The organism is Pseudoalteromonas sp. OFAV1 (genome assembly GCF_021532595.1).
In the GTDB taxonomy this organism is placed as follows: Bacteria; Pseudomonadota; Gammaproteobacteria; order Enterobacterales; family Alteromonadaceae; genus Pseudoalteromonas; species Pseudoalteromonas lipolytica_C.
This window is the reverse complement of the sequence record NZ_JAKGBG010000040.1, coordinates 1-45,915: the sequence shown is the minus strand read 5'-3', so window position 1 is coordinate 45,915 and position 45,915 is coordinate 1. Positions and strand designations below refer to the sequence as shown.

The window sequence follows — 45,915 nt, the reverse complement described above, 5'->3', positions numbered from 1 at the left end:
GTAAAAACGGTGAAAGTAATATTGAATTAGGAAAAATCTACGGCATGACGGAGTACGACTTGTTGTATTTAAGGCCGATTTTAGAATCAAACGATATTCAATTAGCCTTAATTGATGTTAGAAAGCTTAATATTCAAGGATTACCGGAGTTTAGAAACGAGTTAATTCCTTTATCAAAGAAGGATATTTCACCGACACCGGAGAGACCTTTATCTCGAGTACTTGTTGTTGAAGGCTTAGGTATCAATGTTCTTGATATGATGTATCGAGGTGCTGCTTGGCGCGGATTATATAAAGAAATTATGGAACAAGATTGTGTATGTAAGCTTAATTTCAGTGCGAGCGCACCATTTGCAAAATACCGTAACATTCTTTTAAATAATGGCGTTTCTGACCGTTTACATTTCTCTGTAATACCACTACCGACTCTTTTGGAGTATGACTTTGTAATTGATGATGGTTCATTAGGTTCTCTTTCATTTAGTCATACTGTGCCATTTAAAGAGCAGGTATCATCGTTTGTTGAAGGTTTTGAAAATATGACGGTTGCTCCATTAAGTCTTGGACCAATATCTACTTTTTTAAATGCTGAACTGGATGAAAATAAGGCCAAAAAAGAGTATTCAAAAAAAGCGAAAGAGCTAGATAAAAAGATCCATGAATTGACAGGTTCAAAAGGGAAGAACAGAGTTGTTCTTTTAAATGGGCAAGGTGAATTTAAACATCAGATTATGCCAATTGAGGTTCAGGAACTGATAGTTAAGACATTAACTGATCGAGAATATACAGTCCTTTCAATGGGAGAGGTTAAAGGCGCCGAAGACGTTTCAGTTATGATTGATGGGTATCTTGATGTATCAGCTGTGGTAGATGCAGTAGACTATGTTATCACAGCAAACAACCCGGTTCTGCCACTTGCGGTTGGTAATGGTACAAGAACGATTCTACTATCAGTAGGTTCAAAAATGGGGATCTATAAAACTCAACCAGCTCTATTGTTTGAGATACCTATTCTAGACGATAGTATTCTGAAAAATATGAACAAGATTTCAACATCGCAGTATGAAGAAATTCATGATGCTTGGATGTCATTTGATGTAGATAAAATTGTTACAGGGATGAGATCGTTGTAATGGATGCGTTAGACCGTTTTCTAGTATTCACGATAAATAGTGTTAAGTACGCAATACCGTTGTTGTTATCTAAAGAGATTATTAGAACAGAATACAACAATGTATTTTACGATACTGGCGAACTTAAAATGCTGATAAAGAATTCTATGGGAGACTTTATTGAGCTCAAAGATATTAATAAGGACTTAGGGTTAGGTAAATCTCCTCATGGTGAGGGTGAAAATGTAACAATTATATCATTAAATAAAGGTGAGATTAGCTTTGCGTTTCCTGTATGTTCAGTAAATAATATTACAGATTCAGAGAACTATCGAATTGCTGATGCTCCTAAGTTGATAAAAGGCTCAGGCCTAGTTAATAAAATACTTATTAATAACACCAAAGAAAGTGAATTGATAAGTATTATAGATTTTCCCTCCATGATTTAATATCTTAAGTGGACTCTTTAGGGTCCACTTCCTAAAACTAAAGTCGTATTTTTCGGTTTTGCACCTATACATTTAAATTAGGTATTGACTCGCTATCTTTTTTGTGTTGTAATTAACTTAATCTAAAAAAAGATATTTGAAGGAATAAACATGAATAAGCGACTCTTATTGGCACTAGTGGTATCGACTACTCTTACTGCATGCGGCGGTGGTGGTGGCGGCGATAAAGGAAAGACAGAAGTAATCGCAGACACACTGGAACAAACACGAACTTCTGTAAAGAACGAAATTATAGAAGCTAGTTCTCAATATGACTACAACACTTCCTTTGAAAATGTTTATACCTTTTATGAAAAACTAGGTTATGAAACAGGCGTTGTTGAAAAATCAGGTTTAGAGTCAACATCAGAACTGTCAGTCGTATTTTCTTATAAAGAAACCTTTAAAGATTCGATTGATTCACTTCTTACTAAAGTCGGCTCAGCAACTAGCGAATCTGTATTGAAGGGCTATTTAAATGATCTTGCATCAATTGAATCTCAGTACGAACAAAATGTCATTCAAAACTTAAAAGGTTTTGAAGTTGTAAATAAAGGTTATATGCCGGATGTGAGTGTTACCGCATTTACAGAGTATGACGGAAAATCTACCTTATTTGAAGGTAACTCAAAATTTGGTGAAGAAAAAGATGGTAAATGGGTATTCAACACCGAATACAAATTTTTAGAAACAATGAGTGTTGTAGCTGGCACTTGTGAAATGGAAATTTAAGGCAGCAATCATGAAAAAAGCAAATTTATTAGCAGCAGCTCTAGCATTCGTTTCAATTAATGCTTTAGCGCAACCAGAACTTGTTGATGTAGTTATTACGGACAAGAGTGGCAAGACTCAGCTAGTTAGCGTTGAGCGTGATAATTTATCGCATTTCAAAAACACAAAAGCCCAAGAAGGCCTTTTGGTCGAAACTAATCCTTCACTATTCATTGCGCCACCAAAAAAGGATTTGGCCGAGGAAACAATTGACTTGTTTACAATGAAAAGCACTTCAGTTGGCACCGGTAATGATCCTGATTTAGATAAGCAGCTGTACTTGCATGCTCGTACAGAATCAAATCTAACGGGAAGTAATGTACAAAGCGCGTGGGAACTTGGCGAGCAAGTAAAAACGCCAAAAATTGCCATCTTGGATAATGGTTTCTTACAAGAAGGTCGCTTTCAAGATGTTGTTGCTAAAAAGTCTGTCTCATTTCTGCCTGCAAAGTATGGCCAATCGGGTTGGGATAGTTCTGAAGAAGAGCTCGCTTGTGCAACTGGCCATGGCTTAGGTGTTGCGGGATTGATTGGCGCGAAACGTGGTGATAATTTTGGTATCGCGGGAATTGTTGATGCTGATCTTTACTTAGTACAAGTTCTTTCGTGCTCACAAGGATCTGGTACGCTATATAACTCTGCATTAGCAATTCGTTGGGCGGCGGGTGATACAATTGAAGGTTTTGAGACATTAGAAGAACCTGTTGATATTATCAATATGTCTTTTGGTGCAGAAGTGGCATATTGTCCTTCTTACATGCAAGATGCTATTAATTATGCGAATAGTAAAGGTGTTCTTGTAGTGGCCGGTGCTGGTAATGATAGTCAAGATGTATCTCAATTTACAGCGGCGAATTGCCAAGGTGTAGTTAGAGCATCTTCGATTTCTCCAGACACTAATGATTTAAGTGACTTTGCTAACTATGGGGATGTAACTGTTGTTGCGCAAGGCGATAGAGTGTTTTCGTATGGTAATACAAAGACAACCGATACTGACCGTGTACGTTGGAGTGGAACTTCGTTCTCAGCGCCAATTGTTTCAGGTTCACTGGCTCTAGCTAAGGCTCACGCGCCAACATTGACTAATAGTGACCTAATTACAATCATGAATAACACGGCCATTGAGAATACAAATTCTGAGTGTTTAACAAAAGGGTGCGGTAACGGTTTGATCGACACGTATGCACTAGTTCAGAAAGCTAAAAGCATTGAGGAAGATGGTTATGGCTATATCAGCTCAGTACTTGGCAATAAACAACCGTGTGAATTGAAACTGTATGAGACAGCGACTGGTGTATTCTCTCGTCTATGTGCTTCATTTAATGTTAACTTGAATCCAATCACGGATATGTCAAAAGATGGTTCGATTGCTAAGCTGTATAAAACCTTGAAGACAGGTACTCAATCAGAGTTAGTTCTAGAGACTGAAAAAACAGAGTTTATTGTTGCTGATTTAGACTTAGAAAATTACACATACCATTATGAGCTGTGTAACGGTGAATCGTGTGGCGATAAATACGCATTAACTTATAAAGGTAATGAGCCACCAGCTTCATGTAAAGAATAATAGTTATGTTAAGTTGCAAAGCGTACAAAATTGTACGCTTTTTTCGTTCTAACTTAATATTCGAGACCAGAGGAAGCAACCTTCTCTCTACAAAGTAAGTCACTATATGTTTTCTCTGGAATGTCATATAAGCTTCCAACTTGCTTCAATGTAACATTATAGTCCTGCATTCGCTTAGAAGCTGAGTGATTAAGAATAAACTTAGAGTGCCCAGATTCTCTTAGACTTACTTCTTCAGCTACATCACTAGGCTTCTTTTGAAACCCTGTTATGGTTCTACCAATATCCGTTAGTACTAAGCCTTCGTATTCATCTAACATCATACTATCTGAGATACCAAGTCGAGACATTGTTTCTAATGTCTGGATTCTGTCAATACCCATGATGCCGGAATGAAATTTGTTATGGCCCTTAGGAAGCTTTGAGTCGTAAGTTGGAATTACATCATAGCTAATTGTGGAATCTGGGTTTTCTGCGTTATAGCGATTAACGCCATCGGCGAATGGATTGCGCTCAATGGGTAGTTTAGTTAAGATGCGAGGAGCTAGGCCCTTTTTAGCAAGCTCATAAGCTGTTTTTTCGAGATGTTCATATTCTCCATCGATTAACTTTTGCGGAAGCAATGTGCTATAAATATTGCTTGGCAAACTATTTAACTCGACCTGTTTCATCAGATTTTCAAGCGCTTGTTTAGCTTGGATGTCGATTTCATTATGAATGCGCTCTATTGGTGTCGGGTTGTCATATACATGAGCTTTAATTTTTTGAAACTGAATATCGACATTGAGTGTTTTCATTGTTTTTGAAATGTCGTTTAACAACTGTTTTGTTTTTGGATGATAAAAACGGTCTTTTTTGAATCCTTTATCCAATAAATCAATAACAGTCTGGCAGTCAGTACCAATATACACCTTTTCAATAGATAAAATATTATCATCGCGAACTTCACGCAATTTTTTAAGGCTATGCAGTATAGCAATCATTTCACCATGATTAGGGCACTGTACGGTTGTTACAGAGCCTTTAAAGCTTAGGTTGTGATTGCCGACAGCAATTCTACCTGCGACACCGGCTGCGTTTGTTCTCTCGAGATAACTCGCGTCAGTTATAATAAAAGCGTCCATATATTGCCTATATAAAATAGTTATTTATCTTAATTATAACATAAATCACTTTTTCTATTTACACGTGGCAGAATCTTGCTTTTGTATCTTTTTTTAGGTAAAATAGATGGATATTTGATAGAAGAATGAGTTTATGGACGCTTTAGAAGAGCAGAAATTGCTATTAAAAATTATTGAAGATGGCCTTGTGGGCATGCTTACAAATATTGAGATCAATCAATTGAAAGGTATGCGAGCCAGTACATTAAAAAAATGCGCGGCTAAAATATGGGAGCTTGCAGCTGTAGTTGAAACTAATGTTGCGACTGATGTTGTCAGCGAACTGTCAGGCCTAAAAGCAGTTAAAATTGACTATGATGCTGCTTTTAAAAATGAATTTTTTAAATGGCTTTCAACAATTGAAGTACTGCCTCACCTCCCGGTAGAGCGAAAGACAAAGTCTAGAGCTAATAGAAATGAGAATACAATCTATACTGCGGTAAAAAAGGGTGCTGTTGTTACAGTTGTTACAGCTATAAATAAGCTTAGGCCCGAAGATTATCATATTAAATATGCAGTGAGACTTGCTTTGTCACACTTTGATATTAGCGAGGTAGAATTCCTGAAATTAATGGAAACCTTTAGGCTGAATGGATTTGATGATGTTTTTAATGATAAAACAATCAAGGTTCAGTTAAAAAATAAAATTGCAGGTGATGATGACGCTTTGGGTCTTATTGTTGGAGAGGAAGCTAAAGTCAATGAAGGTAGCTTTGATTTTATAAAGTTTCTGTCGAAGGTTAAAGGGTTTGAGTTTGATAATGAGGTATTAATGCTGAACTACCTATCTGCCATGTCGTTGGCGCCAATGGAAAAGTTTCCAGATTCTACAGCATCTGAAAAGGCTTCAATTTTGAAGATACTTTCAAGGTAATTAAATGGAAACCTTATCTAATGAACAAATGTCGCTACTTAACCATATTGCTCTGTTAAGTGATGACTTTGGGCCGTTATCAAAAAAAATTATGGTCGATGGTTACATATGTACCACAAATGGAATTATTGCTTTTTTCGTTCCAGCTAAATGCAAAGATGAAAATATTAATAAAAATATTGAGGCAGTATTGTCAAAGCGTCTAGCTCAAATTTTAAGTTCTGGTCCATACTTACCATGGCCAAAACACTTTTCAATTCCAGATGAAAGCGAAGGCGAAAGTGATTGCGATGAATGTAATGGAAATGGCCATTTAAACTTATCAAACAACTATCATACGTATAATGTAGATTGCAAGAGTTGTCATGGTTCAGGCACCTTAAGAAAAGAGGTTCTTCTTAGTATGCCAGATAGTGAATTAAAATTTGATGCAAGTATCATAAAGCTTATTTGCGGTATGACAGAACTGGAGTACTGCGTAGAAGAAAATTTATTGCTATTCAAGTCTAAACAAGGAATTGGATTATTAGTGTCAGGGGAGTGGAAGTAGTGAGTTCAATTAAGTATTTTGAAGATAAAGCCATTAGCTTTGAAGCAGAATCGGTAATGAATGAGTGTGCGAATTGGTTTCAAGAACAACCCTTATCAGTACAGACTGAGTTTTTGGAAAGGGCTACTGGTAGTGACTTATTTTTAACTGCTTATTTACCAGCACTGAAGCCTTTAATTAAAGATAAAAAACTTTATCAGAGATGTTGTTTTAATGTCATAAAAGCATCCTCGAATAAGGGTGAAAAAGCACTAAATGCATTAGAACTAATCGAAAGCGAAATGATGCTACAAGAGGCTTTAGAAGGCCCATTTTATACATATAAAAATCGCAATTTCATTTTAAAAGTGTTGAAGGGGCATGTCGAAAAGAGTAAGGATTTTCTCTGTAAGTACCTTGGAAGAACTTATGAAAAAATTGATTTGTCGGACATAAATCGACCGGTTGGTCAATCATCTAGTTATGAAAATTTAGTATTGTTATCATTGTTAATAAATAAGTTTGGCTTTAAACCTGTTGCTTCTGAATTGAATAGAGAAGTTATGTATGGTTGTTTTATTGATTTAGGTTTTAGGCCGTTTGATATTTTGCCACATGTCAATTCACTTGAGATTAAGTCTTTGATATTAAATCAATATACTTAGAGCATATTTAGTCTGACAGGTATCTTAAAATACCCTTGAGGGGTATTTTAAGATAAATTAGTTATTTATTGTTTAAGCCAGCAGTCTAATTGATCGGAAATTTCATTTAACCTGAAAACTTCATAGTGTCCTATCATGGCAGCCTCTTGGATTGCGTCATTAAGTAATTCATTTGCGCGAATATTTTCTTCAGTGTTTGCAAGTGTACTTTCAGCTATCTCTCTATTTAACTCAATAGCTTCTCTTAAGTCACTTGGAAAGTCATTGGAAAAATCTGAGAATGAACATCCAAAGGGAATGTCACTCTCTAGCATCGTACCTAATGTCCAATTAACAATTTTATGAAGAACCTTACCCCATCCGTCGCTAACCAAATGTTTATCGTGTTCATCGATATCATCAAAGTAATGTTCTAGTTGTTCTGAAACGGGTTCATCAATAGTTAGAATTATCTGAAATGATTTTGTAATTGCATATATTTCAGCAGGTTCTATTAAAGTTTCATAATTAGTGTTTTTTTGTTTAGTAACAAACGTAATAGTAAAGAAGGATAAGGTTTCATTGCAGGTGATGTAAGCTCCATCTACAATTGTGACGCCATCATCTAATGTCACGTTTGAGTTTTCGAAATGTATATATGGCGCGTAAAAGTCATAAATATGATTGTTTAGTTTGAGTTTTGTGAAGTCATATCCATCAAATTTATCTAGAACATTCTTACTAACATGGTGAATTCCAGATTCATTTTCTGCGGCATTTGAAATTGTAGTGAGCAGTGAAGTCATTTCCGAAATACGGTGCTCACTATCGGGGATAAACTCTAGCATATTAGCTCCTTTAATTTCATGCTCAATGAAAGCTGAAATAGTGCTAGCTACAGCTAATCCTTTGTACTTATCAAACTCATCGGCAGGAATGGTTTGTAGTATATAATTAAGTTTGGTAAATGATTGAATCAGTTTATTGTGAAATCTTGATGGGAAATATGTAAGGTTCATAATGTGTTAACCTGAATAGCTGTTTGTTGTGTTTCTAGAATTAACTTAAATGTGAATCTAAAATGTTACTTTAATCTGTTAACCTATTTTTAGATTTTTCGTAACTAAATTCTATATTAAGTATCTTAATCTACTTTATTAAATTAGACAATGAATTAAGCTCTTATGATAGTAGTGCTTTATAAAAGCAAAACGGAGTATTAAAAAATACTCCGTTTGAACAACAACATAAGGCGTAAACAAGAAGAGGAGGAGACATGGAAGTCAAATCTTGTTTACGTGTTCTATATTATTTAATTGACGATGTGCTGTAAACAGAAATTTGTAATATTTATCAAAAGTACCGGAAAGTTAGCTTTAGGCAAGGCTATTGTTTTTAGTGACTTTTTTTAAATCTTTTTTTAGTTAAAAATATGAGATCTTTTTGGCAAATAATCATAATTATAGTTGTAAATTCTATTCAATATGGTTCCATGTAAAGAAAAAAATAAGTGCTAATCATGAATATGCAGAAAAAGATCGTTTTTATCGATATAGAGAATTGTCCAAAATTTCAATTGCCGGGAACACCTGAAGACTACGTTGCAATCTTTATTGTTTGCAAAGAGGGTGTCGAATATCCTATCTTAGATCAAGTTAATGGACTAGATAATGCATTCGTAAAAAAATACAAGGTTTCTGTGCCAGATAAAGCAGATGGCCTCTTGCTTGATTTAATGAATCAATCTCTAGACCTAATAGAGAAGATGGGGTTATTGAGCTTTTGCTTTGAGCTTATTACAAACGATAAAAAGTTTCGAGGTAAGGCCCGTAGCTTGTGTCATAAAAGATGTGTCCAAATAAAATGTTCAAATTTTTTTTCGTATGAGAATTATATCGGCCCGTTAATACACGAGATTACAAAGGTTAAAAAGAGATTTCGACCTCAAGGTCGTTTAGAATTAATTAGTCTGCTGACAGACTTTTTAGAAGACCATGAAATTTATCATCTTGAACCTCATGTAATGCTAAAGAAGATGGATTCTAAAGATATTGTTCATGTTCGCGGTAACTTCGTAACATATAACGTCTAGTGAAGTTAATTACAATTCTAGCTCGTTCGTATTTTTAATTGATGAGGTTTGCTTTTCACTATTTTAATAAGTTCATTTACTGGTATTTCGCAATACTTTAAGTAAGAAGCAATCTCATCGTTTTTAATTAGCTTATGCTCATGCAGTAAAGCTAGTTTAGCGCAGTGTATGGCGTTAACTAATATTTTATGTTCAGCGCTATCAGTATCATTTACTCCGTTCTTCACATCCATAATGTGGTCATACTCAATTCTATCCGCATAGAATTGACCGGCTTTAGCTGACGAATGTTTTAATGCGCTTACAATAAGGCTAGCATTGTGCTTGGTTTCGTGTATCGCAAAGTAGATTTTTCTGTGGCTAGGGTTATTAGATGCTCTTAGTTTTTGAAGTATTAGTTTAGTGCCATTGTTCCAGCTTTTATCGAATTGGTTAACTACAGCTATATTGCCTATTAAATAAATCAAAGCAGCAAGAGACATTTTTTCAGGTGAAGATACATTGTTAACACTCGATAAGTGTCCAGCAATGTTTGCTACAGTGAGAATGTATGCCCATAGTTTAATAGGGATTTGTGGTAGTTCAGAGTTATAGAACTTCATTTTAGACTTAAAAATAAGCAAAGGAATGATTGTTCTAATGCCATTTATGCCTATAAAGGCTAATGCACTACGAGTATCTTTAATGTTCCTTTTGGGTAATGAGGCGGCTTTCAAAAAACTACTTGAGTTAACAGTTAAAATCAATCTCTTAGCTAATGATGGTAAATTGCTATCAATTATATTTGCTAAACTGGAAAATGTAGCCGCAGGAGTAAATATTAAATTTAGTAGGTCTGATTCATAAATGGAGAAATTCAATAAATCAGAAACAACGTTTTTTTCATTATGGGTTTGTTTAATAAGATCACTATATGATGCTTTAGAAATTAAACTTTGGGCCCTAACAATGTCATCTGCCCGTTGAGCTTTTTTGCTTTGTCTGTCGAGGAAGCCTTTCTTTTCAACATCTAAAAGTATGCGTTGATGCGCTGACTTTCTATCTTTTTCAGAGAAAATTAAGTCATTAAGGTTATTAATATCCTGCATGCCAAGGCCATCGTTTTGTATGGTATCCCCTACATACTTTCTACTTACTAGCCAGAGCATAAATCTTTTTTCGACAATACTGTATGTATTCACTGTGCAGTTTTGATCTGGAGTGAGGTTGGTATTTTTAGTTACTTCAGTGTTATGCATTTCAAATAGGTAGTTAGTAGTGTTCCACAATTTTATAGTGTTTATAGCGAAATGCAATAATGTACCTAAATTGGAAAAGAGTGCGGTGTGATATAATTATTGTTAGAAAAATAATAAGAGGTTTATGTCATGAAGCCAAGTAAGAATGAAAAGATGAAAATGGCCATGTCACGTGGAATTATCACTAAAGAAAACTATGCGCCATTCATTGAGCGAGCTGCTGCATATAAAGAAAGATTTGGTGAGGCCCCAAGAATTGATATTTCAGTGGGTTCTGCCCCGGCTCATGATCAGGTAAGTGCGCTATTTTTTGAGAAAGAGCATAAGTTGAAAATTACACTAGCGGAAAATGACGTTTCAGTGAGAAATCAGAAAACAGGTCGTATTGTAAATCTTGAGTTCGACAGAAATAAAAGTGCTTTAGAAGTAGTGAATTCACAAGGTGCTCTAACGATGGTTAAGGTTGAACAACTTACAGTGAAGGGTGATGAAATCACTTCTCTGGGGGATGTCCTATCTAGAGTGAGATTGGTAGAGGTAGATAGTCTGAATGAGATTATTCACCATCTAAAAGAGTCTGATCCCGAAGCTCTGTGGGTAGAGTGTAAGAATTTCAATGAAGGGTTTATAGCGAATCGTGTTTTTGGTACTGGCGAAGTTAAGAGCGATATGCTTAACGAAGTTAATTTAATAACAAGGAAAGATATAAACAATATGTTTGAGTTCGATAACTTCAATATTTGATTAAATTATTAAGGCTTAGAGAATGATTGATCTTAAAAATAATAATAAAATAGATGAAATAAAACTTGCTTGTAATTCCGAAATTAAAGATGGTAGCCAACTTGTTGACACGTTACTAAACAAGTTGGCAGGGAGGGTATCAAAAGTCCCAGACTTTACAGGGACCGCTAGTGAATATCTTGAAAAGCTCGAAGCCTATGATAAAGCAACTGAAACCGGCGTTTTTTTTAATGCTGAATTAGGAAGACACGGTGGTTTACTCCATATTCGTGACCAAAAATCTTTAAAGAGCAATAAATCTATCGTGCTACGATTTGATATTGACTGGCAGAATAAAGATGGTGCAGATGTTGGGGGTATTAAGTTTGCTGATTTAGAGAGAAAAATTTATCCTGATTTGGTAAGCAGTATTGAGCAAATAAAGCTGGTATCGGGAAGGGATAATCTATTAGATAATGAAGTAAGATTTACTGGGCCGGTAAGCGAGAAGTTTTTGAATGTATCACTATCGAAAGGACATGATGTTTTATCTGAGTTGAGACATGCAAATGTCCGTGTTATGAAAGTTCATGAAAATGAAGTTGGCTTAAGTAAGTGAGTGACTAAATCACTCACTTACTTTATCGAGATGCAACAGTTCAATGGTAGTATGGTTACTGACAATGTGATGGGTTTAATCACTCAGCTTACAAAATACAAAGCTGAGTTAAAGGGCAAGTTGTATCACGAAATTGGTCGGTTCGAAAAATCCACAGGAATTTGTTCAGAATGTGGACAACGCCATGTTCTAACATTGAACGAAAGACACTTCACTTGTGTAACTTGCGGAGCGCACCAAAACCGCGACTTTTCAGCGGCTAAAAGTATCGCTAAAACAGGTGAATTAGATTTAATTGCGGCGGGGATCGTCGTAAGGGTAGTACCCACATCTCAGCAGAAACAATCCGTTAAAACGAAAGTCTTCGAATTATCGAAGTTGGATTGTGGATCTGAGAAAAAAGAAGTAGCCTAGCTTAAGCTAGGCTATAGAAGCCCAGTGATCAGAGTGAAACGATGTCGCTGGGTAGTTCACGTTAGTTAAAATCAAAAGCAATTTGATCTTCTTTTTTTAAAAACTTAAAGGGAGTCATTTTGTCTTCTAGTTGCTGGGTAGGTAGATCATTTAAGTAACCTTTATCAGCAATATAATTTAAAAGTTCTAATTTATGTTCTTGCGCATTCATAGCCAAGTCTTCCTGCCCAAGTTCAATTAACTGTCTTAGATAGTCCTGTCCTTTGTTATCTACTTCATAGTTATTGTGAACTCTTACACCTTCAACGAGAAATCTACGCATTGTAACTTCTTCGACTGGTAGCAATGATGCTACTTCCTTAACACCCTTAATGAAATCTTGATTACTGCTTGGGTCAAAATTGACGAAGCGAACCTCATTGCCATGAGTTGTAAATTCCAAGCTGGGGTTAATGTCATTTGCAATGTTGAAAATTTCTTCTGCGAGCTCATTAGTAACAGGTTCGCCTAAGTCTATAGAAAGACCACGAAATCTATTTTTTTTGTCTTCTTTGGCGTCAATAACTTTTGAAATGGTAAGCGTGTCTTGCTGGGTAATTAAGGCAATTGATAATGCTGCGATTTTAAGGTCTTCAACATCTGTTAAATTAACCCCTTGTGACTTGGTAAGTTCATCTTCAATTTTCTGAAATCCGCTAGCTGTAGTTAGCTCGGGCTTGATATTAAGAAGATTGCCAATAAGTTCAGCTGCCTTTTTGTTTACAGCTTGAGTCTCATCTGCATTCAGCTCCTTTAGTTTTGTGAATAAAGGGGTATGTACCGAAGGCGTGGCATTAAAGTTGGTTGAGTAATTTGCTTCAGTTTCTAAAGAGTTTATAGCCATAATATTTAACCTTAAAATTCTATTTAGATTAAATTATATCATAGAGCTAAATTTTTCTTTCCGGCCGTACAGGCCGGAAAGAAGGGGAAATAGTTTACTTGTTTAAGAATTTTAGGAATAACTTAAGTTTCGTAGTGATTGAATCAACAAAACTAGCTTGCGTGAATTCAGGGTTACCTTGTGAAATGGAATCATCATGCGAATGGTTATGATTCTGCTGTTTTACTTGATTCTGAGAGTCAGAATTAGCTTGAGTTGCCGGAGCTACATGATGTGGTTTTGATTGTTTGTTGTTTTCTTGAACTAACTCAATATCATAAGCAACATCTTTTTTGCCACGTTTATTTGCTTTTTTAACTTTAAAAGTGACTTCATTCTTTTTCTTTAAGGTAACGCCGTCAGCTAAGTGTTCTTTTCTAAAGAAATATTCTTTACCATTATTATCTTTAATAAATCCAAAACCAGCCTTAGGGTTAAAGAATTTCACTGTTCCGTGAGTGGTCATATATAAACACCTTATGTTTAGTTGATTGTTCTGATATTTTATATATTTTTATTTAAAAGTCTATTGCTTGAGAGGAATTTATTGAATAAGTCTATAGATAAGATAAAAAAACTTTACATAACTTATCTTATTTCAATTAAGATAAGTTAGAGGTGTATGGCTATTTCAAATTTTATGTGCAACTGGCTTGTTTATCTATGATTAAGACTTAACAAGCCTAGAGATTTTAAGTTATCAAAATGCAATTATTGACAATATAGTGACTATACTAATTGATGTAATAATGCCTATCGCCGTTATATAAATTCCGCCATGTATAGGCTCATTTCGCGGTCTTTTTTCAAACAATGTCGTAATGTCAGTCTTTAGGGTTATTAAAATAACTAAAGGAAATAGAATAAATATAGATGCCCCCATATAAGCTTTCCCCCAAAGGAATGGATCAGAGTTACTTGTCAAAGTTTCCCAAGCATCACGCCCTACGGCTATTTCGGCACCTACCATAGCTAAAAATATAGTTATTGTGATTAATGATATAGAGAATAAAAATTGAGAAACATACCCCTTCGTCTTTGATGATAAGAAAAGCCCAAAAATAGCAAATAGGAGAATTAATGTTTTTATTAATGGTGGGTAATAAAGCATGACAGCCAAGAATGTTAGTACGTCGAAAATATTATTGTATCAATTAAATAAAGAAGAGGCTATATGAAAATTAAATTTGATCCCAACTTTGGTGTTGTGTTGAATTTGTAGCAAAAGAAAATGAAAAGAGTAGCTGGCAAATAGATTGCCAGCTACTAGTTAGATATCACATTAGTTTAATGTGAATCTAGCCAGTTATCTGAAATGCCGTAGTTAACAACTAACGGAACACTCAATTTTACTGTTGATTCCATAATCTTTTTGATTTCTGGGCAGACGATATCTAAGGCTTCTTCTTTAATTTCGAATACGAGCTCATCATGTACCTGCATAAGCATTCTGACATCGTCATTACCTAAATAGCGCTGAAATACATCGACTGTAGCCATTTTTATGATGTCAGCGGCAGTCCCTTGAATTCCGCCATTCTTTGCCGCCAGTTCAGCATGATTACGAGCAAATGCATTTTTAGTGTTAACGTCTAGAGTTGGCACTTTTCGGCCGTATAGGGTTCGCACATGAAGGTTTTTCTTCGCATATTCAAGTTGTTCTGACATATAACCATCAAAATTGTATTTACCTAGAAATGCAGAAATATGCAGTTTTGCTTCACCCAAAGAAATTTGTAAATCATTTGCGAGTGATTTAGCACTTAAGCCATAGATTAAACCAAAGTTAACGGCTTTTGCTTTTCGTCGTTGTTCATCTGTAACCTGTGATAATTCAACGTTAAAAATATCAATAGCAGTATTTGCATGAACATCTGAATTAGGATCATTGAATACTTCAATAAATCTATCTACTTCGGCCAAGTGAGCTAAAATTCGTAGTTCGATTTGAGAAAAGTCGAATGCAACAATTTTATAGCCTGAATTTGCAACAAATGCCTTTCGTAACTGCTTACCATTTTCGCTTCTAATAGGAATATTTTGTAAGTTAGGATCAGATGATGATAACCGTCCAGTAGAAGTGATTGTTTGGTTGTAGGTTGTATGCAAGGTGTCGTTTTCAGTAAGGTGACCTAGCAATCCTTCAATAAAGGTAGAGTAAATGATTTGTAGGCCACGATACTCCAAAATTTTATTGATAATAGGGTGCTTGTCAGCAAGGCCAATCAACACTTTTTCAGCTGTTGATTTTTTCTTAGATTCAATACCCAAGTGCTCAAACAGAACGTTAGCCACTTGTTTTGGCGATTGAATATTAAACTCCATCTCGGCTAGTTCATGGATTTCACCTTTGAGTGTATCAAGCGATCCCTTGATAGATTCGCGCATTTTTAACAGGTGCTCTTTATCTGCTTTTACGCCCTGCAATTCCATGCTAGCTAATGCATTTAGGGTTCGCATTTCAAGATTGTAAATTCGGTGAAATGATTCATCTAGCTCAAAGTTATTTCCTACATTTGTCACAAGACAATATGCTAAGTAAGCTTCTTCAGCTATAACGGTAATAATTTCATCGATTGACATTTTTTCCCATTTAGGCGATTTGTCATCGAGCTTGTACGTGTCACGTAATTCTGATAACTCAAGCTTACAGTAAAGTTCGTTAAGCATTGCGATAGTCGCTTGCTTAGAGCGACCACCATTAAGAACGTAATCAATAAGTCTTGTATCTGAAAAGGAATTAACTTGAACCGATTCATTGTTTGATAAGCTGATCAGCGTCTTTATGACGGATTTAGCATTATTACTGATAATCTTAAGGTTAGGATTACCAATGATTTTTTCTTTTATTAAACTCGCATTTAGCTTGATGTCGATTAAGTATGTTTTACTTTCAAACATAACAATCAGTAGAGAAGGATTTGTTGGTACGACTTCAATGACAATATTGCCTGAAAAGTAAAGTTTAGAAAGATTTTTAATCTCATCTTTATCAGATACAACATTCAATTCTAACGTTTTGGCATTTGGATCTTTTAATTTTAATGCTTTCTTAAAGGCATTTAACTCGTAATAACTACAAAGCTCGAATAATTCTTCAAAGTTAGGTTGTGAAATGAATTCTTCAGGCTTTTGGCTGATTGGAACATTGGTATTGATGGTCACTAGTTTTTTAGAAAGGAGAACACTTTCTTTTTGAGCACGTAGCTTTTCACCGATTTTGCCCTTAATTTCATCGGCATTATCGAGAAGGTTTTCCAAACTATCGTATTGCTCTAACCATTTAGCCGCCGTTTTTTGGCCACAGCCATCAACACCCGGTACATTATCCGCCTTATCGCCCATCAGAGCTAAAAAGTCGATGATTTGATTCGGATGTACGCCATACTTTTCAAAGACGCCAGCAGGGCCGTATGGAACGTTAGATGTTGATGCGTCTTTCGTATCAAGGATGCTCACATTTTCCGAGATGCATTGTGCCATATCCTTATCTGACGTTGAAATAATGACATCATAGCCATCACTTACGGCGATTTTTGCAAGAGTGCCCATTACATCATCTGCTTCATAACCGGCTACTTCTAATTGTGGCAGGCCCCATGCGCGGATAATCTCTTTCAAAGGGACAATTTGAGCTCTAAGTTCGTCTTCCATAGGCTTACGATTTGCTTTGTAATTGGCAAATAGTTCATGACGAAAGTTTTTGCCGCTCACATCAAATGTAATAACAGTATTGTCTGGCTTATGCTTGGTAAGAATAGAATTTACCATATTCAAAAAACCAGTGATTGCACCCGTAGGGTCACCTTTTCTGTTGTTTAATGGCGGTAAAGCTGAGTGTGCTCGGTATAAGAATGAGTAGCCATCAACGATAAGAAATTTCTTTTTCATGGAGTGTCCTGTAATTTATTAGAAAGTAATCCTAACGCTGTATTTTTAAGCGTTACAGATGATGTTTTATTGAGAATATCTAACGGGTTTAAGTCATACATCTCGATACATTTTGCAATTTTTAATGGGCAATCAAGTTGGTCCAATATTTTAATTGGATCAGCATGTGCTAAAGTAACAGTCGCTAAACATCTGTGTTCAGTATTTACACCGTTATTAACAATTTCAAACAACAAGGCTTCACTTGAATATACTTTTGTGTCAAAACAGGAGCTTATGTCTTTAATGTCATTCAAGTTCAAAGAGGGTTGGGATTGTTTGAATAGTATTAAATTCACCATTATTGAATTAGCGTGTTCAGAATTCAATCTCTTTGAGTAAAGGGGTATAACTTCTAAATATCGGGTAAATAATGGATGGCAAAGTGCAGCTGATAGCTCTTTGAGCGCTTTATCATTGCCTTGTATGTTACGACAGATAATATTAGCCAGTAGATCCATCAGTTCGTCGTTAGACTGGTATTTTACAATTAAACTCTGAATGCAATTGAAATTTAATTCTTTCTCATACACATCTTTATTGTAAATAAATTCACCATCATGAAACTGTACATTGTCAGGATTGCGTAATGCACACAATAACATTGTACATTCAAGATTATCTTTTAAGTTAAAGAAAGTGGATCCTACAGAAGTATCGTTTTCGTTCAGATACTTTTTACTATCAAAAAAAGTGTCTATTAGTCGGTACTCTGAATAAACAGAATAGTTTCTGTCCAGTTCTTTTAGTAATTTAATTACCGCAACTTCATTTGCGTAAAGTAGGTATGATGAGATTGCGATATCGAGCTTCTTACGATGGCCTGTCACAAATTTAAGTCTAGAAAAGACATTAAATGTTGAATCTTCTGATTCTTTAATTTTCTGTTGTTCTTGAGTTTTAATGTAACTATTGAAAAGCTCACTCCACGTTTTAAAAAACTTATCGTAATTATTGTTAGAGATTGCATCGTAAAAAATTGCATTTCTTCCAGATAGAGATATTTGCTGCATAAAATACTTACTATAGTTAATGAATGTTGATTATTTCATATGTAAACGCATCTAGCAATATCTGTGAAGTATTTCACTATTCTTAAGTCATTTTAAGAAGTCTTAGAGCCAACGGCCTCAAAACTTCATTATTAGTGTTAATAATATCTAAAGGTGTAAAATTCCATTTAGAACAGAAGTAAGATAATGAGCTAGTGCGATGTTCTTCTTCGATTTTATGAATACATTTTAGATAGTTGGGTAAAACAAATGCCATCCGCTTTTCATAAGGCATTTTATTAACTTCAATAAACTCTTTTGTTTCATCATCAATAAATTTAGGTAGAGAAATGTTGCCAATTGTAGATAGCGAGCGTCCAGCAATATCATAATTTTGAGAGCGAACTAATGCGGTAATAAATGCAACTTTCTTATAATTAGATTTGGTTTTAAGTGTATTTGCATAGTAATCGATCATATCCATACCAAAATGAGCGTCATATACTTCCTTTTTAAATAAAAGTGTATGGTGTAATGATGCGACGGTAAAGTAAGATGGGTTTTTTGATAAATATTTAAGATCTGAAATTGCAACATTTAAGCAAAGAGCATGCTTTTGTTGGCAATGAGGTATCCAGAAAAAAAGTACTCTGGAAAGCTTACTTCTCCCTACACTCAAATCAAGAACAGTGACAGCTAATGAGTAAATGGTACAAAACAAGAATAATGATACAGAAAAAGAGTAGATTGAATTATCATCGACAACTCTAATTATGTGTTTAATGGTAAACAGAATAATCATCAGTTGAATATGCACATTAAGAAAACTAAACACTGTACGAGTGTTCCAGCTTTCGGTATTGTCATTTATTATGTGTGAGTTTATAGAGGCTGTAAGCAAGTATGAGAACACACAAGCTATGTACAACATGCTTATATTTATGAGGTAGTAAGCCTGTGAACTAACAGCAAAATTCAAGGTCATTGAGGTTGTTATTATATGATATGCAAAGTAACCGTATGAAAGAAAATAAGCGGTCAATAAGCAAATCAAGCCTTTTTTATTTTTTTCATAAAGGCAAATCATTTCTAAACTTAAAATATTTGAAAGCTCAAACCACTTTTCAAAGAATTTACCGACTGTTAAGTTATAAAGCATATTTATTGTGACCTTATGTATATATTATTCACAGAGTAGGGATCAAGCCTAGTAGCTCAATTTTGTCGCCCTGTGCTTTAGCATCTTTCACGTTTTTGCAAGTAAGATAGTCCGTACCTCCTCTACTGTATTCAGCTTGGCTTAGGTAGAGTAGAGGGGTACGTTTTCCATTCCAATTAAAAATCGCTATAAAAGCACCATTTTCGGTATTTATATAGCGATTTTTATCAAGCTTAGTCCAATTGGCCATTTAGTTTTTAGTTAAGTCGAAATAACTATGGAAGTTTGCATTGAGTTCATATTTGAATGCATAAACTAAATTAAAAAGAGTATCAGAGCGTAGCTGACTAGGGTTACTCGCAAAATATTTTGCTTTACTGTAAGGCATGTGTTTTCGGAGAATCCACAGCGCTTTAGCGATATTTTTGTTAGCGTATTTATAATTGCAATCAACAAACGCAGTTTCACCGCCATGATGTTGTTTAGCGTCATCATCAGTGAGTGTTATTTTCTTCTGATATTTGCTAATTGATTTTAAGATGGTGTTATTAATGATAGTCCAATAGAGAGTTGAAACCCTATCTTCAGGTTTTCGTGAAGATAAGTTGGTTTCAATAAGAGCAAGTAGCTTCTCATTTGCGTCGGAGAGGTTATTCATAGTCATGTTAAAATCCATATGTTTATGTTACGGTATGAATTAATTATACAATAAAAAGATAAATGCCGCAAGCGGCATTTTACAATTGATGACTAATAAGGTTAACTAGTTTTTATCGCACAATTCAGGCGTTTCCCAAAGAGGATAATCATCAACAACTTTCATTTCAGAGCGTATAGGTAAGATGATCCCGGCTTTTTCTTCTAACTCTCTAATGCTTACTCTATATTTAGGTAAATTTTCTTTAATGGCCCGACTGGTATTTGGTATGAGCCATGCAATGTAGGAAGGAACTTTGCTGAATTCAGCATGTTGATCATATAAAACTTTCCAAAGGTAGTCTGGTGTTTTTACACCATGTGAATTAATAAAGTAATTATCATCATTGTTGGTGCCCCAAATTACTCCGCCCATTACTTTGAATGTTTTACTTTGTTTACCAAGAGGCAGTGATTCGGGATCTTGAATACGCTCACGTAGGCATTCAATATAATCATTGGTTTCAAACCATGCACCGCCGCGTGTAGCGACAGTTTTAGTCATAGGCACAACATTAGTCATACGAGCAGCCATGCGTATCGCCGTAGGAGAGTAGTCCAAATGGTTCTCAGGGACTAGCTGGCCTTGAACGTACTCAACTTTCTTGCCATTATCTGAGTTAATTAAATAAGGAATTCGGTATTGTTTCGTCGAAAATTGTTGGCACTGAAGGGGGATGTCAGTATCAAGGCTGTAGTGATTGTCAGTTTTGTAATCAGCACTATCATGTTTTACTTCATAGAAGAAAAAATCGCTCGCTCGTTCTTTACAGTTTAATGAAAGCTCAAAATCCTCGTACTTGATTGTAAGCTTTTGATCTTGGTTAGTGGCAAGGCTCGCATTGACGTTAAACGCTAATGCCGCGACGGATAAGAGAAGGAAATTTTTGTTCATAATAAAACCGTATAGTTGATATATTAATGACTTTATCATATCAACTTATTAATTTTCAATAGTACAAAGACAGATGCACTAATCATATAATTGACTTGGGGATAAAGGGTATGTACAATAAAAAGATATTTATTTGCAACTAATTTGTTAGCAAATACCCATAACGATTAACTTTAGCTCACCAAAAGGCCTGTTTTGTTTAACAAACTAAGAAACCTAATTCTCTCTAGCATCCCTATCATAATTCTATTTGGAATGTTTTTCGGTCTAAACTTCATGTATCTAATTCATGGGTTTGATTTATTGATGTTTTTTGGCTAAGTATCCATTTACAACTACTATGTACTTCATAAAATTTAAAAGTATGGGTAAGCAGTGTAATTACTCAAGATAAATCGACATCACGCTCTGTGCGGTATTTCTTTATAGTTTTTAATAAAGTCTTCTAAACGCTGTAAATGTGGTTCATAAAGTAAATTGAACGCTGGTATTTTGTAGTAATAGGCAATTCTCACAGCTTGCCCAGTACCACCAGAGCAGTCCATTATTCGACCAGAATTATCAAAGAAACTCTTTTTAGCAACGAAAAGAATAAACTTTGATGGTGTCCTTAAATCCCTACCTAATACCTGAAAGGCATTTCGGTCCATTGCAGAAAAAGAAAAGTTATCTAGTTTCTGTGTGTTGGGATGAAATTTCTCGGTTAATGAACGGGCCTCATTTTTAATCGTATTAGGCATTGAATCTAGGTTGATATACCGGGGGTCAAAGCTGGGAGCATTGTTGAACCCTTTTTTAGGTAGATACGATTCTAACTTACCATTTGCAGCTAGGGCACCGCTTTCAAACTTCATATCCGTGTTTGGCGCGTGACCACTACGCTGTGTATATCCTAGTCTTGCGAGAGTGCTTGTAGCATCTATGATAGTAGCGTTTACACGTTCATTAAGATCGAGCGGGTATTTATCTCTCATTCCAATGCCAGCATAATACATGGGTTTACTCATGGGGAAATGCTCCTTAAGGCATATGCCTTTCTTTCAGTACTGAGTTCGCCATAATTCATGATTTCGAACGGTGTAAACCGAGTGTATCGAATAAGTGAAGCAATTTTCTCAGGTTTTCTGGTCTTATTGATGAACGCAGACACTTCTTCAATGGTCATTAAAATTAACGAAAACTTAGCTAGATAATATCGATGAGCTTCACTTTGACTCATATTATCATTACTCTGATCTTGTTTGGTTATCGTTCTTTCAGCAGTAAGTGGAGGTAATAACTTACTTTTGATATACCCCTTAAAGAATTGAATAGCCTTTTTTTCGTCATACATGGTAAAGACATGTTTAATAAATTGTGGATTTTTTATAAGGGTTAGCGATTCTCCATCTCTGTAATAAAAGAATGCACTAATGTATGGTGTAGTATCATGATTATGCTTTTCGCACTCTGTGATCATGTGCTGAGATATCGCGTTACATTCCATAATACGAGCGTAAATTCGAATGCGCGTGTAATCTTCAATAGCCATGGCGATGTCATCTGAGTATTCATTGCTAGATAAGTACTCTGAAAGGTAGTTAACCCAGTAGTAGTTGCTCTCTAATGCTATGAGTGCATCAACAAAGAACTCTGGTGCGTGAATAGCCAAATATTTATAATGTTCGACGATATCTCGCTCTTTAGAATCAACATGAAACACTTTATTGATACCAACACTTCTGTAATCGTAATTGAGTAGGTAATTTGTAAAGAATAAAATGTGTTCACGCTTAAGGGGTAATAATTCACTTCTCGCGAACTCAAAACTTAATCCTTCAGTTTTGAGTGAATCTAGAATGAAGCTGAACTCTTCGATAGTTGTATTTTTGTCTTTAAGTTTAAAATTTCTATCAAGTTTAATTTTAATGTTTGAGTGTTCTTTAGAGATAGCGTACATGCGTTGAAAGTCTCTAACTTTACAGATATCAACATTGATACCTTCTGAGAGTTCAACGCCTTCAGAGTAATAACCTAATTCAAATAGAAGTTTACAGAAATGGTTTCTATTTAAATCTTCAACAAAAGCTTGTTTATTTTTGACTAAGCGGTCTAAAACGAGATCAATTGCTTCATTACGTACCGTATTTTGGTCTTCTGTAGCATAACTGTTAAGGGCGAGCATTACAGCGCACGTGTTATTTAAAGTATAAATTTCATGCAATGGAATCTCGGCTTCAATTTTATGAAGCAAATCAACACGATTCTCTAGTAACAGGATGAAGTGTAATTTCTCTCTGTTTGGAATGATGTTTTGTGTTAATAATTCAGTTTTTAACGCCGATAGAGGGACTTTTTCTTTGATAATGTCAAACAACTCGGTAAGTTGATTGTGATTTGCTTTATAAAGATTTGAGTATATTGTGCCATTTGAGTAAAAGTCATATTCAAAGAACAGTTTAACAAAGTCAATATTACACTCTTTCACAGCCGCATTAAGCGCTTTTGGCGAATTCTCTTGAATGTTGGCACCTAGTGATAGCATCGCGTTTGCGATATCAAGGTGATTGTGCTCAATGGCCTTTAAAAGCGTGTTATTTAAAAGTTCAATGCGTTCCATCTATTCTACTCACTATCTTTAATATGGTGAAATAATAGCACATAAAAAAGATATTGTAAATATTGGTGAGAACTTGTTCTCATAAATACATATTATGAATTTTTATGTGAATGAATCATGGTATAAATAAAATACAGCAATAATGTTGTAAAATTAATTAATCAAAGGTGATTCAAATGAAAAACTTAACTAATGCGCAAATGGACCAAGTAAACGGCGGCTTTTTATTCATGGCGGTTCCTATGTGGATGGCTTACGGCACTGTTGTTGCAGAGCTGGCGATCATCCACTCACTAGCTAAGTAATAAAATTACTTGCAAAAAGAGAAGTCTAAGTGAGACTTCTCTTTTTTTAACTACAAAAAAATCTTAACTTCCTATCTAAAATACATCCCTAAAGGAGATGTATAAATTTCCTTATAATTAGAGTAGCCTTTCAGTTTAAAGATAATACAAATATCATAAATACATGAACCTAAGTGACTGATCCCAACAAACCAAAGTACTGACGACACCAAACCTTCTGTATAGTAAGCAAGTGGGAAAATAATAAAGCTCAGGACTATAAATGGTGTTAATACTATGAATTTATAGCGATTAATACTCATGTAACCGTTATAAAAAACAGCAATTAGCGTGTTATGAAATAAAAAGTAGCGTGATTCGCCTTCCTTGGGCTTTGGCATCGCGATTAAGTGAAAGAGCTCATGTATAAAAAAATACAGCCCTATTGAACATAATAGCGCAAGGATATTTTGAATTTCACTGTAATGCTGTGTAACGTCATCAAGCCAATTTGGAAAATAAAAAACGCACGACACATAGCCAGCGAGTAGTATAAATAACGAAAGGTAATTAATGATCCGCATATGTTTGAACTTTGCGAATTCATTGTGCTGTATCCAATCGTCACTTGTAGGCTGAGCCATCTTGCTTTTATCAGTTTTATTGTCGTTATAATACTTAACAAACATATGAGTTTTCCGGTAAGTGTAAGTCGTTGTTGTTAGAATTAGGATATAGATGGAAATTCAATTGGTCAATATGTAAAACAAAACTTGCTATCTTGTATGCTGGCATTTAAAGTTATTATTAAATCTATGTCAGTACTGGCTATAACATAAGGTATTATTTTGATAACAAACAATATGGAAAACTTTATTCAAGAGAATAAGGTAAAGAAGGTTGTCTCAGGCGAACGCCTTACACCTGAAAACGAACCTGCGTTAAATCGTGAAGCTTTAGAAATCTCAGATAGGGTTCGTTACTGTTTAGAAGGCGGTCAAGAATTTATTTTGACAAAGGATGATATCAATAGCGCACCTAACTACGAGTTAGACTGGCGGTTAGATTAATTGCCTAATAACTTGGTAATTATGAACAAGTGATACTCATTTTAGTATTTTGTATTTATTTAAGAGGTAATATTGTGACCAAAGAAGATCTTTTTGAAAAATTAAGAGAACACTTCTCCGAAAATATTCATAAAACAGAGTATTTCCCAAGTTTTGGCGAAACTAAATATCCTGAACGTGGAGCATTGCTGTTTGCAGAACTCTATATAGGGAAAGAGTTTTGTTTCGATAATCAACTCTCTCGTGTTGTTCAAATTCGAACAGGTTGCGGCCAGTTTGGCTCGGATATGTATTTCTTAAGACTACCTGATGGGCGATTACAAACATCGGAAAACCAGTCTTATAAACTTATTCCTGAAGAATTCCGTGCGGAAGTTGAATCATTCTTTGAAACTGACATGGAATTTGAACAAGAAGGGTTTGATGAGGGTTATACGATAGGCGGTGAACAGCTTGAAGTTGGTTACATTATTGATGGCTCAAATACAAAGGGATCACCGGACACACCTTTTACAATTACAGTTACAAAACAAAGTTAGATAAGCCGGGACTCGTTGCATGAATATACCGATAGTACATACCGATTTTGGACAGGCTTTGCCTGAAATTTTCAATACCCTTAGCAATTCATCGTTATTTGATGGCATTAAGGACAGATGTCCAGAAGATGTGATCTCATACCTAATGGGTTATGATGATTTTGAAGACCTGCAACGCGCTTCAATTTCATTAGATGCGCTCCCAATTCAACTTATCAATATTAAAGTTATTTACACTGAAATGTTGATAAGAGGTTTGTTTAAGTTCGGCATTAAACCAATCAGTCTATATTCTTTATTGCTTAAAGTACCCATGAGTAATATGGGTTTTTACAAAATGACTGACGCATATCAAGAAGAGCAGCGAATCAAGGAAATACGTGAGAGTGGGTATATCCTTGCGAGAGATGAAGGGGTAATGTTTGAAAGAACACATCCTTTATTTTTAAGTCTTTATAAAGAAAAATGCATTCCCGAATTTGAATACGCAGTAAATAGGCGGGGTGAAATTTATATCGCAAATGACTTCGAAAGAAATGTTTCATTATTATCGGATCCAAGAATTTCTTTCGAAGATGTTACGGGTATCAATGATGCTGTATTTATCAAAGATTACATTCTACCCCTCGCGTGGATACCTTTAGATGGTTATTTAAGTGAAATTATCAGTAAGGGCTTAAGCGCCACCTTGCCGTATGGCATCTCTCTGTATACGTACAAAAAAACGATAGATGCTGACATTCATGATGGATATCTGCTCTATAATAATGCGCTTCATGCCTTTTATCCTGTGATTGTTGAGACTGAACTTCAGTTGAGTACGGCGCTAAAAAAACTATTTATGGGTGAGGTTATTGACACAGATGAATTGAGTGAAATATTTAACGCTCCTCTACACATAGCTCGTAACCTAAACTTTAACTCAACGACTAGTTCGAGTCAGGTTAGCTTTGATGTCGATAGTCTTTTTTGTATTGGCCAACAGCAATACATTCCTGCTGTGACTTTGCAGGATTACGATAAGTTAGCCGGTGGAGTTGTAGGCAAATACTTTCAATCGGAAAGGGATATGACGCTTCATGATGTGTCTGGTTATATTGATCCTAAAATATACAAGGAACATAGGCTATTTAAGGCAAATTTAAAGTTATTAAGCAAAAATTTAAATCAACAGTTTGAAAGTGTTAGTAACGAAGCTATCCATAACGCATTGTCGAAAGCACCGAACTCTATATCGCTATGTAACTTAGTTGGTGAAAGTTATTTGAATGAATTGTCGGTAGATGACATTAATGATTTCAAGAAGCATGGTGAAGCAGTATTTAGGTACATACCAGCCCTAAAAAATGTTCTTTCAAGTGATGCGTTGGGGTATTTAATTGATGATAGAGAAGTTAATTTTATCCTTAGCAATGATGAACTAAGCTTAATAGGCTATGTTGTATTTACTCTTTATGATGAGAGGAACGGTGGAAGTAGTACACTATCAGTACATGATGAAGCATTGATAGGAAGAATTTTACTTTTAGAGTCTTGTAAAGCATCAATTGATAACAAAGAAATTTATACGATGTTCAAAAGCCTCAAGGAAGCGCTGGAACTTTATATAAAACAAGAAGCAATCATTTCGACAGTTGAAGGTTACAAGCATCACTTGGACAAATGCAAAAAGAATGATTACTTGTCTAATGGTGTGAAACGTCACATTCAAGAGGCCTCGTATAAAGAGGTGATAAGTGAAATGTTTAAGTTATGCCGGAAGTACAATGTAAAAGTTGAACCTTAAAACATTTATCTTTTTATTGACGCAATAGGTTTTTCTAAGTACAATTGTTTCATTAAAAAGATATTGAGACTTTGAGATGCACATCAAGGATATTTATAAAGAACAATTCGGAATCACTACAAAAAGTGACATGACATTTCTTTTTGAAAAAAAGATGGCCTTATTATTATTTAAGGAATTTTGGGATAAAAAGTTATCTGAAGATCCAAAAAATATTAAGCTATTAAATGAGCTTTCATCTGATGTGCAACTTCAAACATTAATTTTGATAAGTACTTTGTTCAACAAGAGCAATAAAGTAGTTGATAGTGATGTAGGTCATCAACTAGCCGATATTTTATCAGAACTTTCTAGTTCAGGTAATGATGAACTGTATCAAGCAACTTTATTACATGGAAATTATTACATTCACTGTTTGTTAGAGTCTGGCCATTTATCTCAAAAAACGTGCGTAGAACTTATTATTTCAAGTGTTGACGGGTCATTAAAGGACTATAATCTTGAACGAAATGATAACTTTATGTCAGTTGTTAAAATGCTCAATCTATTATCATACGAGCAGATTGAAATTATCATTGAACGTTTAGAAATTACGAATATTTACACTGCAACAATGCACGAAATTAAGGGTATTATCAACGATACTGCTAAATATGTAAGGAAGGGAGCGGTTAATAACCCTTTCCGTTCAAAACAGTTAACTGACCTTTTAACTATTCTTGGTAATGAAGAAAAAATTATTGATATGATCAGCCGTAAGAAAAAAACTGATCTCTTACACAACCTTATCACAATCAAAGAGGTTAGCCCTCTTGAATATTTGCGTAGTAAAGGCAATCTCGATGCAAATGTAAAAGCAAATATTATGAAGCTGCTAACTGAAGGGACAACATAATGGAAAGAACAATTAGTAACTGTAAGTGTGGAAAACCCGCTAAACAACCAGAGAAAGTCAAAAAATTACGTAATGGCTATGTTGTTCGTTGTTCTGGAAATGAATGCCCTGCAATAGCTCAGCGCATAGGCAAACAAAATGCCATAGATGCGTGGAACAAACTTTGTGAAGACTAAGAGTGATAAAGCGCGATTTTTAGCGCTTATCTCAAGTAAACCTTTCAAGTTTTGGGCTTGCAGCAATAAGTCTCATAAACATGTTAAGTGGATAGGTAACACCGCCATATGTGAAGAGTGCGGGGCGACTTCTGAGGATAAAAAGAACGATGATTGATATTGGCATAGAACCACATGAGGAACTAAGCAACTTTCAGGCATACTCTTTTGTGTTCAGAGGGCACCGTTGTGCCTCGATGGAAGGTTTGCTTCAATCGCTTAAGTTTCCACTTATAGAAAAGCAAAATAAAGTGATGAGTTTGGTCGGCTTAAAAGCAAAAAGAGTTGGCCAAAAGAAGAAATGGTATTTAGATCACACATTGTATTGGCAGGGTAAGCCGATGTGCCGGTTCAGTGAAGAGTATCAGCTATTTTTGCGAGAAGCATACAATGCGTTATTTGAACAGTCTTTACTATTTAAAACTCACCTGCTTGATACTGGTAAAGAGCCTCTATGCCACTCAGTAGGCAAAAAGTCTCAACGGTATACGATATTAACAGAGGATGAGTTTATTTCGATTCTGACTTGTCTGAGAAGCCGCCAGAGTTAAATAAATTAACAATGGCCTTGATGCATTTTTATTGAAGGGGTTAGTAAATGGAATTTGAGTCAGAGTGTACAGGCAGTTTTCGACTTGAAAAGAAAAGTGACCGGTTGCTAAAAAATTTAAAATCAAAATTGAAACCAAAACTATGGCAAGCAATTAAATGGGAACTAGCAGCTCACTTTTGTATCGCACTCGAAATTGTTTCAATCGCTGAGGTTAAGGGGTGTAAGCGCAAAGGTAATGATTACTTTGGTCAAAGCGTTGCTATGAGGCATGTCTATGACGATACATCAAGCTGTTCGTACTCTGGTAGTTATGGCGGTGATGTATATTTGCATCTAGGTAATGGGCGTTACTTGAAAATGTATATCAACGGCTAGGCATATGGTGCCGAAACTTTATTCAATTTAATGGCGAGATTAGTAGACATGAAAACGAAATTAACTAAAAAAGAGCAAGAATGGTTCGATTCACTTGAAAAGTGTTTAAAGAAGATGCCAAAGTCGCTTGAAATACTTGTCCAAGAGAGCTACAACGGCAGTGAAAAGCTTGTATCTGAAGTTTATGTTATGGGGAAGGGTTCAGTGCATCAAGGACAGCAAGAAGTTGATGATCTTGCAATCTATAATCCTGATGAAAAATCATTGGATAAATTTATGGTCGATCAAGTTGCTGCGAACAATCACGGCTACTAACGATGCACACGATAATAAAAGTCATAAATGATGGTAATAGTGGCATTATACCAGTATCAGAGCGAACTTGGTGCGCCCAAATTGATGAAATCCAGACAGTTTGTGGATTAGGTGCCGATAAATCGGATGGCGCAATCTATGAAACTCGAGTTGTAGAGCGCGGAGAAATTACATGCACTGACTGTCTGGAAACCATTAAGAAAATTAACAATATAAAGCTCTAAAGTAATGCCGTTACTGTTATTTTTGTGATACTTTTTACAAGAGTAGTTCAGATGATGGTCGTTTAGATAACAGTGTTAATATAATTTAATTATGGTAATAAATCAGATGAAACCTTATATTCAAATTGAAACACCTGAGCCGCCAGATGGGGCTACACATTACAACCCAAATTACACACTTTGCTTTGAAAAAATAGAAGATGGTGTCGTTTCTATTTGGGACAATAATGAATGGATCGTTATGGATTCAGACACAACTCGCAGTGGTTCTTACCCAATTATTTTTAATTAAACGATAATACGAGCTATAAAGATGGAAGATGAAGAGTTATACCCGTTTTACAAAGGTGACGAAGATCCTCGGCTAAGCGAGCCAGATGATTGGGATGACGTCGATAACCATGGCCATGTGGAATGTTCGAATGGCTGTGGCTTCTGGGCTGGGCAAAAAATTGATGACGGTCAGTGCCCGGAATGTGGTTCAGAATGTAATGACATCGCTGAAGATTACTTTGATATTTAATTTTGAATGAGAAATATTGATGACTAAAAGTGAATTAATGGACGTTATAAATTCGGAATTGGCAGCAATTGAAGAGTCAAAGAGCCGTATTAAGAAACATGCCGCGAAATTAAACGAGATTAACCCGTTATCACTTGGACAAGAGCTGGTGGTGAATGGCTATTCTCATAGCGGAAAAACAATAGTTGTAGATAAAGTCTTTGTGTCAGACCGTCAAGGCAAAGATGTTACCGTAACGGCTAACATGCCTGTCAACTTCACTGCTACTGGATATGTAAAGAGAGTTGATGGGACTCTAGGCAGTTTTACGGGAGTACATAATGTTTCTATTGAGGAATCTAAAAGCTAAATTTACAGAGCGTTTTAAGCGGTCTTAATATGCCTATCGGTCAGATTTAAAATGAAAGGTTAGGAGGGGTCATGGAAACCGAATTTGAAGTTTTACCCTTTGTACATTACTGAATTTGTTGATTCTCTTAAGTTAAATAAATAGATGGAATAAAGGAATTGATGATGTCCAATGAAAATAAATCTTTGATTACAGCGGCTACAGAAATTATCTTAAAATGTTCAAACGACACGTTAGAAGGTATTGCTCAAAGAGCTTTAGTAGAGCTACAGAGCCGGGGAAACAAAGAGGCGCTAGAGGCTAACAGTTCGCTTTGTGGGAAGCTTTTGGGTGAAATAGAACATAATTTGAAATAAATTAAATTGGTGGGGATGTATGAGCAGAATGCGAAATGATTTAGAGAGTGTTGACATAGTAAAGGAGTTGAGTTCTTGGCCATTTGCTTTATTTGTTGCGTTAGTTTTTGCAGCTATCTTACTAATGCAGTTATTATGGAACACTATTTCAGGACTTTACTTTCAAAATGCATATGAAGCTATTGTGTTGCCATACACTCTTTATATTGTTCTCAATCTATACTGGTGGGGAAATGGCTTAGAGTTAAATAAGACTAAGCTGTTTTGTATGGGAGTTTCATTCGCGCTCCTTTTTCTCCCTTGCTTATATTTACTTGCATCAGGGCAGTTAGACCGTCACAGTTTGATATTTAGTGAATATGATGCCAGTTTAAGTCACTTACCTTACGCCAACGTGTTGCCATATATCTCAATTGCGGCTCTTGTAATCCCGTACAAAAATTTTCTATCTCGGGAAAATCGTGTTTAACTGTATTATGAAAATTTATGGCCTATCAGTATGTCTATAGTGTATGAATTTAAATTAAAAACTTTCATTGATCGTTCAATTAGCCCAAACTTATATCGCTTCTTAAATTTAGCCATAAACACAGAAAGTGAGCCACCATCCGGTTTGTTTAATGAATTTATTAATCCAGATATAGCTGAGCGAGCATTTAACTTTATTCGTTATTCAAGACCGCCTGAGATGGTTTGGTCCGCACCATATACTGAGTGGGATATCGAGGATATTTCGAATTCGTGGTTTAAGCACAGCCAAGTAAATGGACATGATGCTGAGTTAATTCGTGACTTTATTTCAACTAAGGTTACAAAGACGCTTTTCTTTTTTAACAAGAAGACAGAAACAGACTTATCTGAGCTATCAGAAGTGATTTCATTTTATCCAAAAACATTGTTTAAGGATGGGTTCCTATTTATTTCAAATGAATACTCAAGTAATGATTCATTTAACTTTGAAGAATTAGTCTTGTTTCTAAATGAACACCGAGATAATGAACAGCGCATGCTAACAGCATTTAAAAATGATGATCAAGTAATGCCAAAAGTTTGCCTCCATATAAATCAAGGAGAGATAGAGTTGTTTGAAGGGGCGTATGAAACGGTTAGTGTTAACAACAACACCATACAATACGATCGAAACGGATTTTTCTGTGGAGAATTTGCTGAAAATCCAGAAAATAAATTTACCACAGAACAGTATGGCTTTTTGCCTCCAAGAGAATTAAAGTACAAAATTGATTGGTTAGATGAAGATGATGTAGCAATGGTTAAATCTGCAATTGAAAGATATTAGCAACGATAACGAAACTTGCTTATTTGATATTAGAGCGTAAACTTGGTTATATAAGTAAATTTTGACGTAACTGGGTCTATTAATATAACCTTTTAACGATAACATTTAGATGTAAGAACACAACTAACATTAAGGGCATTAATGTGGATTCTGACGCAGTTGCAATGAAGCCGGGTAAAGTAGAAGTTTTATCGCTACGTAAAATGAATTTTCTATTATTTGCGTTTGATGCACCTCCTCCGGTCAAAGCGCCATACAATCGAGTTATTACTTCAGAAATGGTAAAAAACAGATCGATTGTTAAATCTGGTGCCGTAACGAACTGGACAGCTCATGGTTGTATTGCTGTCGTTAGAAACGATGATGGATTAGAAGGCGCATTTTGGCATGATGAAATTGAACGAGTATCATAATTTTCGAAGTAAATTTAATAGTTAACCATCAGGATATCGGTCATGAGTAAAAGTATTGGAGAGCTATGCGAGAAAAGTTCTCGGTTAGCAAAAGAGACAATAAGCGTTCATGAGGAAATTGAGCAATATTGCAACAAAATAGCCCAGAGATTATTAAAAAATCCAAACTTCGAATTCAGCTCTTTGCCTGATCCTATTGTTGAAAGTGCATTTTATGGTGCCAACAAACCAGAAGAGGGGTGGTCTGCATTCCTAAAGTCAGAAATTAAAGCGGCTTTAAAAAGTAGTGGTGATTTAAAATAAGGAAGGACGTTCAGTTATTAATATTCGCTAGCCAACCTTTTTATCTCAATTGACTAATCTTTACGGGGCCATATTTTGAACTTAAATACAGCAATTTTAGCTACTTTAACAATCATTGTTATTACTCAAGTGCTCAGACAGTTATTACCTAATTTATTTGCCTGTGTTTGGCAACTAGCATTGTATGAACTAGTTCCTACAGGTCTTACTGGGCATCGATGGTTTAAAGATAAAAGATCGCTATTTTTCTTCTCTAAAGATGAAATATTAATACATACTTACCCTGTTTTCACCCAGCCCAATTTACGAAATGTTGTACTGTTAGGAGGACTGAGCTTTTGGATGTTATTAAATTTCAATCTAGAAGATATTAGACAGGGAATCGATATCATTACTTTGATTTTGTTGGGGGCCGCTTTTTTAGTGATCCCAATAAAAGTAGCCAGTGAGGGAATAAATAATTTCAATCCTGATTATTTAATTTTACTTGCTTCTAGCATTGTTAGCTATTTAATCGCTTTGCAGTTTGTAATCATTATTTTTTAAGATTAAGGAGTGTAAGATGAATTTAACTCAGTACCTTTGTCAGTTACTTGCTGAAGAGTGCAACGAATTAGGTCAAAGAGCATCGAAATTGTCTAGGTTCGGGAAAGATGAAATACAGCCCAATCATTCATTAGATAATTTCGAAAGGCTCAGGTTAGAGAAAGTTGATTTACTGGTTGTTTACGATCTTCTTCTTTCTGCTATGGGTAAAAATGATAGCGATAGTTTTTTTATCAATAGGAGAGAGCATGTTGCAAAGCAACGTAAAATAATCGAGTTTACAAAATTAAGTGTTGAGTGCGGTCAAGTTACTCAAGATGTACTTGATGAGCTTATAACGTATACTTTCTTAGCAAAGTGAGTCAAATAAGCTAAATGATGTCGCTCTAGTTATCCTAGGTGCCAAGTAAAATCATGCAAGATGATATAGCCGTTTTTGTGAGTGGGAAACCATAATGTCAGAACAAGAGTCTTAAAAGTTTGATTGATATGTTAATAAACGAAAATAAAGACACACTTATAAAGCACATAGAGTCCACGCGCAACATAACTATCACTTTTCTTGGTGATAATTGCGTTCAATATAGAAGGTGTGGAGAAGAGCAGACAATTACTATTGAGCGAGACAAGTTTGATCACTGGAAAAAAGTAGCTGCTATAGATCTTAATTTCTAATTCTTCTGGCCAATAGATAAGTCGGCTCGTTAACTTGTAAGTATGGCACCTAAGCTTGGTTATTCTTTATACTTGTCAATAATGACATTTGTCACTATAATTAATGACAAGCGTCAAGAGAGGTGAATAATCATGAGAGCCGCAGAACCAACCACGAAAACAAAACAAGATTTTCTTACCATAATGTCAGATGGCGATTTAAACTCGCACTCTAGCCCTATTGCTGAAATTAATTTTGCACAGCAGGGTATTACAACACAGGGCTTACGTGCGTTCGCTAATCATTTGCATTGGGAAATTGCATCGATTGCTAAGGCAATCGGTACAACGGAACGAACGCTCATTAGAAACAAAACTAAACGCCTTAGCATGCAAGTAAGCGAAAATGCGCTTGAAATAGCGCGACTGAGTGGTTTTGGTGCCGATTACTTTGGAGGTGTTGATAATTGGAATCAATGGTTAGACTCGCCAAATCTACAGTTTAATGGTGAGCCGCCAAGATCTGTAATTAACACAATCCGTGGACGCGAGCTTATTAGGCGCGTTATCAATGGCCTAAAATACGGGTTTACTGCATAATGCTTGTATATAGAATCGCACCAAAAGAATTCAATGATGAAAATAATTGTCTTCAGGGATATGGTGGCGTCCTATCAGAAGGTCGATGGCACTTTTCAGGGGCGCCTATTGTTTATACTGCATCCACGCGCTCTTTGGCAATGCTAGAAAGGTTAGTTAATGATTCTCGTGAAATTCTCAAAACTGACCTAAGTATTGTCATTATCCAGATACCCGATAACTTAAAGCTAATCAGGATTGTTGAGGGTGAATTGGATGATGGGTGGGACTCAAACCCTTATATTCCAGAAACGCAAACATTGGGCTCAGATTTTTTAGCTGATAAAAACGCAGCTGTATTGCAAGTGCCATCAAGTTTGTGTGCTGATGAGTATAACTTTATTATTAACCCGCTACACCCAGATGCTAAATTAATTAAATGTACAGACTGTACGGACTTTAAGTATCCCCTAAGATTGGCAGACAAGCTTAAGTGAGCGTTTAGCTAATTGGTGCTATTGGTTCTAGATGGACTTGAAAGAAGCATTAATTGAAGCCAAAGAAGAGAAAAGGAAAACGTGTATGACAAAAGGTTCGCTAATTTTTTTAACGCTTATCGTGGCGATGTTACCGATAATTATTACTCAAATATTGGTGATATTGGCAAAAATAGACCTTAATAAAGCGAAAGAAAAAACTCTTTCAAATAAAATGCTGCCTGAAGAGGACTTCGGCAGAGGCCAGATAGAATCCTATAAACTTGATGATGCAAAGTTGACACGTAATAGGGTAATTATGGTTTGTTCTGTTATTTCTATTCTTGTCATTATTTCTATTCTTGTAGGCTAATCTTTTTAGAATATGGAGTGGTGATGAATAAGTCAGAAAAAGAACGCTTAGCTCTTATTATCTCTGAAATGAAAACATCATACAGTTCATCACCAGATGTTGCTCTTTGGGGTGAAAAGCTTTTGGCCGAGTTTACCGGTGTATCTTCATTTGTAGAACAGTTTGATGAAGTTCAGAATATAGATAATGTAGCGAATGCTTATAACTCATACATTGTTGAGATGAGTAGCTCATGCTCAATGAGGGAAAGCACTGATTATCAGATCAGTAAAATGGGGATAAACGGTACAGAGGGCTTGTATCATGCCTTTGATAGTTACTTTTGCCGCGACAGATCAATAAGTCTACAAAGAGTGGAGGAGTCATTAGGGGGCGATAAAATTAAAGCAAAATTGATGGTCAAACAACTTCTTAATGATGACGAATTTATCTTACTTCTAAATAAGTCTGAAGATTTGACGGCGGATCAAAAAGAACTCTTTACTGGTTGTCTCTTAAATCCTAGTAATTCATTATAAATAGGACCATCTAATGTTAGTAACAGCAAATATGATTGAGCAATCAATTAGAGATTTGCCGGAAAGGTGGGTGTCAGATAGAAAGCTTGCCGGAAAGCTTAAGGCCAGACATCTACGGGGTGGTAAGATTACTCGTCGAGATAGTAAAGAAGGTGCCGGAACTGTGGTCTATGCAATGGGCTTTGATGAGTTAGGTAACTGCGTTGCATTATGTCAAGATGGGCATATAAGACAGTTTATTAATTGAGCTATACTTCTAACTGTGAAATAAATCACTTTTTGCTTCATATTGTTCCTTACTTTGATAGACTTTTATAATTAACCAAAGTAAGGATTATTAACAGTGTCAAAAGCAGAACCGGTAATTACATATCGCTTATTAGATAAAAATTACACTCGTTATGCTCGTGGAAAAGAGCATGCAAAATTTATGATCATTGAAGACGATAAAGAGTTAGGGCCCTTGTGGATGTCTAATGAAGACATTAAGGAAAACGCCAAAAATAACCCTCAACAAAAAGATATATTATTTTCGGGCTTAATTTAAGTTTTTATACTTTAAATATTATATGTAGCTAAATTTCTGTTTGGTGAAAAAAATGGCCATCGCCTGCTTTGAGGTATAGGCTCTAATTTATTGCCGAATAAGTAAACAAACCAACAATTAGGTTATTGATGAATGTCAAAATATTACAATCTTAAGAGTGAGGCAAGAATGCATTCACTGATTCAACTAGTTATCGCTATATTTGCTATTTCAGGCATTTTTTTTATTTTTGGTTCTGATTACCTTTTAGTAGGTTTTTTTGTTGCTTTGCTAACCAGCCTTCCAATTATCTGGAGTGCATATCAATATTATAAATACAGTAAGTCTTAATGTTAGATTAGGCTTTAGTTAGATATTGATATGAATTTTGTGTTCAAAAAAATCAAATTTTCCAATATTAAATACGTGCCTTTATTTGCACTGAGGCGGGTGAAATGAGAAAACTATCATTTAAACTAGTTATATGTAGCATGCTTTTTATGTACATGTCTGGCTGCTCAGATGGTGTAAGTATTCAAGATACATACCCAAAAATTCAATATGGTAAAGCTTACGCGCTTGGGTCATTTATTAAAGATATCAACCTTCAAAAAGTTGGGACCATATCAACAATGATGCGTGTCGGCCAAGACTGTAAAATGCGAGTAACTGTATCAAAATTTAAGAATCATAGCGTAGAAATAAAACCTGACTCCATCGATTGTGTAAATCCAGAAATTAGCCGAAATCTTTCAGAAAAGTATGTTTCTTTGGCTTATGTGAATGTTGAACAGCAGTTACCAAGTCCTAAGGATAATGTTAGGTTTGAACTATACGTAAATAGTTGGCAGGACATCCCAAAATAAGTTGAGGCCTATTTGGGGTAGAGAAAATCGCGCAATATTTAACTGATATGAGACAGAATCTTGCACATGTTAGATAGCTAAAAAATAGGAATGGTTATGGATTGTATTGAAAATCTTCAGTTTAATCAGATAAAAATGCCAATCACAGATAAGTTGTTGAAGGATTGTGACTTAGTTTATCAAGGTCAACATGATAATTTACGGTTATATATCGACAAACAAGGTGATGGATTTCAAGCTATGGCTGTTGAACTTAACTCACATGATAGTGATGCAGTTCTTTGGCATAGCGACAGTTTTTTTGTGGATGTAGTATTTACATTATCTAGTTGTTTTGACGGTGCAAGACACTTGCAAGTAGCCAGAGATGATGACGGAATTGGTGGTTACTTATACTGCCCCAACATGAAAGATTTAGCTGCCATGGTGAACTACTCGGAGCTAAAGCTCGCGAGCTTCCAAGATAGTAGCCTAAGCTACTAACCTTTCTTTTTTGACGCTTCGTTGGACACTGCTAATCGAGCTTTTGGCTCGACTAGTCTTACGATTGCCTCCACGTCCACTATCTGACTTGGTTCTGAGAACTCCATCGTCAGACAACTCCGTTCCAGAGTCTAAAATGAGATTGATTGCCCGTTTCTTTATAACCAATGATGCATTGTTGTCTGCATTGTCAGTATTGCCACAGTTACCGCACACAAATAACTCTTGTGATTTACGGTTGTCGGGGTGAGTGTGACCGCATTTAGCGCACTCCTGACTGGTATGGGCTGGGTTTATTTTGAAGACGGCTTTTCCTGCTTGGTAGGCCTTGTATTTGGTGTAAGTCTCTATGATGTGCCAGCCAACGTTTAAAATAGACTTGTTTAGCCCAGCCTTTTGTTTGGCTTTGTTTGACACATACCGACCTTGTTCATCCTGCTTCGCCTTTGGCTTGCGCGTCATGCTTGAGGTTCGTAAAGCCTCGAACACTATAATCTTAGCCATACTAACAAGTGAACGACTGGTTTTATGAGCAAAATCGTTACGGATATTCGCCTTTTTAGCATGGTGCGTAGCAATGCGATGTTTGGTCTTATTTCTTCTATACGAGCCTTTTTGCTGACGCGCTAGTTTACGCTGCAAACGCTTAATGTAACGGTCAGATCTGCTCATGTTCTTTTTCTGGTTTTCGCAGAAATCGAACGTTATAGAGCCTGCATGGACAGGAATTGCCACGCCACGATCTACACCAATAGTATGTTCTTCCAGATATTTTTTGGTTGAACCCTGCAAGAATTCCAAATGTTCAGCATTGCTAGGAAGTTCTTCTTCACTTTGGCCGTTTTCATAACAGAAAGATACATAATATTGACCTCGCTCTTTACGGATATACAGCGAGTTTGGGATTTCGAACTTGCCATGCGCTTTAAAGGATAAGTAACCAATATTATTAGTCTTCGTGCCGATAAATAGTCGTAAGTTTCCATCTTCGCAACGTTCGAAGCTGAACACCTCACGAGTAAGATAGATGCTACCTCGGTCAGTTTTAGGTTTGCGCTTAGGTCGCCCACACATGCCTTTCATGAATTTTTGGTAAGTCTGATACCAGTTAACTGCGCTGTTTCGGATAATCTGACTAGGGCATCGAGATAGCCAAGGGGTTAACTCCTTCGACTTGAATTGTGATGTTTTCTGGTCAATTGGAACATAAGTGCCCGTTGGGTAGTATTTACGTGCAAAGGTGCGGAAATACTTTTCTTCGTCAACTTTGGCATTCCAAATGCTACGCGCACATCCCATCCACTGGCTCAGAACCAGTTTTTGATATGATGTTGGGTTGGCACGAAACCGAATACCGGTTAACAAATCGCCCTCTATTTAACTGTATGCATATACAGCACATAATAATTCCTACTTCATTAAAGTCAAGACTGTTCGCCTTGACTCGCAGCTAAAGCAGGCGAGAATGTGGCGAACATTTGTTCAATATTTTACGCGAACTAGAACTAAAATTGTGTGATCAAGCGGATAAATTAAATGATGGTTACGAATTCGAAAACAAAACCACGTTAAGTGTATAATTAGGGTCTAGCCCAAAAGTAATTGTTATTTGATTTGTAGCTGTTAAATTAATTAAAAAAGCTCAGTAAGTTGAAATCTTACTGAGCTTTTCATTACAGGTTAACCATGTACTGTTTTTTAACTTTTCGTTGCTTCCAGTTACGTTGATTGACTAAAGAAATATCATCCCATGCATTCACAATACGATTTTTATGTCGCTTAGCTCGGATACGTGGTGCTAATTCCTCAGCTATACAAGCATCATATTGACGTCTTTCGTTAGTGGTTTTCGGGCTACGATACCACTTCCAGAGAAACTTCTTTTTTGCATGTATATACTTTAATTGCCACTCGTTACCATATCGCTCATGTTCAAGTAAGCCACGGTTGTCAGGACTAATGCGACCATAAGCCCATGAACGGCGAAATGAATATGAGCGCGTTGTATGTATATTCAAATCGACAGTGTCACCTAACTCATTTACTACTTGAGCAACCGGGTAGATGCTGTGTCTATATTTTTTAGACTTAATTTCAGCAACTCGATCGTCAAATTCGTCTAAGGTTTCTGTAGGAAATTGCTGGATATTAGCAACCTCACAGTGGCGTACCCACTTAGAACTACAGTGACCTTGTTCAGATTCGGCGATTGTTTTGAATTTTTCTCCGCAATTACGACATGCGTAGTGAGGAGTTTTGTCCACAGAGTAGCAACCTCTGTTAGCGCGATAAAGCTCAATATTGTCGAAAATATTTTTAGTACCATTCGGTAAAAGTTCGACAATTTTTGGAACAAACGGTTTTATTTCGATCATTGATTTTCTCCAACTTAAAAATAGTTAGAAAAAAGTCATTAACCCTTTTATAGAAAATCTCTTCATAACCTTTCCAGTTATTGATTACTTTTTTAATAATACACAAAAAAAGATTTTAAGTATATCTTTTTTTGTAATAAATTGGCTTGCATATAGAGCAAGCCAATGAAAATAGTAAAACGCTTTTACCTATTGAAAGGCTTTAATGTATTTTACCCAGTATTGAGATGGTAAGTTACCAACAGTGTCGATAGTATTGATTGTGTATACGCCAGCTGGTAATTTTTGACTCGTAAATGATGTAAATGCTCCAGATACGTAGTTAATGTCCAGTTGCTCTACAACTTCACCGCTTGTGTTTTTAATTACGTATTTAAAATTGTCTCGGTATGTTTTGTCGCCATTCAAATCCCAAGTTGACTGAATTTCAATCGTTGATTCTTCTAAGATATGGAAAGTAATAGTCTCATTTAGAGCATTACCATTTAGCTGTCCATTGTTCATATCTTTGTTATATTTATAACCTTCAACATAGAGGTTGAAATTAGGGTAGGTTAATTCTTTATTAGTGTTTGTGTCTCTAAAATACGAATTAACACCATCTCTAACGTTGAAGTTGTTGACATCAACAATAGCAATTCGATTTTGCCCTGCTGGAAACTCAAGAGACATATCCGGCGTGACGCTAACTTCTTTGATGTACATGTCATTGTAATCAAGAGACTCCTCTTCCCACGCTTTTGCAGTTAATCGATATTTCCCCGCCATAATCTCAATATTTGTTTCATAATGATTGTAAGGGGAAGTGCCGCCAGTGGCATCTTTCTGCGGGTATAATGGTAGTGACTTTGTCATATAAGCTTTTTTGCCATAGCGATCATAAATAAATTCATTATCTAAGCTTTCTAAAACAAGGTGAACTTTATTTCTCACAGAGTTGTAAGGAACATCATTAATATCAACTCTAAGCTTACCACCGTTTAAAACAGTAATATCTAGGCTAGAAGTGTATTGGCTACCGTCATAAAGGATATTATCCTGTAGTACAAAGTATTTGTCGTCAACAACGCCATCAACCAAAAACTCGTAATTTAATGTACGGTTATTGATAGAAGGAGATGTAGTCGCGGCAGTGCCGGTTGTCACTTCATTAAAGCCATCAATAGCGACATTTGTTTTAGGCATTGATAAAGGTGCTGACGATGTGATTTCTTTTACATAACCGAGGTATTTATTATAGCCTGAACTTGTCAAACTATGTCGCTCGCTATAGTTTGATATTTTATAGTTGCCCGGTGGTAATGTGGTTTTTAAGTCAGAGTAGTCATTAGAACCACCATTATTTGGTGTTGAAAACTTAATTAGCCCTGTTTGGCTAACTAACTGCCCATTTTGGTTGTAGAGTGGGCCACCATCGACATTTTCAATTAACATCTCCGTGTAGTAGAGGTAAGAATTTGTGATGTTTGTTCGATGTTCGCCGCCGTAAATGCGAAAAGTTGAGAAATCATCTAATGTAAAATCTAAATGATCATCTGGGAATACGTTAAAATTAAAGCTTACAGTATCGTAATTGCCAGCATATACGTTTGTGTCAGTTAAGAATGTGTAAGGGTATCCAGAATGGTCGGCTGTTGCATAGTTTGTTTCAGATGATTCTAGAAAGGTTAATCGACCGGCATTACTGCCAGCTGGAAAGCTCGAAACAGGTTGTTCTGCTGGTGGAGTGATAAAGGCATTAGAGCTTCCACCTCCTGAAATTGCTTCATCATCTTCAGATTCTTCAGTATTATCTTCTGTATCGCTACCTGAACCATCAGTTTTAACGAGCTTACTGTAACCTAGTGGGAAACGATAGTTATTGCCCTTGTAAGAACTAGATGGATTAGGAGATAAAAAATCGTCACTCGACGTTTCAGGCTCCGCAGCTTGAACGTTCAACGTCATCGAGGCAAGAACCCCAGCCACTAACGTTAATAAATACTTTTTGTTTGTCATAATTAACCTTATTCATAGATTTAAAATAGTTACTTGAACATAATACATGATTAATTATCAGCCGTGCAAAAAAACACTTTTTAGTTTTGTGAATAAACTTGCCAATTCAACAAAAGTCCTTAATATGGTTACTTAAATAAAGAGTTAACAACAACAAGCGAGCGAAAATGGATAGCGTAGAAGAGATTTTAGCTGGAAGTGGTATAGGTACATTATTACAGGCAGTCGGGAATCAATTAAAGGAAAGAGGGGTAGATGTTGGTAGCATTAGTATTGGTTCAGATACATCTTCCATGGAGTGGTACAAAAATAAAGTATTAAAGCTTCTATCTCAAGATTACTACTCAGCAAGCGATATTGATAAAATTATCGAAGATTCTGAAATCTTTACTAACTTCAAAGTAAGGCTTTATAAATTACTTCCTCGTTTCATAACGGAAGATAACTTTTTAAAATCTCTTTGTAGTTTGAAAATTTATAATCGTGTCAAATACAAAGAAATGCTCGTTACTTATGCCGACGATCCATCGTTAAACATAAGCAACGGCCTAAAGAAAAAAGAAGAAAATCACTTAGCTAGCTACGCTCTTTTGTTGTTTGGGATCATAGATAGTCTTGAGAATAAGTCTGATAACATCAAATATGAAACGTGCTTAGAATTTAGGTTTATTCAATTCGGCTTGAATAATATAGGTCTTAAGTGCCCAAACAAATATAATATGTTTCTCAGTTTTTGTTCTGGTTTAGATGAGCTTGAGCCCAGTACGAGACAGTTGATTGATTTAATAAAGCGGAATCAAAGTCCTGATGTTGTAAGTAGTGAAGTTGATAAGGATATTCTTCCAATTATCGACTGTATTTTTAAATTTCTAAAACAGACCTCTCCAGAAGATCTAACTGTTGAAGAAAAGAATGGTATCATTGCTTTTATGGCAGGGTATAGAGCACTTTTTCAGGTAAATCTACACTATTTATACTCTTGTTCATATGGGCATGACTGGTTATTGGCCCATACTGGGTTCTGTTCCGTTGAAATAGAGAAAGATGGTACGATAATTACTAACGAAAACTATGAACTCATACACCGCCAAGTTACAGAACTAGCCTTTAATGATAATCACGAACTCCAAAACTACATAATCAAGTCTAGCGAAATTACGCTTGGTGTCATGGAGTTTTTCAATGTTAAAAAAGCTGACATCGTCATTTTAACCTCACTCCTTGCTATTAATTGCGCACCGTTACTAGGCGATATTATAGACGCTTCAAAAGAAAGGGATTTGTTGCTAAAGCTTAACAACAAATCAAGCAAAGAAGAGTTTTTAAAACTATCAGAATCATTAATACTCAATATTTCAACACTGTTATCGTGCGAGCTTAATAATGATGACTGTAAAGAAATGCTTAGTACATTACTTAGCGATTTTGATGATATAAGTAAGAATCTTGGCGCTATATGTGATCTTCAAAATCTGACAGACAATTATAAGCATTACAAAGAGCTCGCAGACTTTACATGCAACGAAGTGAGAATCTATCAAGAATCAATAGGCAATTTAAAAGAAGATATTGAAGGCTACCTTGCGACATTAAATACCGGTAAGGTGCAAGAGAGTATTTCTAGAATAGAGTCATTAAAGGCCGACTATTGCCATGATATTGATAAACTCTTTGTTCATGGTAAGGAGTTAGTTACTTTAGCTAATGAATCAACTGTTCAGAATGACAATACAGGTAACAACGAACTGACTGATTTAGCTGATGAAAATGCAACGCTTAAAGATGAACTAGAAAAGACGAAAACAGAGCTTGAAACGTGGTATAGAGAATCCGAAATTAGTGAAAATACATTAAAAACTTCCAATGATAAGTTGGCAGCAGAAAATCAGTCCTTAAAAGAAATAATGAAAGGGCTTAACTCAGAATTAAAGATTTCAGATGCTTTCAATAAAGTGTTTTTTTCTAGACCTACAAAACCAACGATTCTAGATATCAAGGCAGTAATTCAAGAGCAATTTCCATTCGTAAAGTTCGCAGATAACATTAACAAACCTATTGAAAACTGTATTTTTGAAAACACAGCGAAATTGACAGACTATTTGTTCCGAATTTGCGATAGTTACTATCCGCAGATCATATCTGGTAAACCAGATAGTGTAGCTAAAACATGTTTGGGGACCGTATATTACCCTCAAGAAAGTGAAATGGTGAACTCGAGTAAAAAGAATCGAGCTCTTCGGGACTTTGTTTTTGATGGCGAAGTCATAACAATCAATAAACACATTACACTAGGTTCGAAACATGACAAGAGAGCGACTATTCAAGTATTCTTTGATATTAGAGGTAATCAATTATTGATTGGTTATATCGGTGAACACTTGTCAAAGTAAATTTAATATTGCCAAACGAATTGGTTTGGCAATTAGTTTATTTGCTACATATAAAGATAATTATTGACTTTCGAAAGTCATCCCTATAAGGTAAATTAGAATATAATTTAAGGGAACATTATCATAATGATGTCACGTGACATATATCCAATTTGGTATCAAAAAAATCGACCATTTGCTAAACAAGCAGGAAGTATTATTTCCGGGAGTGGGCTAGTTCCTGCTTCTATTGAAAGTATTCAGCTAAAAATTTTCACTAAATGGAACGAGTCATTAAGTAGAGGCACAGTAAGCCCTGATGAAATAAAAACAGATCTTATTAAAGAAATAGGATTAGCTGCCTATTATGGCTCTTTCTGTAAGTCAGGGCGACAAATTTTCGCTGTTAGTGATGAGTTAGGACAAATGTTTCTTCATACTTCAGCTAAAGATGTTCCTATAAGTAGTTTGAAGTCACCATATGATGGTTATTTTATCCAATTTCACTCACCAGTAAATTGGGGGCAGAATGAAATTGTGGGTGCATTTATTATGGATGAAGAATCAATTCCAATGCTTCAGGTATGTTTGGTCCTAAATCCTTCTGATAGAGGTGAACATTGGATGCGATCACCAGCTGGGTATTTTCTTATTACTCTGGATAGAGATAATGGCGATGCTACTTTAGCTAAGCTCATAGAAGATTCTATTGAGTCCGAGATAGTAGCCAAATGGGAAACTGCTTCAAAAGCAATGAACTTACCTTCAAACCTTTCGGAATCTGAAATAATAGATCGGCGCAGTGAAAGAGCTATGCGTGAAAGTATGGATTTAAAGTCAGCCAAAGAAGCTATAAATATCGCACTATCATATGTGGCAAACTGTTTGTGCTACCTATCATCAGATGAGCTTAACAGAAGTGTAGACTACACAACTGATACTCCAAAATCGTTACTAGAAAAGCTACAAAGTTCTAAGACGCCAAAAGCGGTACAGAAAGCAAAGTCATTGTTATCCAATAACGGTTATATACCAATTACTTACATTGGTAAGAATGTAGGTAAAAGCGAAATATCACTAGGGCTATCTGGTTCTGTAGTAAAAGAACACTGGAGAAGAGGTCATTGGCGTAATCAGTTTTATGGGGAGGCACGTTCTGAACGGAAGTTAATTTGGATCAAGCCAACACTAGTTGGACATCATGCTAATGAACAATCTGAAAATACAG

General features: G+C 35.7%; 58 protein-coding genes. 40 read left to right on the top strand and 18 right to left on the bottom strand.

The window, feature by feature from the left end:
- The 4 genes from L1267_RS18035 to L1267_RS18020 all read left to right on the top strand — a co-directional run.
- The coding region (locus tag L1267_RS18035; protein WP_235383691.1) for a hypothetical protein at positions 1 to 1,133 on the top strand (1,133 nt) is incomplete at its 5' end.
- Positions 1,133 to 1,561 (top strand): chemotaxis protein CheW, encoded by a 429-nt coding sequence (locus tag L1267_RS18030; protein WP_235383690.1) that lies wholly within the window; start codon positions 1,133 to 1,135, stop codon positions 1,559 to 1,561. The genes L1267_RS18035 and L1267_RS18030, both read left to right, overlap by 1 nt.
- A gap of 150 nt (positions 1,562 to 1,711) precedes the next feature.
- Positions 1,712 to 2,332: a hypothetical protein gene (locus L1267_RS18025; RefSeq protein ID WP_235383689.1), complete on the top strand. Its 621-nt coding sequence runs from the start codon at positions 1,712 to 1,714 to the stop codon at positions 2,330 to 2,332.
- Positions 2,333 to 2,342: 10 nt separating this feature from the next.
- Positions 2,343 to 3,938: a S8 family peptidase gene (locus tag L1267_RS18020; RefSeq protein WP_235383688.1), complete on the top strand. Its 1,596-nt coding sequence runs from the start codon at positions 2,343 to 2,345 to the stop codon at positions 3,936 to 3,938.
- Positions 3,939 to 3,991: 53 nt separating this feature from the next.
- Here the strand turns inward: L1267_RS18020 and L1267_RS18015 are convergent, their stop codons facing one another.
- On the bottom strand, positions 3,992 to 5,062 hold the full coding sequence (locus tag L1267_RS18015; RefSeq protein WP_235383687.1) for a ribonuclease H family protein: 1,071 nt from the start codon (positions 5,060 to 5,062) through the stop codon (positions 3,992 to 3,994).
- A 133-nt stretch (positions 5,063 to 5,195) separates the two neighbouring features.
- Here L1267_RS18015 and L1267_RS18010 point away from each other — a divergent pair, with 133 nt between their 5' ends.
- From L1267_RS18010 to L1267_RS18000, 3 genes are read left to right on the top strand one after another with little or no spacing between them, the layout of a single operon-like run.
- Positions 5,196 to 5,975, top strand: a complete 780-nt coding sequence (locus L1267_RS18010) for a hypothetical protein (RefSeq protein ID WP_235383686.1) — start codon at positions 5,196 to 5,198, stop codon at positions 5,973 to 5,975.
- 4 nt (positions 5,976 to 5,979) lie between these two features.
- On the top strand, positions 5,980 to 6,525 hold the full coding sequence (locus L1267_RS18005; protein ID WP_235383685.1) for a hypothetical protein: 546 nt from the start codon (positions 5,980 to 5,982) through the stop codon (positions 6,523 to 6,525).
- Complete coding sequence (locus tag L1267_RS18000; RefSeq protein ID WP_235383684.1) at positions 6,525 to 7,169, top strand: hypothetical protein; 645 nt, start codon at positions 6,525 to 6,527, stop codon at positions 7,167 to 7,169. The genes L1267_RS18005 and L1267_RS18000 overlap by 1 nt, the downstream gene beginning before the upstream one ends.
- 65 nt (positions 7,170 to 7,234) lie before the next feature.
- Here L1267_RS18000 and L1267_RS17995 read toward each other — a convergent pair whose 3' ends face one another.
- The gene (locus L1267_RS17995; protein ID WP_235383683.1) at positions 7,235 to 8,167 is read right to left on the bottom strand and encodes a hypothetical protein; all 933 of its coding nucleotides are present in this window, start codon (positions 8,165 to 8,167) and stop codon (positions 7,235 to 7,237) included.
- A 500-nt stretch (positions 8,168 to 8,667) separates the two neighbouring features.
- Between L1267_RS17995 and L1267_RS17990 the strand changes: the two genes are divergently transcribed.
- Entirely contained in the window at positions 8,668 to 9,240 is a 573-nt protein-coding gene (locus tag L1267_RS17990; protein WP_235383682.1) for a hypothetical protein, read from the top strand.
- A gap of 17 nt (positions 9,241 to 9,257) precedes the next feature.
- Here the strand turns inward: L1267_RS17990 and L1267_RS17985 are convergent, their stop codons facing one another.
- Positions 9,258 to 10,478 carry an HDOD domain-containing protein gene (locus L1267_RS17985; RefSeq protein ID WP_235383681.1) on the bottom strand — a complete coding sequence of 407 codons (1,221 nt, stop codon included), beginning with the start codon at positions 10,476 to 10,478 and terminating at the stop codon, positions 9,258 to 9,260.
- A gap of 129 nt (positions 10,479 to 10,607) precedes the next feature.
- Here L1267_RS17985 and L1267_RS17980 point away from each other — a divergent pair, with 129 nt between their 5' ends.
- Genes L1267_RS17980 through L1267_RS17970 form a run of 3 tightly spaced genes read left to right on the top strand, consistent with a single transcriptional unit; the run spans position 10,608 to position 12,234 of the window.
- Entirely contained in the window at positions 10,608 to 11,222 is a 615-nt protein-coding gene (locus L1267_RS17980) for a hypothetical protein (RefSeq protein ID WP_235383680.1), read from the top strand.
- 22 nt (positions 11,223 to 11,244) lie between these two features.
- Complete coding sequence (locus L1267_RS17975; protein WP_235383679.1) at positions 11,245 to 11,820, top strand: hypothetical protein; 576 nt, start codon at positions 11,245 to 11,247, stop codon at positions 11,818 to 11,820.
- The gene (locus L1267_RS17970; protein ID WP_235383678.1) at positions 11,821 to 12,234 is read left to right on the top strand and encodes a transposase; all 414 of its coding nucleotides are present in this window, start codon (positions 11,821 to 11,823) and stop codon (positions 12,232 to 12,234) included.
- Positions 12,235 to 12,295: 61 nt separating this feature from the next.
- On the opposite strand, the gene L1267_RS17965 is transcribed toward L1267_RS17970, so the two are convergent.
- The 11 genes from L1267_RS17965 to L1267_RS17915 form a co-directional block, all read right to left on the bottom strand.
- The gene (locus L1267_RS17965) at positions 12,296 to 13,117 is read right to left on the bottom strand and encodes a hypothetical protein (RefSeq protein WP_235383677.1); all 822 of its coding nucleotides are present in this window, start codon (positions 13,115 to 13,117) and stop codon (positions 12,296 to 12,298) included.
- A gap of 94 nt (positions 13,118 to 13,211) precedes the next feature.
- A complete protein-coding gene (locus tag L1267_RS17960) occupies positions 13,212 to 13,622 on the bottom strand; it encodes a cold-shock protein (protein WP_235383676.1) in 411 nt (136 codons plus the stop codon).
- Positions 13,623 to 13,856: 234 nt separating this feature from the next.
- Complete coding sequence (locus tag L1267_RS17955; protein WP_235383675.1) at positions 13,857 to 14,276, bottom strand: hypothetical protein; 420 nt, start codon at positions 14,274 to 14,276, stop codon at positions 13,857 to 13,859.
- Positions 14,277 to 14,443: 167 nt separating this feature from the next.
- The gene (gene polA / locus L1267_RS17950; protein ID WP_235383674.1) at positions 14,444 to 17,047 is read right to left on the bottom strand and encodes a DNA polymerase I; all 2,604 of its coding nucleotides are present in this window, start codon (positions 17,045 to 17,047) and stop codon (positions 14,444 to 14,446) included.
- Complete coding sequence (locus tag L1267_RS17945; protein ID WP_235383673.1) at positions 17,044 to 18,099, bottom strand: hypothetical protein; 1,056 nt, start codon at positions 18,097 to 18,099, stop codon at positions 17,044 to 17,046. Before L1267_RS17945 ends, polA begins: the two co-directional genes overlap by 4 nt.
- Positions 18,100 to 18,181: 82 nt before the next feature.
- Complete coding sequence (locus tag L1267_RS17940) at positions 18,182 to 19,237, bottom strand: hypothetical protein (RefSeq protein ID WP_235383672.1); 1,056 nt, start codon at positions 19,235 to 19,237, stop codon at positions 18,182 to 18,184.
- Between the two features lie 28 nt (positions 19,238 to 19,265).
- Positions 19,266 to 19,487, bottom strand: a complete 222-nt coding sequence (locus L1267_RS17935; protein ID WP_235383671.1) for a hypothetical protein — start codon at positions 19,485 to 19,487, stop codon at positions 19,266 to 19,268.
- On the bottom strand, positions 19,488 to 19,901 hold the full coding sequence (locus L1267_RS17930; RefSeq protein WP_235383670.1) for a hypothetical protein: 414 nt from the start codon (positions 19,899 to 19,901) through the stop codon (positions 19,488 to 19,490).
- A gap of 99 nt (positions 19,902 to 20,000) precedes the next feature.
- Positions 20,001 to 20,828 carry a DNA/RNA non-specific endonuclease gene (locus L1267_RS17925; protein WP_235383669.1) on the bottom strand — a complete coding sequence of 276 codons (828 nt, stop codon included), beginning with the start codon at positions 20,826 to 20,828 and terminating at the stop codon, positions 20,001 to 20,003.
- A 401-nt stretch (positions 20,829 to 21,229) separates the two neighbouring features.
- Entirely contained in the window at positions 21,230 to 21,835 is a 606-nt protein-coding gene (locus tag L1267_RS17920) for a hypothetical protein (RefSeq protein ID WP_235383668.1), read from the bottom strand.
- Complete coding sequence (locus tag L1267_RS17915; RefSeq protein WP_235383667.1) at positions 21,832 to 23,427, bottom strand: hypothetical protein; 1,596 nt, start codon at positions 23,425 to 23,427, stop codon at positions 21,832 to 21,834. Before L1267_RS17915 ends, L1267_RS17920 begins: the two co-directional genes overlap by 4 nt.
- Positions 23,428 to 23,603: 176 nt before the next feature.
- Between L1267_RS17915 and L1267_RS23685 the strand changes: the two genes are divergently transcribed.
- Complete coding sequence (locus L1267_RS23685; RefSeq protein ID WP_268842641.1) at positions 23,604 to 23,732, top strand: hypothetical protein; 129 nt, start codon at positions 23,604 to 23,606, stop codon at positions 23,730 to 23,732.
- 71 nt (positions 23,733 to 23,803) lie between these two features.
- On the opposite strand, the gene L1267_RS17910 is transcribed toward L1267_RS23685, so the two are convergent.
- Entirely contained in the window at positions 23,804 to 24,400 is a 597-nt protein-coding gene (locus L1267_RS17910) for a DUF3267 domain-containing protein (protein ID WP_235383666.1), read from the bottom strand.
- 159 nt (positions 24,401 to 24,559) lie between these two features.
- Between L1267_RS17910 and L1267_RS17905 the strand changes: the two genes are divergently transcribed.
- From L1267_RS17905 to L1267_RS17780, 26 genes are all read left to right on the top strand, one after another.
- On the top strand, positions 24,560 to 24,781 hold the full coding sequence (locus L1267_RS17905) for a hypothetical protein (protein WP_235383665.1): 222 nt from the start codon (positions 24,560 to 24,562) through the stop codon (positions 24,779 to 24,781).
- Between the two features lie 74 nt (positions 24,782 to 24,855).
- A complete protein-coding gene (locus L1267_RS17900; RefSeq protein ID WP_235383664.1) occupies positions 24,856 to 25,320 on the top strand; it encodes a hypothetical protein in 465 nt (154 codons plus the stop codon).
- Positions 25,321 to 25,339: 19 nt separating this feature from the next.
- Complete coding sequence (locus L1267_RS17895; RefSeq protein WP_235383663.1) at positions 25,340 to 27,106, top strand: hypothetical protein; 1,767 nt, start codon at positions 25,340 to 25,342, stop codon at positions 27,104 to 27,106.
- Between the two features lie 76 nt (positions 27,107 to 27,182).
- Positions 27,183 to 28,001, top strand: coding sequence for a hypothetical protein (locus tag L1267_RS17890; RefSeq protein ID WP_235383662.1), 819 nt, complete (start codon positions 27,183 to 27,185; stop codon positions 27,999 to 28,001).
- A complete protein-coding gene (locus L1267_RS17885) occupies positions 28,001 to 28,177 on the top strand; it encodes a hypothetical protein (protein ID WP_235383661.1) in 177 nt (58 codons plus the stop codon). The genes L1267_RS17890 and L1267_RS17885 overlap by 1 nt, the downstream gene beginning before the upstream one ends.
- Positions 28,178 to 28,326: 149 nt before the next feature.
- The gene (locus L1267_RS17880; protein ID WP_235383660.1) at positions 28,327 to 28,767 is read left to right on the top strand and encodes a hypothetical protein; all 441 of its coding nucleotides are present in this window, start codon (positions 28,327 to 28,329) and stop codon (positions 28,765 to 28,767) included.
- A gap of 47 nt (positions 28,768 to 28,814) precedes the next feature.
- The gene (locus L1267_RS17875; RefSeq protein ID WP_235383659.1) at positions 28,815 to 29,144 is read left to right on the top strand and encodes a hypothetical protein; all 330 of its coding nucleotides are present in this window, start codon (positions 28,815 to 28,817) and stop codon (positions 29,142 to 29,144) included.
- Between the two features lie 48 nt (positions 29,145 to 29,192).
- Positions 29,193 to 29,459 (top strand): hypothetical protein, encoded by a 267-nt coding sequence (locus tag L1267_RS17870; RefSeq protein ID WP_235383658.1) that lies wholly within the window; start codon positions 29,193 to 29,195, stop codon positions 29,457 to 29,459.
- A gap of 330 nt (positions 29,460 to 29,789) precedes the next feature.
- Complete coding sequence (locus L1267_RS17865; protein WP_235383657.1) at positions 29,790 to 29,975, top strand: hypothetical protein; 186 nt, start codon at positions 29,790 to 29,792, stop codon at positions 29,973 to 29,975.
- Between the two features lie 21 nt (positions 29,976 to 29,996).
- Positions 29,997 to 30,206 (top strand): hypothetical protein, encoded by a 210-nt coding sequence (locus L1267_RS17860; RefSeq protein ID WP_235383656.1) that lies wholly within the window; start codon positions 29,997 to 29,999, stop codon positions 30,204 to 30,206.
- A 19-nt stretch (positions 30,207 to 30,225) separates the two neighbouring features.
- Positions 30,226 to 30,555: a hypothetical protein gene (locus L1267_RS17855; protein ID WP_235383655.1), complete on the top strand. Its 330-nt coding sequence runs from the start codon at positions 30,226 to 30,228 to the stop codon at positions 30,553 to 30,555.
- Positions 30,556 to 30,716: 161 nt separating this feature from the next.
- Positions 30,717 to 30,911, top strand: a complete 195-nt coding sequence (locus tag L1267_RS17850; RefSeq protein WP_235383654.1) for a hypothetical protein — start codon at positions 30,717 to 30,719, stop codon at positions 30,909 to 30,911.
- A gap of 19 nt (positions 30,912 to 30,930) precedes the next feature.
- Entirely contained in the window at positions 30,931 to 31,380 is a 450-nt protein-coding gene (locus L1267_RS17845) for a hypothetical protein (RefSeq protein WP_235383653.1), read from the top strand.
- Positions 31,381 to 31,410: 30 nt separating this feature from the next.
- Positions 31,411 to 32,208: a hypothetical protein gene (locus tag L1267_RS17840; RefSeq protein ID WP_235383652.1), complete on the top strand. Its 798-nt coding sequence runs from the start codon at positions 31,411 to 31,413 to the stop codon at positions 32,206 to 32,208.
- Between the two features lie 143 nt (positions 32,209 to 32,351).
- Positions 32,352 to 32,621, top strand: coding sequence for a hypothetical protein (locus L1267_RS17835; RefSeq protein WP_235383651.1), 270 nt, complete (start codon positions 32,352 to 32,354; stop codon positions 32,619 to 32,621).
- A gap of 42 nt (positions 32,622 to 32,663) precedes the next feature.
- Positions 32,664 to 32,924 (top strand): hypothetical protein, encoded by a 261-nt coding sequence (locus L1267_RS17830; RefSeq protein WP_235383650.1) that lies wholly within the window; start codon positions 32,664 to 32,666, stop codon positions 32,922 to 32,924.
- A gap of 75 nt (positions 32,925 to 32,999) precedes the next feature.
- The gene (locus L1267_RS17825; RefSeq protein WP_235383649.1) at positions 33,000 to 33,470 is read left to right on the top strand and encodes a hypothetical protein; all 471 of its coding nucleotides are present in this window, start codon (positions 33,000 to 33,002) and stop codon (positions 33,468 to 33,470) included.
- A 16-nt stretch (positions 33,471 to 33,486) separates the two neighbouring features.
- Positions 33,487 to 33,831: a hypothetical protein gene (locus L1267_RS17820; protein WP_235383648.1), complete on the top strand. Its 345-nt coding sequence runs from the start codon at positions 33,487 to 33,489 to the stop codon at positions 33,829 to 33,831.
- A gap of 446 nt (positions 33,832 to 34,277) precedes the next feature.
- On the top strand, positions 34,278 to 34,724 hold the full coding sequence (locus L1267_RS17815) for an antitoxin Xre/MbcA/ParS toxin-binding domain-containing protein (protein ID WP_235383647.1): 447 nt from the start codon (positions 34,278 to 34,280) through the stop codon (positions 34,722 to 34,724).
- Positions 34,724 to 35,200, top strand: coding sequence for an RES family NAD+ phosphorylase (locus L1267_RS17810; RefSeq protein ID WP_235383646.1), 477 nt, complete (start codon positions 34,724 to 34,726; stop codon positions 35,198 to 35,200). The genes L1267_RS17815 and L1267_RS17810 overlap by 1 nt, the downstream gene beginning before the upstream one ends.
- Positions 35,201 to 35,231: 31 nt before the next feature.
- Complete coding sequence (locus L1267_RS17805; RefSeq protein ID WP_235383645.1) at positions 35,232 to 35,552, top strand: hypothetical protein; 321 nt, start codon at positions 35,232 to 35,234, stop codon at positions 35,550 to 35,552.
- A gap of 23 nt (positions 35,553 to 35,575) precedes the next feature.
- Positions 35,576 to 36,070, top strand: a complete 495-nt coding sequence (locus L1267_RS17800) for a hypothetical protein (protein WP_235383644.1) — start codon at positions 35,576 to 35,578, stop codon at positions 36,068 to 36,070.
- Positions 36,071 to 36,083: 13 nt separating this feature from the next.
- On the top strand, positions 36,084 to 36,317 hold the full coding sequence (locus L1267_RS17795; RefSeq protein WP_235383643.1) for a hypothetical protein: 234 nt from the start codon (positions 36,084 to 36,086) through the stop codon (positions 36,315 to 36,317).
- A gap of 96 nt (positions 36,318 to 36,413) precedes the next feature.
- Positions 36,414 to 36,617, top strand: a complete 204-nt coding sequence (locus L1267_RS17790) for a hypothetical protein (protein WP_235383642.1) — start codon at positions 36,414 to 36,416, stop codon at positions 36,615 to 36,617.
- Between the two features lie 434 nt (positions 36,618 to 37,051).
- Complete coding sequence (locus L1267_RS17785; RefSeq protein ID WP_235383641.1) at positions 37,052 to 37,462, top strand: hypothetical protein; 411 nt, start codon at positions 37,052 to 37,054, stop codon at positions 37,460 to 37,462.
- 96 nt (positions 37,463 to 37,558) lie between these two features.
- Positions 37,559 to 37,945 carry a hypothetical protein gene (locus tag L1267_RS17780; RefSeq protein ID WP_235383640.1) on the top strand — a complete coding sequence of 129 codons (387 nt, stop codon included), beginning with the start codon at positions 37,559 to 37,561 and terminating at the stop codon, positions 37,943 to 37,945.
- Here L1267_RS17780 and L1267_RS17775 read toward each other — a convergent pair.
- The 3 genes from L1267_RS17775 to L1267_RS17765 form a co-directional block, all read right to left on the bottom strand.
- On the bottom strand, positions 37,934 to 39,310 hold the full coding sequence (locus L1267_RS17775; RefSeq protein WP_235383639.1) for an RNA-guided endonuclease InsQ/TnpB family protein: 1,377 nt from the start codon (positions 39,308 to 39,310) through the stop codon (positions 37,934 to 37,936). The genes L1267_RS17780 and L1267_RS17775 overlap by 12 nt on opposite strands.
- Positions 39,311 to 39,618: 308 nt before the next feature.
- On the bottom strand, positions 39,619 to 40,320 hold the full coding sequence (locus L1267_RS17770; protein ID WP_235383638.1) for a hypothetical protein: 702 nt from the start codon (positions 40,318 to 40,320) through the stop codon (positions 39,619 to 39,621).
- 189 nt (positions 40,321 to 40,509) lie between these two features.
- Positions 40,510 to 42,318 carry a hypothetical protein gene (locus L1267_RS17765; RefSeq protein WP_235383637.1) on the bottom strand — a complete coding sequence of 603 codons (1,809 nt, stop codon included), beginning with the start codon at positions 42,316 to 42,318 and terminating at the stop codon, positions 40,510 to 40,512.
- Positions 42,319 to 42,485: 167 nt separating this feature from the next.
- On the opposite strand from L1267_RS17765, the gene L1267_RS17760 reads away from it, so the two are divergent.
- Both L1267_RS17760 and L1267_RS17755 read left to right on the top strand, forming a co-directional pair.
- Complete coding sequence (locus L1267_RS17760; RefSeq protein ID WP_235383636.1) at positions 42,486 to 44,708, top strand: hypothetical protein; 2,223 nt, start codon at positions 42,486 to 42,488, stop codon at positions 44,706 to 44,708.
- A 126-nt stretch (positions 44,709 to 44,834) separates the two neighbouring features.
- A partial coding sequence (locus L1267_RS17755) for a hypothetical protein (RefSeq protein WP_235383635.1) occupies positions 44,835 to 45,915 on the top strand: 1,081 nt, incomplete at its 3' end.

Excerpts from the sequence above, each read along its gene's own strand:
- L1267_RS18030 (WP_235383690.1), top strand. The coding sequence starts at position 1,133 with ATGGATGCGTTAGACCGTTTTCTAGTATTCACGATAAATAGTGTTAAG.
- L1267_RS18025 (WP_235383689.1), top strand. The coding sequence starts at position 1,712 with ATGAATAAGCGACTCTTATTGGCACTAGTGGTATCGACTACTCTTACT.
- L1267_RS18020 (WP_235383688.1), top strand. The coding sequence starts at position 2,343 with ATGAAAAAAGCAAATTTATTAGCAGCAGCTCTAGCATTCGTTTCAATT.
- L1267_RS18015 (WP_235383687.1), bottom strand. The coding sequence starts at position 5,062 with ATGGACGCTTTTATTATAACTGACGCGAGTTATCTCGAGAGAACAAAC.
- L1267_RS18010 (WP_235383686.1), top strand. The coding sequence starts at position 5,196 with ATGGACGCTTTAGAAGAGCAGAAATTGCTATTAAAAATTATTGAAGAT.
- L1267_RS18005 (WP_235383685.1), top strand. The coding sequence starts at position 5,980 with ATGGAAACCTTATCTAATGAACAAATGTCGCTACTTAACCATATTGCT.
- L1267_RS17995 (WP_235383683.1), bottom strand. The coding sequence starts at position 8,167 with ATGAACCTTACATATTTCCCATCAAGATTTCACAATAAACTGATTCAA.
- L1267_RS17990 (WP_235383682.1), top strand. The coding sequence starts at position 8,668 with ATGAATATGCAGAAAAAGATCGTTTTTATCGATATAGAGAATTGTCCA.
- L1267_RS17985 (WP_235383681.1), bottom strand. The coding sequence starts at position 10,478 with ATGCATAACACTGAAGTAACTAAAAATACCAACCTCACTCCAGATCAA.
- L1267_RS17980 (WP_235383680.1), top strand. The coding sequence starts at position 10,608 with ATGAAGCCAAGTAAGAATGAAAAGATGAAAATGGCCATGTCACGTGGA.
- L1267_RS17975 (WP_235383679.1), top strand. The coding sequence starts at position 11,245 with ATGATTGATCTTAAAAATAATAATAAAATAGATGAAATAAAACTTGCT.
- L1267_RS17965 (WP_235383677.1), bottom strand. The coding sequence starts at position 13,117 with ATGGCTATAAACTCTTTAGAAACTGAAGCAAATTACTCAACCAACTTT.
- L1267_RS17960 (WP_235383676.1), bottom strand. The coding sequence starts at position 13,622 with ATGACCACTCACGGAACAGTGAAATTCTTTAACCCTAAGGCTGGTTTT.
- polA (WP_235383674.1), bottom strand. The coding sequence starts at position 17,047 with ATGAAAAAGAAATTTCTTATCGTTGATGGCTACTCATTCTTATACCGA.
- L1267_RS17945 (WP_235383673.1), bottom strand. The coding sequence starts at position 18,099 with ATGCAGCAAATATCTCTATCTGGAAGAAATGCAATTTTTTACGATGCA.
- L1267_RS17940 (WP_235383672.1), bottom strand. The coding sequence starts at position 19,237 with ATGCTTTATAACTTAACAGTCGGTAAATTCTTTGAAAAGTGGTTTGAG.
- L1267_RS17935 (WP_235383671.1), bottom strand. The coding sequence starts at position 19,487 with ATGGCCAATTGGACTAAGCTTGATAAAAATCGCTATATAAATACCGAA.
- L1267_RS17930 (WP_235383670.1), bottom strand. The coding sequence starts at position 19,901 with ATGACTATGAATAACCTCTCCGACGCAAATGAGAAGCTACTTGCTCTT.
- L1267_RS17925 (WP_235383669.1), bottom strand. The coding sequence starts at position 20,828 with ATGAACAAAAATTTCCTTCTCTTATCCGTCGCGGCATTAGCGTTTAAC.
- L1267_RS17920 (WP_235383668.1), bottom strand. The coding sequence starts at position 21,835 with ATGAGTAAACCCATGTATTATGCTGGCATTGGAATGAGAGATAAATAC.
- L1267_RS17915 (WP_235383667.1), bottom strand. The coding sequence starts at position 23,427 with ATGGAACGCATTGAACTTTTAAATAACACGCTTTTAAAGGCCATTGAG.
- L1267_RS23685 (WP_268842641.1), top strand. The coding sequence starts at position 23,604 with ATGAAAAACTTAACTAATGCGCAAATGGACCAAGTAAACGGCGGCTTT.
- L1267_RS17910 (WP_235383666.1), bottom strand. The coding sequence starts at position 24,400 with ATGTTTGTTAAGTATTATAACGACAATAAAACTGATAAAAGCAAGATG.
- L1267_RS17895 (WP_235383663.1), top strand. The coding sequence starts at position 25,340 with ATGAATATACCGATAGTACATACCGATTTTGGACAGGCTTTGCCTGAA.
- L1267_RS17890 (WP_235383662.1), top strand. The coding sequence starts at position 27,183 with ATGCACATCAAGGATATTTATAAAGAACAATTCGGAATCACTACAAAA.
- L1267_RS17885 (WP_235383661.1), top strand. The coding sequence starts at position 28,001 with ATGGAAAGAACAATTAGTAACTGTAAGTGTGGAAAACCCGCTAAACAA.
- L1267_RS17880 (WP_235383660.1), top strand. The coding sequence starts at position 28,327 with ATGATTGATATTGGCATAGAACCACATGAGGAACTAAGCAACTTTCAG.
- L1267_RS17875 (WP_235383659.1), top strand. The coding sequence starts at position 28,815 with ATGGAATTTGAGTCAGAGTGTACAGGCAGTTTTCGACTTGAAAAGAAA.
- L1267_RS17870 (WP_235383658.1), top strand. The coding sequence starts at position 29,193 with ATGAAAACGAAATTAACTAAAAAAGAGCAAGAATGGTTCGATTCACTT.
- L1267_RS17865 (WP_235383657.1), top strand. The coding sequence starts at position 29,790 with ATGAAACCTTATATTCAAATTGAAACACCTGAGCCGCCAGATGGGGCT.
- L1267_RS17860 (WP_235383656.1), top strand. The coding sequence starts at position 29,997 with ATGGAAGATGAAGAGTTATACCCGTTTTACAAAGGTGACGAAGATCCT.
- L1267_RS17855 (WP_235383655.1), top strand. The coding sequence starts at position 30,226 with ATGACTAAAAGTGAATTAATGGACGTTATAAATTCGGAATTGGCAGCA.
- L1267_RS17850 (WP_235383654.1), top strand. The coding sequence starts at position 30,717 with ATGATGTCCAATGAAAATAAATCTTTGATTACAGCGGCTACAGAAATT.
- L1267_RS17845 (WP_235383653.1), top strand. The coding sequence starts at position 30,931 with ATGAGCAGAATGCGAAATGATTTAGAGAGTGTTGACATAGTAAAGGAG.
- L1267_RS17840 (WP_235383652.1), top strand. The coding sequence starts at position 31,411 with ATGTCTATAGTGTATGAATTTAAATTAAAAACTTTCATTGATCGTTCA.
- L1267_RS17830 (WP_235383650.1), top strand. The coding sequence starts at position 32,664 with ATGAGTAAAAGTATTGGAGAGCTATGCGAGAAAAGTTCTCGGTTAGCA.
- L1267_RS17820 (WP_235383648.1), top strand. The coding sequence starts at position 33,487 with ATGAATTTAACTCAGTACCTTTGTCAGTTACTTGCTGAAGAGTGCAAC.
- L1267_RS17815 (WP_235383647.1), top strand. The coding sequence starts at position 34,278 with ATGAGAGCCGCAGAACCAACCACGAAAACAAAACAAGATTTTCTTACC.
- L1267_RS17810 (WP_235383646.1), top strand. The coding sequence starts at position 34,724 with ATGCTTGTATATAGAATCGCACCAAAAGAATTCAATGATGAAAATAAT.
- L1267_RS17805 (WP_235383645.1), top strand. The coding sequence starts at position 35,232 with ATGGACTTGAAAGAAGCATTAATTGAAGCCAAAGAAGAGAAAAGGAAA.
- L1267_RS17800 (WP_235383644.1), top strand. The coding sequence starts at position 35,576 with ATGAATAAGTCAGAAAAAGAACGCTTAGCTCTTATTATCTCTGAAATG.
- L1267_RS17795 (WP_235383643.1), top strand. The coding sequence starts at position 36,084 with ATGTTAGTAACAGCAAATATGATTGAGCAATCAATTAGAGATTTGCCG.
- L1267_RS17785 (WP_235383641.1), top strand. The coding sequence starts at position 37,052 with ATGAGAAAACTATCATTTAAACTAGTTATATGTAGCATGCTTTTTATG.
- L1267_RS17780 (WP_235383640.1), top strand. The coding sequence starts at position 37,559 with ATGGATTGTATTGAAAATCTTCAGTTTAATCAGATAAAAATGCCAATC.
- L1267_RS17770 (WP_235383638.1), bottom strand. The coding sequence starts at position 40,320 with ATGATCGAAATAAAACCGTTTGTTCCAAAAATTGTCGAACTTTTACCG.
- L1267_RS17765 (WP_235383637.1), bottom strand. The coding sequence starts at position 42,318 with ATGACAAACAAAAAGTATTTATTAACGTTAGTGGCTGGGGTTCTTGCC.
- L1267_RS17760 (WP_235383636.1), top strand. The coding sequence starts at position 42,486 with ATGGATAGCGTAGAAGAGATTTTAGCTGGAAGTGGTATAGGTACATTA.